The organism is Actinokineospora inagensis DSM 44258, from assembly GCF_000482865.1.
Lineage (GTDB): Bacteria > Actinomycetota > Actinomycetes > Mycobacteriales > Pseudonocardiaceae > Actinokineospora > Actinokineospora inagensis.
Genome location: NZ_AXWW01000031.1, coordinates 1 through 57671 on the forward strand (window position 1 = coordinate 1; position 57671 = coordinate 57671).

At 70.4% G+C, this 57671-nt stretch carries 48 protein-coding genes (1 of these 48 running past the window's edge); 20 read left to right on the top strand and 28 right to left on the bottom strand.

All coding sequences use genetic code 11. The features are described 5' to 3' along the window. Positions 1–735: 735 nt before the first annotated feature. The 4 genes from H504_RS0113565 to H504_RS0113580 all read right to left on the bottom strand — a co-directional run bounded on the left by H504_RS0113565 (position 736) and on the right by H504_RS0113580 (position 5370). A complete protein-coding gene (locus H504_RS0113565) occupies positions 736–1893 on the bottom strand; it encodes a cystathionine gamma-synthase (RefSeq protein WP_026423223.1) in 1158 nt (385 codons plus the stop codon). 66 nt (positions 1894–1959) lie between these two features. After that, positions 1960–2487 carry a hypothetical protein gene (locus H504_RS0113570; protein WP_026423224.1) on the bottom strand — a complete coding sequence of 176 codons (528 nt, stop codon included), beginning with the start codon at positions 2485–2487 and terminating at the stop codon, positions 1960–1962. A gap of 85 nt (positions 2488–2572) precedes the next feature. Continuing rightward, positions 2573–3859 carry a hypothetical protein gene (locus H504_RS0113575; protein ID WP_026423225.1) on the bottom strand — a complete coding sequence of 429 codons (1287 nt, stop codon included), beginning with the start codon at positions 3857–3859 and terminating at the stop codon, positions 2573–2575. A gap of 131 nt (positions 3860–3990) precedes the next feature. Beyond that, positions 3991–5370, bottom strand: coding sequence for a cystathionine beta-synthase (locus H504_RS0113580; protein ID WP_026423226.1), 1380 nt, complete (start codon positions 5368–5370; stop codon positions 3991–3993). A gap of 170 nt (positions 5371–5540) precedes the next feature. Here H504_RS0113580 and H504_RS34865 point away from each other — a divergent pair, with 170 nt between their 5' ends. Together H504_RS34865 and H504_RS0113590 are read left to right on the top strand one after the other, a co-directional pair. Next, positions 5541–6353: an SGNH/GDSL hydrolase family protein gene (locus H504_RS34865; protein WP_035304282.1), complete on the top strand. Its 813-nt coding sequence runs from the start codon at positions 5541–5543 to the stop codon at positions 6351–6353. A gap of 52 nt (positions 6354–6405) precedes the next feature. Further along, positions 6406–7626 carry an acetyl-CoA C-acetyltransferase gene (locus H504_RS0113590; protein ID WP_026423227.1) on the top strand — a complete coding sequence of 407 codons (1221 nt, stop codon included), beginning with the start codon at positions 6406–6408 and terminating at the stop codon, positions 7624–7626. Between the two features lie 539 nt (positions 7627–8165). Here H504_RS0113590 and greA read toward each other — a convergent pair. Together greA and H504_RS0113600 are read right to left on the bottom strand one after the other, a co-directional pair. Continuing rightward, positions 8166–8660: a transcription elongation factor GreA gene (gene greA / locus H504_RS0113595; protein ID WP_026423228.1), complete on the bottom strand. Its 495-nt coding sequence runs from the start codon at positions 8658–8660 to the stop codon at positions 8166–8168. 175 nt (positions 8661–8835) lie between these two features. Continuing rightward, a complete protein-coding gene (locus H504_RS0113600) occupies positions 8836–9276 on the bottom strand; it encodes a DUF4307 domain-containing protein (protein WP_026423229.1) in 441 nt (146 codons plus the stop codon). Between the two features lie 127 nt (positions 9277–9403). Here H504_RS0113600 and mca point away from each other — a divergent pair, with 127 nt between their 5' ends. After that, positions 9404–10285, top strand: coding sequence for a mycothiol conjugate amidase Mca (mca, locus tag H504_RS0113605; protein WP_026423230.1), 882 nt, complete (start codon positions 9404–9406; stop codon positions 10283–10285). Continuing rightward, positions 10282–10569 carry a hypothetical protein gene (locus H504_RS0113610; protein WP_026423231.1) on the top strand — a complete coding sequence of 96 codons (288 nt, stop codon included), beginning with the start codon at positions 10282–10284 and terminating at the stop codon, positions 10567–10569. Before mca ends, H504_RS0113610 begins: the two co-directional genes overlap by 4 nt. 1 nt (position 10570) lies before the next feature. On the opposite strand, the gene H504_RS0113615 is transcribed toward H504_RS0113610, so the two are convergent. Together H504_RS0113615 and H504_RS0113620 are read right to left on the bottom strand one after the other, a co-directional pair. After that, complete coding sequence (locus H504_RS0113615; RefSeq protein ID WP_026423232.1) at positions 10571–13075, bottom strand: polynucleotide kinase-phosphatase; 2505 nt, start codon at positions 13073–13075, stop codon at positions 10571–10573. Beyond that, on the bottom strand, positions 13075–14409 hold the full coding sequence (locus H504_RS0113620) for a 3' terminal RNA ribose 2'-O-methyltransferase Hen1 (RefSeq protein WP_026423233.1): 1335 nt from the start codon (positions 14407–14409) through the stop codon (positions 13075–13077). The genes H504_RS0113615 and H504_RS0113620 overlap by 1 nt, the downstream gene beginning before the upstream one ends. Before the next feature lie 59 nt (positions 14410–14468). Here H504_RS0113620 and H504_RS34870 point away from each other — a divergent pair, with 59 nt between their 5' ends. Next, complete coding sequence (locus H504_RS34870; RefSeq protein WP_035304292.1) at positions 14469–16412, top strand: thioredoxin domain-containing protein; 1944 nt, start codon at positions 14469–14471, stop codon at positions 16410–16412. A gap of 74 nt (positions 16413–16486) precedes the next feature. On the opposite strand, the gene H504_RS0113630 is transcribed toward H504_RS34870, so the two are convergent. Together H504_RS0113630 and H504_RS0113635 are read right to left on the bottom strand one after the other, a co-directional pair. Further along, entirely contained in the window at positions 16487–17902 is a 1416-nt protein-coding gene (locus H504_RS0113630; protein WP_035304284.1) for an MFS transporter, read from the bottom strand. Positions 17903–18072: 170 nt separating this feature from the next. Next, positions 18073–18951: a helix-turn-helix transcriptional regulator gene (locus tag H504_RS0113635; RefSeq protein ID WP_026423235.1), complete on the bottom strand. Its 879-nt coding sequence runs from the start codon at positions 18949–18951 to the stop codon at positions 18073–18075. Between the two features lie 96 nt (positions 18952–19047). Between H504_RS0113635 and H504_RS0113640 the strand changes: the two genes are divergently transcribed. Continuing rightward, complete coding sequence (locus H504_RS0113640; protein WP_026423236.1) at positions 19048–20370, top strand: caspase family protein; 1323 nt, start codon at positions 19048–19050, stop codon at positions 20368–20370. Positions 20371–20379: 9 nt separating this feature from the next. Further along, positions 20380–21579, top strand: a complete 1200-nt coding sequence (locus H504_RS34875; RefSeq protein WP_051385809.1) for a Clp protease N-terminal domain-containing protein — start codon at positions 20380–20382, stop codon at positions 21577–21579. Between the two features lie 22 nt (positions 21580–21601). Here the strand turns inward: H504_RS34875 and H504_RS0113650 are convergent, their stop codons facing one another. From H504_RS0113650 to H504_RS0113660, 3 genes are all read right to left on the bottom strand, one after another. After that, positions 21602–22228, bottom strand: a complete 627-nt coding sequence (locus tag H504_RS0113650) for a helix-turn-helix transcriptional regulator (RefSeq protein ID WP_026423237.1) — start codon at positions 22226–22228, stop codon at positions 21602–21604. Positions 22229–22366: 138 nt separating this feature from the next. Then, complete coding sequence (locus tag H504_RS0113655; RefSeq protein WP_026423238.1) at positions 22367–23008, bottom strand: response regulator; 642 nt, start codon at positions 23006–23008, stop codon at positions 22367–22369. A gap of 7 nt (positions 23009–23015) precedes the next feature. Beyond that, entirely contained in the window at positions 23016–23690 is a 675-nt protein-coding gene (locus tag H504_RS0113660; RefSeq protein WP_026423239.1) for a sensor histidine kinase, read from the bottom strand. Positions 23691–23964: 274 nt separating this feature from the next. On the opposite strand from H504_RS0113660, the gene H504_RS0113665 reads away from it, so the two are divergent. Further along, positions 23965–24633 (top strand): eCIS core domain-containing protein, encoded by a 669-nt coding sequence (locus H504_RS0113665; RefSeq protein ID WP_026423240.1) that lies wholly within the window; start codon positions 23965–23967, stop codon positions 24631–24633. Positions 24634–24851: 218 nt separating this feature from the next. Then, positions 24852–25142 carry a hypothetical protein gene (locus H504_RS0113670; RefSeq protein WP_026423241.1) on the top strand — a complete coding sequence of 97 codons (291 nt, stop codon included), beginning with the start codon at positions 24852–24854 and terminating at the stop codon, positions 25140–25142. Positions 25143–25165: 23 nt separating this feature from the next. Here H504_RS0113670 and H504_RS0113675 read toward each other — a convergent pair whose 3' ends face one another. The 5 genes from H504_RS0113675 to H504_RS38655 all read right to left on the bottom strand — a co-directional run bounded on the left by H504_RS0113675 (position 25166) and on the right by H504_RS38655 (position 34107). Then, complete coding sequence (locus H504_RS0113675; RefSeq protein WP_026423242.1) at positions 25166–26467, bottom strand: GGDEF domain-containing protein; 1302 nt, start codon at positions 26465–26467, stop codon at positions 25166–25168. A 279-nt stretch (positions 26468–26746) separates the two neighbouring features. Then, positions 26747–28024, bottom strand: coding sequence for an MFS transporter (locus tag H504_RS34880; RefSeq protein ID WP_245614236.1), 1278 nt, complete (start codon positions 28022–28024; stop codon positions 26747–26749). A 167-nt stretch (positions 28025–28191) separates the two neighbouring features. Next, entirely contained in the window at positions 28192–32271 is a 4080-nt protein-coding gene (locus H504_RS0113685) for a SpoIIE family protein phosphatase (RefSeq protein ID WP_026423243.1), read from the bottom strand. A 102-nt stretch (positions 32272–32373) separates the two neighbouring features. Further along, positions 32374–32673, bottom strand: a complete 300-nt coding sequence (locus H504_RS0113690; protein ID WP_026423244.1) for a DUF3040 domain-containing protein — start codon at positions 32671–32673, stop codon at positions 32374–32376. Between the two features lie 159 nt (positions 32674–32832). After that, positions 32833–34107 carry a DUF11 domain-containing protein gene (locus tag H504_RS38655; protein ID WP_084467659.1) on the bottom strand — a complete coding sequence of 425 codons (1275 nt, stop codon included), beginning with the start codon at positions 34105–34107 and terminating at the stop codon, positions 32833–32835. A gap of 152 nt (positions 34108–34259) precedes the next feature. Between H504_RS38655 and H504_RS0113700 the strand changes: the two genes are divergently transcribed. From H504_RS0113700 to H504_RS0113710, 3 genes are all read left to right on the top strand, one after another. Further along, complete coding sequence (locus tag H504_RS0113700) at positions 34260–34841, top strand: winged helix-turn-helix domain-containing protein (RefSeq protein WP_026423246.1); 582 nt, start codon at positions 34260–34262, stop codon at positions 34839–34841. Then, a complete protein-coding gene (locus H504_RS0113705) occupies positions 34838–36112 on the top strand; it encodes an MFS transporter (protein ID WP_026423247.1) in 1275 nt (424 codons plus the stop codon). The genes H504_RS0113700 and H504_RS0113705 overlap by 4 nt, the downstream gene beginning before the upstream one ends. A gap of 151 nt (positions 36113–36263) precedes the next feature. After that, positions 36264–36782 (top strand): HdeD family acid-resistance protein, encoded by a 519-nt coding sequence (locus H504_RS0113710; RefSeq protein ID WP_051385811.1) that lies wholly within the window; start codon positions 36264–36266, stop codon positions 36780–36782. On the opposite strand, the gene H504_RS43060 is transcribed toward H504_RS0113710, so the two are convergent. Beyond that, positions 36783–37016, bottom strand: a complete 234-nt coding sequence (locus H504_RS43060) for an excalibur calcium-binding domain-containing protein (RefSeq protein WP_245614237.1) — start codon at positions 37014–37016, stop codon at positions 36783–36785. It abuts the gene before it with no gap. A gap of 540 nt (positions 37017–37556) precedes the next feature. On the opposite strand from H504_RS43060, the gene H504_RS34895 reads away from it, so the two are divergent. Then, positions 37557–39020, top strand: coding sequence for an ankyrin repeat domain-containing protein (locus H504_RS34895; RefSeq protein ID WP_035304302.1), 1464 nt, complete (start codon positions 37557–37559; stop codon positions 39018–39020). A 718-nt stretch (positions 39021–39738) separates the two neighbouring features. On the opposite strand, the gene H504_RS0113725 is transcribed toward H504_RS34895, so the two are convergent. Both H504_RS0113725 and H504_RS34900 read right to left on the bottom strand, forming a co-directional pair. After that, positions 39739–43146: a LamG-like jellyroll fold domain-containing protein gene (locus tag H504_RS0113725; RefSeq protein ID WP_157440389.1), complete on the bottom strand. Its 3408-nt coding sequence runs from the start codon at positions 43144–43146 to the stop codon at positions 39739–39741. Between the two features lie 247 nt (positions 43147–43393). Next, positions 43394–43906 carry a winged helix-turn-helix transcriptional regulator gene (locus H504_RS34900; protein ID WP_084467665.1) on the bottom strand — a complete coding sequence of 171 codons (513 nt, stop codon included), beginning with the start codon at positions 43904–43906 and terminating at the stop codon, positions 43394–43396. Between the two features lie 92 nt (positions 43907–43998). Between H504_RS34900 and H504_RS0113735 the strand changes: the two genes are divergently transcribed. The 4 genes from H504_RS0113735 (at position 43999) to H504_RS0113750 (ending at position 45748) form a co-directional block, all read left to right on the top strand. After that, positions 43999–44430 carry a PPOX class F420-dependent oxidoreductase gene (locus tag H504_RS0113735; RefSeq protein WP_051385813.1) on the top strand — a complete coding sequence of 144 codons (432 nt, stop codon included), beginning with the start codon at positions 43999–44001 and terminating at the stop codon, positions 44428–44430. Between the two features lie 81 nt (positions 44431–44511). Next, the gene (locus tag H504_RS0113740) at positions 44512–44967 is read left to right on the top strand and encodes an SRPBCC domain-containing protein (RefSeq protein WP_026423252.1); all 456 of its coding nucleotides are present in this window, start codon (positions 44512–44514) and stop codon (positions 44965–44967) included. Next, positions 44964–45293 (top strand): ArsR/SmtB family transcription factor, encoded by a 330-nt coding sequence (locus H504_RS0113745; protein WP_026423253.1) that lies wholly within the window; start codon positions 44964–44966, stop codon positions 45291–45293. The genes H504_RS0113740 and H504_RS0113745 overlap by 4 nt, the downstream gene beginning before the upstream one ends. Positions 45294–45316: 23 nt before the next feature. After that, on the top strand, positions 45317–45748 hold the full coding sequence (locus tag H504_RS0113750) for an SRPBCC family protein (RefSeq protein ID WP_026423254.1): 432 nt from the start codon (positions 45317–45319) through the stop codon (positions 45746–45748). 42 nt (positions 45749–45790) lie between these two features. Here the strand turns inward: H504_RS0113750 and H504_RS0113755 are convergent, their stop codons facing one another. After that, a complete protein-coding gene (locus H504_RS0113755; RefSeq protein ID WP_026423255.1) occupies positions 45791–46015 on the bottom strand; it encodes a hypothetical protein in 225 nt (74 codons plus the stop codon). 84 nt (positions 46016–46099) lie between these two features. Then, a complete protein-coding gene (locus tag H504_RS0113760; RefSeq protein WP_051385814.1) occupies positions 46100–47569 on the bottom strand; it encodes an MFS transporter in 1470 nt (489 codons plus the stop codon). Between the two features lie 123 nt (positions 47570–47692). Between H504_RS0113760 and H504_RS0113765 the strand changes: the two genes are divergently transcribed. Continuing rightward, on the top strand, positions 47693–48430 hold the full coding sequence (locus tag H504_RS0113765; protein WP_026423257.1) for a TetR/AcrR family transcriptional regulator: 738 nt from the start codon (positions 47693–47695) through the stop codon (positions 48428–48430). Between the two features lie 53 nt (positions 48431–48483). Here the strand turns inward: H504_RS0113765 and H504_RS0113770 are convergent, their stop codons facing one another. From H504_RS0113770 to H504_RS0113790, 5 genes are all read right to left on the bottom strand, one after another. Then, positions 48484–49344, bottom strand: a complete 861-nt coding sequence (locus H504_RS0113770) for a septum formation family protein (RefSeq protein WP_026423258.1) — start codon at positions 49342–49344, stop codon at positions 48484–48486. 636 nt (positions 49345–49980) lie between these two features. Beyond that, complete coding sequence (locus H504_RS0113775; RefSeq protein ID WP_026423259.1) at positions 49981–52734, bottom strand: bifunctional YncE family protein/alkaline phosphatase family protein; 2754 nt, start codon at positions 52732–52734, stop codon at positions 49981–49983. 5 nt (positions 52735–52739) lie between these two features. Further along, positions 52740–54104 carry an ABC-2 family transporter permease gene (locus H504_RS0113780; protein WP_026423260.1) on the bottom strand — a complete coding sequence of 455 codons (1365 nt, stop codon included), beginning with the start codon at positions 54102–54104 and terminating at the stop codon, positions 52740–52742. Further along, positions 54101–54478 (bottom strand): hypothetical protein, encoded by a 378-nt coding sequence (locus H504_RS43065; protein ID WP_026423261.1) that lies wholly within the window; start codon positions 54476–54478, stop codon positions 54101–54103. Before H504_RS43065 ends, H504_RS0113780 begins: the two co-directional genes overlap by 4 nt. Further along, positions 54475–55404 carry an ABC transporter ATP-binding protein gene (locus H504_RS0113790; protein ID WP_026423262.1) on the bottom strand — a complete coding sequence of 310 codons (930 nt, stop codon included), beginning with the start codon at positions 55402–55404 and terminating at the stop codon, positions 54475–54477. The genes H504_RS43065 and H504_RS0113790 overlap by 4 nt, the downstream gene beginning before the upstream one ends. 273 nt (positions 55405–55677) lie before the next feature. Here H504_RS0113790 and H504_RS41150 point away from each other — a divergent pair, with 273 nt between their 5' ends. Continuing rightward, complete coding sequence (locus H504_RS41150) at positions 55678–56106, top strand: hypothetical protein (RefSeq protein WP_051385815.1); 429 nt, start codon at positions 55678–55680, stop codon at positions 56104–56106. Positions 56107–56209: 103 nt separating this feature from the next. Continuing rightward, positions 56210–57671, top strand: partial view of a potassium transporter Kup gene (locus tag H504_RS0113800; protein WP_026423263.1) — the 5' portion only. The gene runs 452 nt beyond the window's last position; the window shows 1462 of its 1914 coding nt (coding positions 1–1462); its start codon is at positions 56210–56212; the stop codon falls past the right edge of the window.

A 57671-nucleotide genomic window follows, 5' to 3' on the forward strand; every position in this document is an offset into this window, starting at 1 on the left:
CCCCCCACCCCAGGTCGACCCACGACCCACTATCGACGAAGCGCCACCCCGGCACCGCGCGCCTCAAAACAAGCCCGCACAGATCGACGAAGCGCCACAACCAACCAGCACCGCGCGCCTCGAAACCCCACCCCACATCGACGAAGGCCGCTAGCCCGCCCCGCAGCGCCTCGAAAACCCCGCCTCACATCGACGAAGGCCGCCAGCCCGCCCCGCGCGCCTCAAAACAAGCCCGCACAGATCGACGAAGCACCACCCCCGCACCGCGCGCCTCGAAACCCGCCGATCCCAACCGCCCGTTGTGGTGAAGTTGTTTTGTTTGGGGGGAGCGGTGGCCTAAGCCGGCTGGCGGGTAAGGCCACGCTTTTCCAGTGGCCCCGCCTTTTAGCCTTACCCAGGCTACCGCTAGGGGCCCCAAACAAAACAACTTCACCACAACGGGCACCACCGCTTTCATCTGGCGCCAATGGCCGGCGTCGCCGCCAGGCGACCAGGCCGACCCCCGAGGCGAAGCCGAGGCCCAGTGACCCCTCACACCAAGATCAACCGAGAACAAAGCCCCCGAACACACACCCTAGCCAACCCCACCGACAAGATCACCCCGCCGACCCACAACCATGATCAAACCCGCAGCAAAGCCCCCAAATGCACACCCTATCCAACCCCACCGACAAGATCAGCCGGCCGACCCACGACCATGATCAACCACTACGCGAGCGCCAACAGCCCCAGCCCTCAGTCCAACGCCTTCAACAAATCAGCCACCAAATCCGCACTGTCCTCAATCCCCACCGACAACCGCAAAATATCCCCGGAAATCTGCAACGGCGACCCCGTGGTGCTCGCGTGCGTCATCTTCCCCGGGTGTTCGATCAACGACTCAATCCCCCCCAATGACTCAGCCAGAATAAACAACCGAGTCCGCGCCGCCACTGCCAACGCCGCCTCTTCACCCCCCGCTACAGCGAACGACACCATCCCGCCAAACCGCCGCATCTGCTTCGCGGCGATCTCGTGCCCCGGATGCTCAGCCAACCCCGGGTAATAAACCCGAGTCACCCGCCGATGCCCCACCAACGCCTCGACCACCCGCTCGGCGTTGTCGCTGTGCTTTTCCATCCGCAACGCCAGTGTCTTCGCGCCGCGCAACGTCAGCCACGCGTCGAACGGCCCCGGAACCGCCCCGCCCGCGTTCCGCAGGAACGCGAACCCCTCCCGCAACGCGTCGTCCGACGTGATGAGCGCCCCGCCGACGACGTCCGAGTGCCCACCCAGGTACTTCGTCGTCGAGTGCAGCACCACGTCCGCCCCGAGACCGAGCGGTGACTGCAGGTACGGCGTCGCGAAAGTGTTGTCGATGACCAGCTTCGCGCCCGCCTCCGCCGCGACCGTCGCCAATGCGGCGATGTCCACGATCCCGAGCAGCGGGTTCGTCGGTGTCTCCGACCAGATCACCTTCGTGTTCGGTCGGATCGCGGCCCGCGTGGCCGCCGGGTCGGCCAGGTTGACGGCGGAGTACTCGACCCCCCACTGGGTGAGCACCTTGTCCAGCAGCCGGAAGGTCCCGCCGTACGCGTCGTTGCCGAGCACGACGTGGTCGCCGGGCCGGGTCATGGTGCGCAGTGCGACGTCGGAGGCGGCGAGGCCGGACGCGAAGGCCAGGCCGTACTTGCCGCCCTCCAGGGCCGCGAGGGCCTCTTCCAGCGCCGTCCGGGTCGGGTTGGCGCTGCGGGAGTACTCGTAGCCGCCGTCGCGCAGACCGCCGACGCCGTCCTGGGCGAAGGTGGAGGTGGCGTAGATGGGCACGATGACCGCGCCGGTACGCGGGTCGGGGGTCTGCCCAGCGTGGATGGCCCGGGTCTCGAAACCCCAGCGCGCCGTCTCGTCAACCATGGCACCCAGGCTACGGGTGCCCCCCGCCCCCACCACAATGTGGGAGCCTTCCCATTGTCAGGAATATCAACCGATCGAGTGAGCGGTTCGGCCGCGCAGCCACCTCGGGGTGGACGGCACGATCGCGAACACGAACGCCAGCACCCCGGCGACCCCGGCCGCCGCCAGCAGGGTCAGGTAGGTCTGCTCGAAGGTGAACATCTGCTTGAAGTAGTCGGCGAGGCTGACCTGCACCGACGACAGCACCTCCGACACGAACGGCTCGACCACGATCGCGACGACACCCAGGAACGCCGACACGGCAACGAGAGCGGCCCCGGCCATCCGGCGGGTGAACAGCAGCAGCGCCCCGACCAGCGCGAGCGCCGCGACCACCAGCCTGCCCGCGTAGAGCGCCTGCATCCCGGCGGGCAGGTCGGTGAAGCTGATGAACTTCAACACCTGGCCGAAGAACTCGCCGGTCGACCCGGCCAGTCCACCCGCGACGGCCAACCCCAGGACACCGGCGACGACCGATGTCGCCGGGCTGCCCGGAACCGACGGCCGGAAGGACGGGTAGTAGGCCTGTTGCGGGTAATTCCCTTGGTAGCTCATGGTTTTGTTCCCCTCGCCTCGGTGACACCCCCAGAGACGCGGAAAGGCCCCGGCGGGTTGCCGGGGCCTTTCCGGGAAAATCTCGTCAGCTCCACTGCTGGGGCGGCTGCTGCTGCCCACCGGGGGGCTGCTGGCCGAACCCGCCACCGGGCGGCGGGGGCGGCTGCTGGCCGTAACCCTGCTGCGGCTGCCCGAACCCGGGCGGCGGGGGCTGCTGCGGCTGGCCGTAACCGGGCTGCGGCTGGCCGTACGGCTGCTGCTGGGCCTGCTGCGGCTGCCCGAACCCTCCCTGCTGCGGCTGGCCGAAGTTCTGCGGCTGCTGCCCGAACCCGCCGAAGCCACCGCCACCGGTGCCGCCGCCACTGCCGCCGCCGAGGTTGCCCAGCGGCTGGCTGTTCACCAGGAACGGCTTGGTCTGCGGGAAGAAGAACAGGGCGCCCGCCGCCGCGATGACGATGCCGAACAGCAGCAGCGTCACGACCCGGCCGATGAACGCGTAGCTCGCGCCGGTCAGGATCGAGGCCAGCAGGATCACACCGCCGCCGCCGAGCACCAGCAGGTGCGCGAACGCGGTCTTGCGCAGGTACAGGAACACCGCGCCCACCCCGGCCGCCGCCGCGCCCGCGATGATCAGCAGCGCGTAGAGGACGCCCATGCCGCCGCCGACGTAACCCGCCGCCCGCGCGCTCGCCTCGCACTGCGCCTGGTAGGAACCCAGACCCGAGCAGGCGTCGGAGACGCTGGGCGCGCTGCCGAAGTCGGACGCCAAGGTGATGCCCATGATCAGCGTGATCAGGCCGAGCAGCACCACGACACCCTGCACGATCAGCGCGATCACGCCGGTGTTCGCGCCCGCGCCGCCGACGCCGGGGGCGCCGCCGAGACCGGGCTGCTGGGCGAAACCGCCACCGGGCGGCGGGTAGCCACCGGGGGGCTGCTGGCCGTACGGCTGCCCGAACCCGCCCTGCGGCTGGCCGAACTGCTGCTGCGGCGGCTGCTGCCCGTACGGCTGGCCGAACCCACCGGGGGGCGACGCCGTGTCGGCCGCGCTCGGCGGCGGGGCGTACGGCGGCGACTGCGAGACCGAGCCCGGCGGCACCATCTGGGTCGCGTCACCCTGACCCGGGCGCACCACCTGGGTGCGGTCGCTGTTCTCGTCCTCGCCGGGCGCGTGCTGGCCGGGGCGGATCGCCTGGGTGCGCTCGACGCCGTCGGCCCCGGCGTTGTCACCACCGGTCGGGTACTGCGGCTGCTGCGGCGGGTACCCCGGCTGCGGCTGGCCGTAGGGCTGCTGTTCCTGGCCGGGTTGACCAGGCCACTGCTGGGGCTGACCGCCCTGCCATGGCTGGTTCGGCGGTTGGGGAGCACTCATCGGGTTTCCCACCCCTTTTGACCTGGTACGTGACCTGGTACGTCTCTTAACGACACGGGTAACACTGCGGGTAACGCTATCGGATGCTCTATCCGGGTGTACTCGCCGGCTCGCGGGCAGACCATAGGACGTTACCGTCCCGCGAGGAAGCCCAACAGATCTTGTCTGGTGACCACTCCGGCCGGTTTGCCGTCGACGAGCACCAGCGCGCCATCGGCGTCGGTCAGCGCCGTCATCGCCGCCGACACCTGCTCACCGGCGCCGATCGTGGGCAGCGGACCGGACATGTGCCGGTCGAGCCGGTCGGCCAGCGCCGCCTTGCCGGTGAACAGCGCGTCCAGCAGGTCGCGCTCGTTGACCGCGCCGACGACCTCGGCCGCCATCACCGGGGGTTCCGCGTTCACCACGGGCATCTGGCTGACCCCGAACTCGCGCAGGATCGCCACCGCGTCGGCCACGGTCTCCGTCGGGTGGGCGTGCACGAAGTCGGGGATGGTCGTCCCGGACACGCTCTTACGACGCAGCACATCCCCAACGGTTGCCCCGGAGTGCTCGGGCGGCAGGAACCCGTACTGCGCCATCCACTGGTCGTTGAAGACCTTCGACAGGTAGCCGCGACCGCCGTCCGGCAGCAACACGACCACAACGTCGTCCGGACCGAGCCGCTTCGCCAACCGCAACGCGGCGGCGGCGGCCATGCCGCAGGAACCACCCACGAGCAGACCCTCTTCGCGCGCCAACCTCCGCGTGACCTCAAAGGATTCGGCGTCACTGACCGCGATGATCTCGTCGGCCACGCTGCGGTCGTAGGTCTCCGGCCAGAAGTCCTCGCCGACACCCTCAACCAGATAAGGCCGACCGGTCCCACCCGAGTAGACAGAGCCCTCGGGGTCCGCGCCGATCACCCGCACCTTCCCGTCGGACGCGTCCTTCAGGTAGCGCCCGGTACCGGAGATGGTGCCGCCGGTGCCGACCCCGGCCACGAAGTGCGTGATCCGGCCCTCGGTCTGCCGCCACAGCTCCGGCCCCGTCGAGTGGTAGTGGCTCGCGGGGTTCTCCGGGTTGGCGTACTGGTTCGGCTTCCACGCGCCCTCGATCTCGCGGACGAGCCGGTCGGACACGTTGTAGTAAGAGTCCGGGTGCTCCGGTGCCACCGCCGTCGGGCACACCACCACCTCGGCGCCGTACGCCTTGAGGACGTTGCGCTTGTCCTCGCTGACCTTGTCCGGGCAGACGAACACGCACTTGTAGCCCTTGCGCTGCGCGACCAAGGCCAGGCCGACCCCGGTGTTGCCGGACGTCGGCTCGACGATCGTCCCACCCGGACGCAACGCGCCGGACGCCTCCGCCGCCTCCACCATCCGCAGCGCGATCCGGTCCTTGACGCTGCCGCCGGGGTTGAAGTACTCGACCTTCGCCAGCACGGTCGGGGCGAGCCCCGCGGCCAGCGAGTTCAGCTTCACCAGGGGCGTGTCACCGACGAGATCGATGATGTGCTCGACGTACTCCACCGGGGGTCCTCCAGGGGTTCGGGCCCGTCGTTCCGATCTGCTGGCAGCGTATCCCGGCCGCCTGCCGCCGACCCGACCGCCGCGTTCCGTCCCACATCTTTCGTAAGGAACGGGACCGCCGGGGCGATAGGTCTGAGACAGTCACCTTTGGTCGTGGTGAGGGGGCACACATGTACCGGATTCGCGCACTCTGGGTGGCCGCGTTGGCGGCGGGCTCCGTCGGTGGCCTCTCCGGCGCGGCGTACTCCCTGCTGCAGTCGCAGTCCCGGCACGCCCGCCTGCTCATCGGCGCCCCACGCGACCAGCCCTTCAACGCCGACGGCGGCTACCTGCCGGACGGTACCGGCCCGGTCGCCGTCGGTGACGCGCTCACCTTCGCCGTCTTCGGCGACTCCAGCGCGGCGGGCCTGGGCGCCGAGACCCCCGAGCTCCTGCCTGGCGTGCTGCTGGCGCGCGGCCTCGCCGAGGAGATGACCACCCCGGTGCGGCTGACCACGTACGCCGTCAGCGGGTCCCGCACCACGGACCTGGCCGCCCAGGTGGACCGCGCCCTGCTCGACCCGCCCCGGGTGGCGCTGGTCATGGTCGGCGGGAACGACGTCACCGCCCGCCGCGGCGTGCACGTCTGCGCCGGGCTGCTGGCCGCCGAGGTGCGCAGGCTGGTCGCCGCCGGAACCCGCGTCGTCGTCGGCACCTGCCCCGACCTCGGCACCGTCGAACCCATCCCGCAGCCGCTGCGCGCGCTGGCCCGCCGGTGGAGCCTGGCGCTGGGCCGGGCGCAGGCCCGCGCCCTGGCGGGCAGCGGTGCCGCGGTGGTGCCGTTGACCTTGTTGGCCCGGCACTTCCAGACCCGCCCGCGCGAGCTGTTCAGCCCGGACCGCTTCCACCCCAACGGAACCGGCTACGCCCTCGCCGCCGCCGTGCTGCTCGCCCCGCTGTGCCGTGCCGCCGGTCTGTGGAACAGTGCGGTGACACCCGGCTGACCCGCTTACTCGTGGGTAATATCCGTGGTGACCCACCTGCGAAGGAGTTGCCATGCCCGAGGCCGTCATCGTCGCCGCGGTCCGCTCCCCGATCGGGCGCGCGCACAAGGGCTCCCTGGTCGACATCCGCCCCGACGACCTCACCGCCCAGTTGGTCCGCGCCGCCCTCGACCGCGTCCCGGCCCTGGACCCCGCCGACATCGACGACCTCATGCTCGGCTGCGGCCTCCCCGGCGGCGAGTCCGGCAACAACATGGCCCGCATCGTCGCCGTGCTCCTCGGCTACGACTCCCTCCCCGGCTGCACGGTCACCCGCTACTGCGCCTCTTCCCTGCAGACCACCCGCATGGCCTTCCACGCCATCAAGGCGGGCGAGGGAGATGTCTTCATCTCCGCCGGGGTGGAAACGGTCTCCCGTTTCGTCAACGGCAGCTCCGACTCCTGGCCCAACACCCACAACCCCATTTTCGTCGAAGCCGAGGCCCGCACCGCCACCGCCGCCCAATCCGGCTCCGATTCCTGGCACGACCCCCGCGCCAGTGGCATGGTCCCCGACGCCTACATCGCCATGGGTCAAACCGCCGAAAACCTCGCGCTCGCCAAGGGCATCACCCGCGAAGAAATGGACCACTTCGGCGTGCGCTCCCAAAACCTCACCGAACAAGCGATAAAAGACGGTTTCTGGGCCCGCGAAATCACCCCGGTAACCCTCCCCGACGGCCGCGTGGTGGATACGGACGACGGCCCCCGCCCCGGCGTGACCTACGAGAAGACGGCCACCCTGACCCCCGTCTTCCGCCCCGACGGCCGAGTCACCGCAGGCAACTGCTGCCCCCTGAACGACGGCGCCGCCGCCCTCATCATCATGTCCGACACGAAAGCCGCCACCCTCGGCCTCACCCCCCTGGCCCGCATCGTGTCAACCGGCGTATCGGCCCTCTCCCCGGAAATCATGGGCCTAGGCCCCGTAGCAGCATCACGGCAGGCACTGGCCCGCGCAGGCATGTCCATCGCCGACATCGACCTCGTAGAAATCAACGAGGCCTTCGCCGCCCAAGTAATCCCCTCCGCCCACGACCTCAACATCCCCGAAGAAAAACTGAACGTCAACGGCGGCGCCATCGCCATCGGCCACCCCTTCGGCATGACCGGCGCCCGCATCACCACCACCCTCATCAACTCCCTCCAATGGCACGACAAGTCAATCGGACTAGAATCAATGTGCGTCGGCGGCGGCCAAGGCATGGCCATAATCCTCGAACGCCTAAGCTAAAAAACAACAAAAACACCACCACCACCACCACCACCACCATCACCACCACCGCACACACCCCATCGACGAAGCGCCACCCCCGCACCGCACGCCTCAAAAAAAGCCCGCCCCACATCGACAAAAGCCGCCAGCCCACCCCGCGCGCCTCGGGACCCGCCGATCCCAACCGCCCGTTGTGGTGAAGTTGTTTTGTTTGGGGGGAGCGGTGGCCTAAGCCGGCAGGCGGGTAAGGCCACGCTTTCCAGTGGCCCCGCCTTTTAGCCTTACCCAGGCTGCCGCTAGGGGCCCCAAACAAAACAACTTCACCACAACGGGCACTTCAGCTTTAATCTGGCGCCCGAGGCCGGCGTCGCCGAAGGCGACCAGGCCGACCCCCGAGGCGCAGCCGAGGCCCAGAGACCCCTCACACCAAGATCAGCCCGACAAGATCAACCAGCAGCAAAGCCCCCAAATACACAGCTTACCCACGAGCACCGACAGCCCAGACAGCAAAGAAAAAGCCACCCCCATCCACACCGGGGGTGGCCATCCACACACGCTCACCCGCTGTACGGCACAGCCTTCGTCAACATCACCTTCTGCGTCTTCCCGTTCGGCAGCTCGTACTCCCGGGTCTCGCCTTCCTTCGCCCCCAGCAATGCCCGCCCCAGCGGCGATTCCGGCGAGTACACCTCCAGCTCGCCCTCCCCGCCCTCTTCACGCGTCGCCAGCAGGAAGACCTCTTCCTCGTCGTCCCCGTCGTAGCGAACCGTCAGCACCATTCCCGGTTCCGCGATCCCGTCGTTCGCCGGGGCCTCGCCGACCTTCGCGCCGCGCAGGAGCTCCTGCAGGTGCCGGATGCGGGCTTCCTGCTGCCCCTGCTCCTCGCGGGCGGCGTGGTAGCCGCCGTTCTCCTTGAGGTCGCCTTCCTCGCGGCTGGTGTTGATCTTCTGGGCGATGACCGGGCGGTTCTCAATCAGCTCGTCGAGCTCTTGCTTGAGCCGGTTGTAGGCCTCCTGGGTCAACCAGGTCACCTGGGTGTCGCTCACGGTCACCAACTCCTCGTCGTACTCCTCTGCCCGTGGTCACGGGCTGGGGTCCGGGCCTTCGTGGTGCGCCCGGAATGGAAAAACACGGCCCTCCTAGGGGCCGTGCAGGTCTTCGAGGGTACCACGAACACACGTGCTATAACGACTGTTTTGCCCGGTTGACGAGGTTCTGGGGCATAGTTCACCCCGTTGGCGGCTGGGCTGTGGACAGGTATGCGGGCACCTGGTACGAGCAGCCGAACACGTCGGCGGTGACCGGCTCGGTCGTGCCGCGGACAACGGTGGACACCTGCACGGAGGCACCCCCCGGGGGCACGTACACCTCTTTGCGCCCGTTCTCCTGGCCGTCCGCACCTCTTACCCGCACCACACACACGGCGGCCTTCTCGGGAGTGTCCCTGGTCACCGTTATCGTCATCTTCATCCGGTTACCGGGCTGACTGCTGAACGCGGTGCGCTCAGCGTCGACAGAGGACGTCCCCAGGTTCCGGTACCCGACGTAGGCCACCACCACCCCCACGACCAGCCCGCACGCGGTGAGCGTCGCGACCATCCGGCGCGAGCGCGCGGGGCGTTGCCGCCCGTAGCGGCCCTCGGGCAGGGCGCGGCCTGCGGCGGTCATAGCGGGGCCTCCTGACGCGGGCGGTCCGACCGGCGGGAACAATGGTCCCGGCGCCGGGCGTTGCGAGTGTCCGGGTCGAGTATCCGCTGACCGCGGAACCGCGCACCAGGAGGGGCCGAGGAGGACCATGTCCGAGCAGTTGCGTTTGATGGCCGTGCACGCCCACCCCGACGACGAGTCGAGCAAGGGCGCGGCGACGATGGCCAAGTACGTCGCCGACGGCCACGAGGTGATGGTCGTGACCTGCACCGGCGGCGAGCGCGGGGACATCCTCAACCCGGCCATGGACCGCCCCGAGATCACCGCCGACATCCCGGGCATCCGCAGGCAGGAGATGGCCAAGGCCGCGGAGATCCTCGGCGTCCGGCACCGCTGGCTCGGCTTCGTCGACTCCGGGCTGCCCGAGGGCGACCCGAAGCCGCCGCTGCCCGACGGCTGCTTCGCGCTCGTGCCGCTGGAGGAGTCGGTGCCGCCGCTGGTCGCCGCGATGCGCGAGTTCCGCCCGCACGTCGTCATCACCTACGACGAGAACGGCGGCTACCCGCACCCCGACCACATCCGCTGCCACGAGGTGTCGGTCGCCGCGTTCGAGGCCGCGGGCGACCCGGAGCTGTACCCGGAGGCGGGGGAGCCGTGGGCGCCGTTGAAGCTGTACTACTCGCACGGCTTCAGCCGCGCCCGTCTGGTCGCCATGCACGAGGCGCTGCTGGAGCGCGGCCTGGAGTCGCCGTACACGGAGTGGCTGGCGAACTGGCCCGCCGACCGCGGCGACATCGCGCACCGGGTCACCACCCGCGTCGAGTGCGGTGAGTACTTCGAGGTCCGCGACGCCGCGCTGCTCGCGCACGCCACCCAGATCGACCCGGACAGCCGGTGGTTCGCCGTCCCGATGGACCTGCAGCGCGAGGTGTGGCCGTACGAGGAGTACGAGCTGGTCCGGTCGCTGGTGGACAGCACCCTGCCCGAGGACGACCTGTTCTCCGGGGTCAGCGCCAAGGCCGCGCTGTGATCGGCCCGGCGTTCCCGGTCACCTTCGCCGAGGTCCAGACCCCCACGCCGCCCCCGCCGGGCCCGCAGGACAAGGGCGGCCAGGGCGAGGACTTCGGCAAGTCCTCGCCGCTCGGCTTCCTCGTCCTGGTGCTGTTCTTCATCGCGGTGGCGTTCCTGATCCGCTCCATGACCAAGCACCTGAAGCGGCTCCCGACCAGCTTCGACCCGCCCGCCGAGTCCGAGCCCGAGTCCGCGTCTGGGTCGGCGACCGCGGACAAGGACCCGGCGGACAAGCAGGGCTGACCTACAGCCTCGGGTCGACCGGCTCGGACTCCAGGGCCAGCACGGCGAACACGCACTCGTGCACCCGCCAGAGCGGTTCCGCCCTGGCCCACCGCTCCAGGGCTTCCAGGCCCAGCGCGTACTCGCGCAGCGCCAGCGACCGCTTGGTGCCGAGTTTGCGCCCGCGCAGCCGGGGCAGGTGCTCGGTGTAGTCCGGGCCGTAGACCACCCGCAGGTAGTCGCGGCCGCGCACCTTCAGGCCCGGCAACGTGAGCTTCCGTCCTATGCGGACGAAGTTGGCGGCCGGTTTCACGACCATCCCCTCACCGCCGTCCGCCGTCAGCGCCGCCCACCAGGCCACCCCGTCGGCGACCGAGGCCGGGTCCGTCGGGTCGACGGCCAACCGCCGGGTCGAGGTGAACAGGTCCGGATCGGCCTCGCGCAGGCGGTCCGCGAAGTCCAAGTGCCAAGTGTGCGGCCGGTCCTGATAGGTCCGGCCCTCGGTGGCGAGCACCTGGAACGGTGCCAGCCGCACACCGTCCACACCGGACGTCGGCCAGCAGTACCGGCGGTAGGCGTCCCGGAACGCCGACGCGTTGTCAAGTCGGGACTCGGTGCGCGACAACAGGTCCGCGACCGGCACACCCCTGGCGACCGCCGCTGCCAGCGACGAGATCGCGGACGGCAGCGCGGCGTGCGCGGCGGCACCCACGGCGGCGAACTGGTCGGTGATCAGGTCCGCCGCCTTGGCGTTCCACGGCAACAACTCCGCGTCGAGCAGCACCCAGTCCGACCCCAACGCGTCCCAGTCGACCGCCGCGCGCACCCGGTCCAGCAGGACCGCCGTCGTCGCCTCGTCGAAGAACGGGCGACCGGTGCGGGTGTACACCGCCCCGTCGCCCTCGATCGCGAACCGCCGCGGTCCGACCTCGGGTGCCCGGGTGGCCAACACGACCGCCCGCGAACCCATGTGCTTCTCCTCGCACAGCACCGGAAGCGGCCCGTACCCGGCGAACGCCTCGCGCGGGTGCTCCAGGTGGTCGCCGTCCGGGTGGGTGTCGGCGGGGGCCATCGTCGGCGGCAGGTAGACCAGCCAGCGCGGGTCGACCGCGAACCGGCTCATCACCTCCAGCGCCGCCGCCGACTGCTCGCCGCGCACGGTGACCGCGCCTTGCGCCGAGGTCTCCACGATCCGTTTGCCGATGACGTCGCCCAGCGCCAACGCCGTCGGCTCGCGTTCGGGCACGGCGGCCACCAGCGGGCGCACGGGCTCGTACCAGACTTGGTGCGCGGCAACGGAAACCAGCTCACGCTCGGGATACCGCAGTGCGGTCAGCCTGCCGCCGAACACGCACCCGGTGTCCAGGCACATGGTCCCGTTGACCCACTCGGCGTCGGGGGTCGGCGTGTGTCCATAGAGGACCATGGCGCGGCCGCGGTAGTCCTGGGCCCAGGGATAGCGGACCGGCAGGCCGTACTCGTCGGTCTCGCCGGTCGTGTCCCCGTACATCGCGAACGACCGGACCCGGCCGGACGCGCGCCCGTGGTACTGCTCGGGAAGACCGGCGTGCGCCACGACGAGCGCGCCGCCGTCGAGCACGTAGTGCGCCACCAGTCCGTCGCAAAAGGACTGGGCACGGCTGACGAACGCCGCGTCCTCGGTTTCCAATTGCGCCAACGACTCGGCGAGACCGTGGCGCACCGCGACCTTCTTGCCGCTCAACGCCCGCACGAGCTTGACCTCGTGGTTGCCCGCGACGGCGAGCGCGGTACCGGCCGCCACCATGCCCATCGCCAGTCGCAGCACGCCCGGGGTGTCCGGACCGCGGTCCACCAGGTCGCCGACGAACACGGCCCGGCGGCCCGCCGGGTGGCTCGCGCCGACCGGCCTGCCCCGGTCGTCCCGGGTGATCGCGTAGCCCAGCTCGCCGAGCAGTTCCTCCAGTTCGGCGCGGCAGCCGTGCACGTCGCCGAGCACGTCGAACGGGCCGGTCTCGCCGCGCAGGTCGTTGCGCAACGGGTCGACCACGATCCGCGCGGTGTCCACTTCGGACTCACCGCGCAGCACGTGCACCCGCCGGAAGCCCTCCTTGGCCAGGTTCCCGACCGACTGGCGCAGTTCGCCGACGTGCCGGTGCACCACGTGCGCGCCGAAGTCCCGGTCCGGCCGCTGGGCGTTTCGCCGCGCGCACACCGACTCCGGCAGGTCGAGCACGATCGCGACCGGCAGCACGTCGTGCTCCCTGGCCAGCCTGACCAGCTCGGCCCGCGGCCCGCGCTGGGTGTTGGTCGCGTCGACCACGGTCACCAACCCGGCCCGCAAACGCTTGCCGGCCACGAAGTGCAGCGCGTCGAAGGCCGCCGCGCTCGCGCCCTGGTCGTTCTCGTCGTCGCTGACCAGACCGCGGAAGAAGTCGCTGGAGAGCACCTGGGTCGGCTTGAAGTGCCTGCGCGCGAAGGTCGACTTGCCCGAGCCCGAGGCGCCGACCAGCACCACCAGCGCCATGTCGGGGATCGCCAGGTCCATCACGCCGCCTTCCGGGCGAAGATCGCCATCTGGGTGGGAGCGCCCAGGTCCGGGTGCTCGGGGCCGACCGGCCGGAACCCCACCGAGTAGCCGGTGCGGTCGGCGACCCCGCCCGCCCAGCTCCGGAACTCGGCCCTGGTCCACTCGAACCGGTGATCGGGATGCCTGCGCGGCGCCGAACCCAGCAGCGGGTTGTACTCGACGTTCGGGGTGGTGACCACGACGTGCTCCGGGTGCGCGGCCTCGAACACAACCCGCTCCAGCGCGGGCAGCCGACCCGGGTCGAGGTGCTCGACGACCTCCATCAGCACGGCGGCGTCGAACCCGGCCAGCGCCGGGTCGGTGTAGGTCAGCGACGAGTGCCGCAGCGCCACCCGCGACCGCGCCCGGTCCGGCAGCCTGGACAACCTGCGCTCCGCCGCGTCCAACGCGCCCGACGACACGTCGGTGCCGACGATCTCGGTGAACGACGGGTCCTCGACCAGCCGGTCCAGCAACGCGCCGCCGCCGCAGCCGAGGTCCAGCACCCGCCGGGCGCCCACATCCCGCAACACGAGGACCACTGCCTCGGCCCGCGCGACCGCCAGCGGCCGGGTGGTCGTGGGTGCCTCCTCGACCAGGGTGCCGTCCAGTTCGGCCAACTGCGTCAACGCGGTCCGGACGTACTTGCGCTGGTGGGCGAGGTAGCGGTGGCTGATCAGGTCACGCTCGGGGTGACCGGGCAGCCAGTCGCCGCCCATCCGGACCAGCTTGGCGATCTCGTCCGCGCCGACGTAGTAGTGCTTGGCGTCGTCCATCACCGGGAGCAGCACGTAGAGCTGCCGCAGCGCGTCCGACAGCTTCATCTCGCCGGTGAGCCGCAGGTCGACGACGTCCGACTCGCCCCACTCCGGGAACGCGGGGTCCAACGGGACCGGCCGCGCCTCGACCCGCCAACCGAGCGGTGCGAACAGCCGGGTTGCCAGGTCCGCGCCGCCACGGCACGACGCGGCGGGTAGTCGCACGTCCAGGGGGATCGCCGTCCCAGCCAGCTCGGGACGCGCGTCGCACCTTCCGGTCATGGCTGTGCGGAAAACCGCCCCGAGCGCCACGGCCAGCATCGACCCCGCCGCGTACGGGCGATCGTCGACGTACCGCCCGCCGCCCTGCGCCAGCGCGACCGGGTCGACCTCCAGCAGCAACGCCGCCGTGCAGGTCGCGTCGTCGGCCACCGGGTAGAAGACGTGCGCGGTGCCCGTCGCGGTGCTGAAGGTTTGCGCCCGGTCCGGATGCTTGAACAGCAGGAAACCGAGATCGGTGGCGGGTCGTGTGGTCGTGGTGACGGTCAGCAGCACGCGCCGGAGTGTCGCAGACGGCCGTGACGCCGGTCAGCCGAGTTTGGGAAGCTTGCGGCATGGCGAACCGGCTGCACGCGTCCACCAGCCCGTACCTGCTCCAGCACCGGGACAACCCCGTCGACTGGTGGGAGTGGGGGCAGGAGGCGTTCGACGAGGCGCGCCGCCGGGACGTGCCGGTGCTGCTGTCGGTCGGCTACGCCGCCTGCCACTGGTGCCACGTCATGGCGCACGAGTCGTTCGAGGACGCCGACACCGCCGCCCTGATGAACGCGCATTTCGTGAACATCAAGGTCGACCGCGAGGAACGCCCGGACGTCGACGCCGTCTACATGACCGCCACCCAGGCCATGACCGGCCAGGGCGGCTGGCCCATGACGTGCTTCCTGACCCCGCAAGCGGAACCCTTCCACTGCGGCACCTATTTCCCGCCGACACCGCGCCCCGGCATGCCGTCGTTCCGGCAGTTGCTGGCGGCCGTGCACGAGGCGTGGTCCTCGCGTGACGCGGAAGTGCGGGCCGCGGGCGCGAAGATAGTCGCCGAACTGCGCAGGCAAACCGCCCCGCTTGAAATGTCCACTGTGGATTCCACGGTGCTCGCCGACGCGGCGACCACCCTGCTCGGCGACTACGACCGGGTCAACGGCGGCTTCGGTGGGGCGCCCAAGTTCCCGCCGACCATGGTCCTGGAGTTCCTGCTCCGCCACCACGAGCGCACCGGTTCTGTCGAGGCCCTGTCGATTGTGGAAAGGTCGGCGCTGGCCATGGCCGACGGCGGCATCAACGACCAACTCGCGGGCGGCTTCGCCCGGTACAGCGTTGACGCCGCCTGGGTCGTGCCCCATTTCGAGAAAATGCTGTACGACAACGCTTTGCTGCTCCGCCTGTACGCCCACTTGTCCCGCCGCACGAACAACCCGCGTTACCGTGAAGTGGCTGTCGACACCGCTCGGTTCCTGATCACGGACCTGCTGACGTCGTCCGGCGGTTTCGCCGCCTCCCTGGACGCCGACACCGACGGCGTCGAAGGCTCGACCTACGTGTGGACCCCCGCGCAACTCACCGAGGTCCTGGGCGCCGACGACGGCCCCTGGGCGGCGTCGCTGCTGGGCGTCACCCCCGACGGCACTTTCGAACACGGCACCTCGACGTTGCGCCTCACCAGGCCCGTCGACGACTCCCCGCGCTGGTCCCGTGTCCGCGCCGCGCTGCTCGCCGCCCGCGCGCGACGCCCCCAGCCCGCCCGCGACGACAAGGTCGTCACCGCCTGGAACGGCCTCGCCATCGCCGCCCTCGCCGAGGCGGGCGTGGCCCTCGCCGAACCCTCGTGGATCGACGCCGCCGCCCGCGCCGCCACCTTCATCATCGACACCCACCACGTCGACGGCCGCCTCCGCCGCACCTCCCGCAACGGCGTCGCGGGCACCGCCGCCGGAGTCCTCGACGACTACGGCTGCTTCGCCGAAGCCCTCCTCGTCCTCCACCAGGCCACCGCGTCCCCCCATTGGCTCGACACGGCCTTGGCCCTCCTCGACACCGCCCTCACCCACTTCGCCGACCCCACCACCCCCGGCGCCTACCACGACACCCCCGCCGACGCCGCCCCCCTCGTCTGGCGCCCCGCCGACCCCGGCGACAACGCCACCCCCTCCGGCGCGGCCGCACTTACCTCGGCCCTACTCGCGGCCTCTGCCCTAGCGGGCCCCGCCCAAGCCGCCGCTTACCGCACCGCCGCCGACGCCGCCCTCACCCGCGCGGGCCTCCTCGCCGCCCGCGCCCCCCGCTTCGCGGGCCACTGGCTCACCACCGCCGAAGCCATCCACACCGGCCCCCTCCAAATAGCCATCGCAGGCCATTCCCCCACCCTCGTCGCCGCCGCCATCAAACACGCCCCCGGCGGCTCCATCATCCAATCCGGCGCCCCCAACACCACCCCCCTCCTGACCGACCGCCCCCTCGTCAACAACACCCCCACCGCCTACCTCTGCCACGGCTACATCTGACTACCAGAAAGCGCCGGCGTCGCCGCCAGGCGACCAGGCCGAACCCCGAGGCGCAGCCGAGGCCCAGAGACCCCTCACCCCTCCAACCCCCCCGCCCGAGAAAGAAACACCCCAACAAAAACCGCAGCACCAAGGCACAACACCACATCCACCCAAATCGCCGCAGTGATACCAGTCAACAGCGTGGCCGAAGTCTCCCCACCCAGAGCAGCAACTCGACCGGCAACAACCGTGCTCATCAGCGGAATCCCCACAGTGATGCCAATCTGCTGGCTCATCGTAGCCAACCCACCCGCCAAGCCTTGCTCACGATCAGGCAACGTCGAAGTAGCCGTCACCATAAACCCGACAATAGCTACAAGGTTGGCTACCCCACCCACAAAAGTCGCCAGCAGAAGCAGCACCCATTGCACAGACGGCCCAAGCAGCACCAACGGCAACGTCGCCACAGCTTGGCCAACGAGTCCCATCATCAAAGCATTCTTAGCCCCAACCCTACCAATCAGCTTCGGCGCCAAAACGCCACCCAACACAGTACCCGCCCCCAATACGGCAAATGACAGCCCGGTCGCCAAGGGCGTAAACCCGAGCACCTTCTGCAGATACAGAGTCAGCAAGAACACCAACGACGTCTCAGTCGCGAAGGCCAGCAGCCCAGCCAGGTTGCTCACGGCGTTGCGACGAAGGATCGACATCGGCACCAGCGGGTTGGCGACCCGTTTCTCCACCACGACGAAGACAACCAGGGAGATCACGCCGACTACCAGGGACAATAGCGTCACCGGAGCGGTCCACGAGTGCTCCCCCGCCTGAGTGAGGCCGAAGACGATCGCCAGTAGTCCGATGGTCACTGACACCGCGCCGGGAAGATCAAGGCGCGGCCGGTTCGTGGGCCGGCTTTCCGCGATTACCGATGGGCCGATCAGGACGACCAGGCCCGCGACCGGCACATTGATGAAGAACGCCCAGCGCCAGGTGAGTAAGTCGGTGAGGAGGCCGCCGAGGATGGCCCCGGTCGTGAAGCCCGCCGCCATCAGGGCGCCGTTGAGGCCGAGGGCCTTGTCCCGGAGTTTGCCCTCCGGGAAGGACGTGGTCAGCAAGGACAGCGCGGCCGGGGTGACGGCGGCGGTGGCGAGGCCCTGGGCGACCCGAGCCACGAGGAGCACGGGTGGGTTGGGTGCCAGGCCGCCGACCAGTGAGGCGATGCCGAGCAGGGTCATGCCGGTCAGGAACAGCCGTCGCCTGCCGAACAGGTCGGCGACGCGGCCGAACAGCAGGGTGAAGCCCGCGGCGCAGAGGGCGAACGTGGTGGCGATCCACTGCAGGTTCGCCAGCGAGAAGCCGATGTCGGAGCCGATCTTGGGTAGTGCCACGTTCAGGATGGAGAAGTCCACCGCCAGGGTGAAGCTCGCGGTGAGGAGCAGGGCGAGGACCAGCCGCTGCCGCGTGGTCATCCGCGAAGTGGCCGTGGGGTTGTCCGCCGTCACCATCGGGGTGTTGGTCCTTTCGAGAAGGGGACGTTGGGTCCACTCTCGGTCTGGGCGGGCAGGCCAACCAGATCTCTGGGGTGCCTAGCACTGGCGGGGGGTGGCAAGGCAAGCGAAGGGCGTGAAAAAGCCCCCCAACGAAAACGACGTGGGGGGCGGATCGCACGTGGGAGTCAGTGGTCGGTCTGCTCGATGATCTCCGCGATGGGGCGCGGTGCCGCCGGGCGGTCGAGCAGGCGCAGGGCGGCCTCGGAGGGGGTGCCGGGTTCGGCGCTGTACATGAGCAGGCGGTGGGCTGAGTGGTCGGGCATCTGCAGGACCTCGAAGTGCAGGTCGAGCGAACCCACGGCGGGGTGGGCGAAGTGCTTCACGCCGAAGGTGCAGTTCAGCACCGGGTGCCGGGACCACAGCGCGGCGAACTCGGTGCTCCTCATGGACAGCTCGCCGATGAGTTCGGCCAGGTGCCGGTCGTCGGGATGTCTGCCCGCGACCAGCCGCAGCGACGCGACGGAGCGCTTGGCCTCGTCGTTCCAGCGTGAGTACAGCTCCCGGGTGTGCGGGTCGAGGAACAGCATCCTGGTCAGGTTCGGGCGGTTCGCGGCCGATGAGGTGCTGTCGAACGCGTAGTGCCCGGCGAGCAGTTGGTGCGCGAGGGGGTTCCACGCCAGCACGTCGCTGCGCCGGTCCATGGCCACGGCGGCCACGCCGTCCATCGCGTTCAGCAGTTGGAGCGTGCCCGGTCTGGCCTGTTCGGGGCGGCTCGCGGGTTTGCGTTTGCGGCGCCCCGGGCGCGCGAGGTCGCGCAGGTGCGCGGTCTCGTCCTCGTCCAACCGCAACGCTCGGGCGATGGCGTCTAGGACGTCGTCGGAGGCGTTCTGGCTTTGCCCCTGTTCGAGGCGGGTGTAGTACGTCACGCTGACACCAGCCAGTTGCGCCAGCTCCTCGCGGCGCAGCCCGGGTACGCGGCGCGCGCCGTAGGAGGTCATGCCGACCTCTTCGGGGCTGAGCCTGGCTCGGCGGGTGCGCAGGAAGTCGCCCAACTCGGTGTCCACCCCTCCACTGTGGCGCAGCGGGAGCGGCTGTGCCTGTCACTGCTGGTGTCATGGAGCGGGTGTAACGGACGGTGGCGGCTGGTCGACTGGTGGTGTGTGCCGGACCACGACGGCGGCTGGGATGATCACCAGGTGCAGACCGGGGACGCGCGGGCGGTGTTGATCGGGTCGTCGACCTTCGACGACAGCGGGCTGACCGCGATCCCGGTCGTCAAGCGCTGCCTGGACGACCTGCGGCACGTCCTCACCGCCGACGGTCTCGTCCACCCGGACCACTGCGCCGTCCTGCTCGACGAAGCGGGCTTACCCGAGCTGGGCCGCAAGCTCATCGCGGGGTTGGCAGGCGCCGAGGACCTGCTGATCGTCTACTACGTCGGCCACGGGCTGATCGGCCGACGCGGCGAGCTGTACCTGGGGATGCGCGCCACCGACGTCGCCTACCCGGAGCACGGCTCACTGCCCTGGACCACCCTGCACGACCGGATCGCGGACAGCCCGGCCCGGACGAAGATCGTCATCCTGGACTGCTGCTTCTCCGGTCGGGCGTTGGGGGAGACGCTGTCCGATCCGGTCAGCGTGGTGCGGGGCCAGTTGGAGATCGAGGGCACCTGCCTGCTCACCTCGGCCCAGCGCAACCAGGTGGCCTTGGTGCTGCCGAACGAGCCGCACACCAGTTTCACCGGCAGGCTGCTGGACATCCTCACCAACGGCATCGAGGGCGGCGGGGAGTTCCTGACGGTCGACGAGGTCTACCGGGCGTTGGTCAGCCGGATGACCGGCGCCGGGTTGTCCACCCCGGAGAAGCTCGGCACCCGCACCGCCGACCGGTTCCGGATCGCCCGCAACGCCGCCGCCCGCGACACCGCCGAGTCGCTGGAGGACCTGCTGGAGCAGACCATCGCGTTGGCGATGGCGCGGGGCTGGGCGAACTTCCGCGCCGAGTCGCAGGACCTTGCGGACCGCCACACCGACCTGCTCGGGGCCGAACACCCGAATACCCTTCGTGCCAGGCGGATCGCGCTGGTGAGTCGGGGCGCCTCCGGTGACCCGACGGCGGCCGAACTGCTCACCGAACTGGTGGCCGCGCACATCCGGGTGCTCGGGCCGAGCCACCCGGACACCTTGCGCGCTCGACGTTCCCTGGCCATGGCGGTCGGCGAGTCCGGGGACCGCGCGCTCGCCATCGAGATGCTGCGCGTTCTGCTTCCGCACTGCCGGACCGTTTTCGGCGGCGAGGATGACGCGACCTGCCGCACCCAGCACGTGCTGGCCCGGTACTTGGCCGAGGCCGGCGCCCGTCCGGAAGCGGTCGCCCTGCTGGAGGAGGTGGTCGCCATCCGCGAGCGGGTGTGGGGCCACGACTACCCCACGAGCAGATCCGCCCGGCTCGACCTGCGCACGCTGACGACGAACGGCTAGGAGGACCCGGTGTTCGAGCGATTCACCGCCACCGCGCGCCAAGTGGTCGACCTGGCAGGCGAAGAAGCCCGTCTGCGCAACCACAACTGCGTGGACACCGAGCACATCCTGCTCGGCTTGGCGCACGAGAGGGGAATCACGGCGAGGGCGTTGAGCTCGCGAGGGGTGACCCGGGAAGCCGTGCGGGAGCACGTCGAGCGGACCGTCGGGCGCGGGCCACGTGAGGTGTCGTCCAGTCGGCCCACGTACTCGCACGCGGTCAAGTGGGTCTTCGAGCTCTCGTTGCGCGAGGCCCTGCTGTTGGGGCACAACTACATCGGCCCCGAGCACCTCCTGCTGGGACTGACCCGCCAGGACGAGGGCATCGCCGCCGAGATCCTGCGCGGGCTCGACGTGAACCCGGCCGACCTGCGGGAGACCGTCCACCAAGCGCTCTCCGGCCGCCCAGGGTTGCCCGCGGGTGGCCGCGATCTCGTGGCGGCCGCGCGGGCGGGCAACCTGCCGCCGGTGGTCGGGCGGGTGGCGGAGATCGACCGGGTCCTGCAGGTGCTGTCCTACCGGACGAAGAACAACCCGGTGCTGATCGGGGCGACCGGGGTCGGGAAACGGGCCGTCGTCAACGGTGTGGCGGAGCGGATCGCGTCCGGGCGGACCCGGTTCACCAGGGACCTCATCGACCTGCCCGGTGACCGGGTCGAGCACGCGGACGCTCCGGCCGGTGTCGTCCTGGTCCTGGACGACCTCGCCACCGCGGTGTCCCTCGCCGCGACCCGCCAGGTCCTGACCATGACCACGCCGGAGATCTTCGCCGACGTCGAGCGCGTCAACCCGGCACTCACCCGGCTCTGCCAGCCGGTCCGCGTCGAGCCGTCCACCCGCGCGGAAGCGGAGGAAGTCCTGTTGAGCCTGCGCGAGAAAATCCAGACCCACTACCGGGTGAGCATCACCGATGGGGCGATCAGGTTCGTGGCGCAGGTCGCCGACGAGCGGATCACCCGGCAGGCGTTGCCGGGCAGCGCGATCGACCTGCTCGACGAGGTCTGCTCGCGCAGGCAACCCGCCAACCGCGGTGGTCTCGGTGTGATCGAGGACACCGCGGTCGTCTCGGTGGTGGCGGAGTTGGCCGCCGAGGGGGAGTTCGCGCAACCCCGCCCGGCGACCACCGCGTCGGTTCCGCTGTTCACCGGGGACATCTGGTCCGTCGGCTGAAACCGTTGTCGGGCAACAACTATCAGATCAGGCCCTCGCGCAGCGCGAAAGCGACCGCGTGCGCCCGGTTGCGGAGTTGGAAGCGGCTGGTGATGTCGTGCAGGATGCCCTTCACCGTGCGCTGGGAGTAGCAGAGTTGCTCGGCGATCTCGCGGGTTTCCATGCCCTCGGCCACCATCCGCAGCACCTCCGCCTCCCGGGCGGACACCCCGGCCAGGTCCCAGCCGCGCGGGTTGAGGACCTGCCGTTGCAGGCGGGAAACCCGGTCGAGCAGGCGGGCCAACAGGTCCGGCGGTAGCGAGCCGTCGCCTGCCGCCGTCGCCTCGATGACGCGGACCAGCGTCTCCGGGGTCGCCTCGGCGCGGCGGATGACCGCGGCGACGCCGATGGCGACGGCCTCCAGCAGTTGGGCGTTGTCGATCTCGCCCGCCACCAGCACCACCCGGCGGCTGCCCTGCACCTGCAGGCGGCGGAACAGGGCCTGGGTGGCGGTGTCCCAGGTCTCGGCGACGACCAGGGCGACGGCGCGGTCGCCCGGATCGTCGGTGGTGAGCCGGATCTCGGGTCGGGCGCGCAGGGCGGCGTCCACGCCCGCGCGGGTGATGACGTCCATGGCGTGCAGCACGACCGGGATCGGGTCGGTGACCATCCGCGTGCTCCCCTCGAGTGCGTCCGTTGGCACACATCCTCTCGCCCCGACGGTCGGCCGAGAAGTTCTCCGCTGTCCCCATTGGTCCCGATCGTCCGGTCCCGGTCCCACGGGAGTCCCACACCGGCCCGGGACCGGTCAGCGCAGGCCGCCGCCCTTGGCCAGCCGGATGGCCTCGCCGCGGTCGGCGACCTCGAGCTTGCGGAAGATCCGGGTGATGTGGTTGCGCACCGTTTTCGGGCTCACCACCAGGGTTCTGGCGATGGCGGCGTTGCCGTCGCCGCGCACGATCATGGTGAGCACCTCGCGCTCGCGGGCGGTGAGCGTGCTGAGCCCGGTGGGGGAGGGGTCCTGCGCGAACACGGCGCGGACCTTCGCCGCGACCGGGTGCCCGAAGATGATCTCGCCGTCGGCCACGGCGTGGATGGCGCGCACGATCTCCTCGTGCCGGGCGGTTTTCAGCAGGTACCCGCTCGCCCCGGCGCGCACCGCCGCGGACACCGTCTCGTCCTCGTCGTCCATGGTGAGCACCAGGACCGCGGTGCCGGGGTGGTCCCGGGTGATCCGCTCGGTCGCGGTGACACCGTCCAAATCGGACATGTGCAGGTCCATCACCACCACGTCCGGGCCGAGCCGCCCGGCGGCGGCGACGGCCGCGGTGCCGCAGTCCGCCTCGCCGACCACGGTCAACCCGGGCACGGTGTCGAGCAGGGCGGCCAGGCCGAGCCGGAAGGTCGCGTGGTCGTCGACGATCAGGACCCGGCGGTCCGCCCCGGCCACGCCCGCCTCAGCCGGTGCCGAGCGGGATGGTCGCCGACACCCTGGTCCCCACCGGCACACCGGGTTCGATGGACCACCGGCCGCCGAGCTCGGTGACCCTGGCCCGCATCGACCGCAACCCGACCCCGCACCACGGGTCCGCGTCCCGGCCGGGCACCCCGATGCCGTCGTCGACGACCTCCAGGTTCAGCTCGCCTTCGTTGCGCAGCAACACGTGGCAGGTGCGGGCGCGGGAGTGCCGGACCATGTTGCTCAGCGCCTCGCACACGACCCGGTAGGTGGCGACCTTGACCGGCAGCGTCAGCACGGTCAGGTTTCCGCGTGCCTGCACGTCTATCCGCAGTGGTGTGCCGGAGTCGGAGACGTGCCCGCTCAACGCGACCGCGTGCCTGCGGATCGCCTCCACCAGACCGACTTTGGCCAACACACCCGGGGGCCCGCCGTCGGTGATCCGGCGCAGGTCCGACAGGGCGCCGTGCAGTTCGTCCTCCAGTTGGCCGAGCAACCGCGCGGCGGACTCGGCGTCCCGGCCGACCAGGTTGCGGGCCGCCCGCAGGCCGAACGCCATCCCGGTGAGCGCGGGCCCGATCACGTCGTGCAGTTCCCGGCGCAGCCGCGCGCCGTCGAGACCCGAGTCCCCAGTCGGGTCGGTGCCCGTGGTTACCGCCTCGTCGCGCCGCATGGTCCCCTCCGCACAACCCTTATCGGCGACCGTACGGGCAGCGTTTCCCCCGTGCGGGTGGTATTGCGGCGCATGCCCCGTTCGTAGCAAGCCCCCGGGGTTCACAGTGGGAAACCCGGCGCGTTCGGCGGAGTGGGCGGCGGCACGGGCAGGTCGGGTTGCCCGAACGGACGGCTGCGCGCCCGTGTCGGCGACCGTGCCCGGCGCGGGACCCTCGACCCGACACCGGCCTCGGGGCTGTCGCGGCCATTCGGGTTTGCTGGAGGGGCGGCACATGCGCGACCACGAGCACGATCTCGTCGAAGAACACCGACCGTCCGGGGACCGCCCGGAGAAGGTGGACGACGCCATCCTCGGCAAGGCCGTCGCCGCCGGGCGACCGGACGTCCTGGGCGCACCCGGCCTGCTGGGCCTGCAACGCGCGGTCGGCAACGCGGGTGTCGGCGCGCTCGTCGAGGAGGAACCGTCGCCGGTGCACTCGGTCGTCGGGTCCGGCGGCAGCCCGCTCGACACCGACACCCGCGCGGACATGGAGGCCCGCTTCGGCGGCCAGGACTTCTCCGACGTCCGCGTGCACACCGGCGGCGCCGCCACCGAGTCCGCGCGCTCGGTCAACGCGCAGGCTTACACCGTCGGCTCGGACATCGTGTTCTCCGACGGCCGCTACGACCCCGGCTCGGACGCGGGCAAGCACGTGCTGGCGCACGAGTTGACCCACGTCGTCCAGCAGCGCTCCGGCCCGGTCGACGGCACCGACGCGGGCAGCGGGGTGAAGGTCAGCCACCCGTCCGACCGGTTCGAGCGCGAAGCGGTCGCCAACGCGGATCATGTGATGAGCCAACCAGTCCAGCGCGCCACCGAGGAACCCGCCGAGGAAGAAGAGGTCGCGCAGACCTACGTCCAACGCGCCGCCGAGGGCGAGGAGTACGCGGAAGAAGAGTGACCGGAGGTTCACTGCCGGCAAACAGCCTGCGGGTCCCGACTCGACCGTCCGATCGGAACGCCGAGGTCACGGCCGCCCCCGGTGGCACGTCGTCCGCCGGGCGGGTGCGGCCGAGACCGACATCCCGGTGAAGTTCCCGCGCGCCCGCCCTCCCGCGCCGCTTGCGTTGCTACCCTCTGACCAGCGTGAACACTCCTTGACCGACCGGGGGCGGCCCCATGCCCGACATCGAAGCCGACATCGACACGGTGCGCGCGTTCCTGGTCAAGTACTACGCGGTGGAGCCAACCGATGAGCGCGCCGCCATCCGGGCCCGCCGCCACTTCGACGCCGACCCGGTGACCACCACCCGGGTCGCCAACGCCGTCCGCCACGTCCTCGCCGCGGACCTCGCTCCCGGCACCCTGCAACGCCTGGTCTCCGTCGCCGCCAACCGCGACCTCCGCACCGACCCGGCCGCCCGCGACTTCCTCAGCGTCACCCTGACCGTCACCATGCCCACGGCCTGACCGAGCGCCTTGCTCGACGGCGGTCAGCGCTGGTTCGCGTCCGTGTGCGACACGCTGCCGGAGTTGGGTGGGGTGGCCAGTTTGACGCAGTCGCGGCCGTTGTGCTTGGCGGCGTAGAGGGCGGCGTCGGCGGCGAGTTGGAGGTCGGTGAGGGTGGTGATGCCGGGGGTGGGGTAAAGGGCGCCGCCGATGGAGATGGTGAGGTCCGGGATGTCGGTGGTGGTGCCGTCGCCCGTGGTGACGGTGGGGTTGAGGGTGCGGACCTGGCGGCGGATGCGGTCGCCGATGGCGTAGAGGTCTTCGCTGTCGATGTGCGGCAGGACGACGGCGAACTCCTCACCGCCCCAGCGGCAGGCGGCGTCGTAGCTGCGGATCGCGGACGTGATCGTCTCGGCGACGGCGCGCAGGACCTGGTCGCCCGCGAGGTGGCCGTAGTTGTCGTTGAGGCGCTTGAAGTGGTCCAGGTCGAGCATCAGCACGCCGACGCTGGTGCGGGCGTCGGCCGCGCGTTGCATGGCGCCGGTGGCGATCTGGTTCCACCAGGCGGGTGTGTACAGGCCGGTTTTGCCGTCGGTGCGCGAAGCGTGCCGGAACTGGGCCAGCAGCACACCGCGGTGCAGCGCCACGAGACCCACGACGATGCCGACGAGCAGCCGGGCGTCCAGTTGCAGCAGACCGGCGGCGGCGAGACCGAGGCCGAGCGCGCCCGCTTCCAGGATCTGGTCGCCGAAACCGTTGACTATCTTGCCCGCGCGCAGGTCCGGGGATGTCGCGAGCACCGCGCCGAGCACCAGCGAGTAGTTCACCAACCAGCGCAACGCCGCCACGGCAACCTCGAACCCCAATCCCACCCAGCCGGGCGGGACGCCGGGGTGCGGGCCGGGCGCGGCGTAGAGCACGACGGCGGACGCCTGCGTCGCCAGCAACACCGTGGCGGCGGAGAAAACCCACTTGTAGAGCGGACGACGGCCCCGCCACACCCGGTACCACACGTAGGTCTGGGTGAAGACCACGAACAGGCTGGACAGCGACGGCGGCAGCACCAACGCGCCCGCGAAGTGCCACGGGGTCAGGCAGTCGACGAACGGGCCGGAGCCCGCCGCGAGTTTGCGTTCCCGCTCGATGGACCGGCACAGTTCGACGTGCACGATCGCGCAGCCGACGAGGACCGCCAGCCGGGCGCCATCGGTCGGGGAGACGGGCAGCAGACCGGCGGTCGCGCCGGTGGCCGCGATGGCCAGCAGATCGATCGCCAGGACGTACGCCACGACTTGCCGTGGCGTGGTGGACAGCTCGTAGCCTTGGACCCACCGTGGTTTCGCCACCTGCGCCCCCGGGTGCTCAAGTGATCAACTCTCGCGTTGGGTCAGCGTAACCGAACCGGCACAACAGGTAGCGGCACTCGTGGGAGACCATGTAAACGGTACCCGGATGGCCCACGGCCGTCCGACTGGTCGGTCCGCCCTGGAGGAGGTGAGCAACCATGCGTGAGAACACCTGGCGCGAGAACACCTGGAAGTGATGCCACGCTCACCCGTCCACTGACGGGGGCGGCGGGCGGAGATCACCCGCTGTGCTGGTCATCGGCGTCGGTTGGCCGCTGCTCAGGTGGTGCCCGCCACGTCGAGGTCGCCCGCCTCGCCCCGGCCCGACTCGGGTCGGGGCGACGCCGCGCGCAGCCACGCCACCCCGGCCGCCGCGGCCGCCGCCACCCCGGTCGCCCCGGCGAGCCCGACCACGATCGCCGGGGTCAGCCATTGCGCCAGCAGGCCCGCGAGCACGATCCCCAGTCCCTGCGCGGTTTGCATCGCCGCGCCCGCCAGTCCGATCGCCTGGCCGCGGGAGCTGTCCGGCACCCGTCGCACGAACTCCGCCTGCACCACCATGTCGTGTGCCGACGCGAACCCGGACAACGCCCACAGCGCCGTTGTCACGGCGAGAACCAGCCCCCACTGGCCGGACATCAGCGCCGTCGGCACGAGCACCGCGCACGTCGCGACCGCGAGTGGTGGCATCAACCGGGTGCGCAGGTCTGGCCGGACTCCCTTGAGCCACACCATACCCAGCACCGACCCGGCCGGGATCGCCGCCAACAACCAGCCAACCGCACCGGTCCCGCCGTGGATCTGCGCCGCGTACGGCACCGCGAGCGACTCGGGGATCACGTAGAACCCGTTCACACAGGCGATCGCGACCAGCGCGCGCAGCCGCGCGTCCCGGCCGACCAACCGGAAACCGGCCGTCAGCGACCGCCACCACGTCTTCGGCGACCGCGCGTCCCCGGCGCCTTCCGGTCGGTGCGACCGAACCCCGACGACGATCAGCAACGCCGACACCGCGAACGTCACCGCGTCGATGACCAGGGTCGTGTGCGTGCCCAATGTCGTCACCAGCGCCGCGCCGACCGCGATCCCGCCGACGAGGCCGAGTTGGTCCGTGGTCCGCATGACCGCGAGCCCGACCACGAACCGGTCGCCGGACAACAACTTCGGCAGCACCGCGTTGCGCGCGGCCGAGAACGGCGCGAACGGCAACTGCACCAGGCACAACAACCCCACCAGCACCGCGATCGGTTGCCCCGGCACCGCCATCACCGCGACCAGCGCGGCCCGCACGACATCGGCGGCCACCATCACCCACCGCCGGTCGAACCGATCAGCGAGGCCGGACAACAATGCCCCACCGGCCAGGCTGGGCAGGATGGTCATCGCGTAGGTCAACGCCGTCCACGCCGCCGAATGCGTCCGGTCGAACACCAGCACCGACAACGCCACCCGCGCCAGTTGGTCGCCCACCCGCGACTGCGCGTGCGCCAACCAGAGCACCCGGAACTGCCCGACCGCGAACACGTCCCGATATCGGGCCGCCCGCTCGTCTCCCACGACCAAACCCCCTGCCGGCACACCATGTGGTTCGCATCATGGCACGACCGTGCGCTCCGCCTCACCGGAATCGACGAAGGCGGGTGAATGTTTGACCACCGGTGGGTGAGCCCATCGGGAACCCCGACCGGCCGACGCCGATCCGCCGCTCGATACTCCACAGTGGACTATATTGCGATTCGCATGTGGACGGTCGTGCCGTCCGGGCCGGGGGCGATGTCGAGCGTGTCGGCCAGCGCGCGCATCATGCTCAGGCCGCGACCGCGGTGGTCGGTGCGCGCGGCGGTCGACGGGTGCCAGCGGCCGGAATCCGCGATGCTCAGGTGCAGGTCGGAGACGGTGGCCTCGGCGTGCAACCGGACCGTGCCCGGCTCCACGCCCCGGTAGCCGTGTTCGACGGAGTTGGCGCAGGCCTCGTCCACCGCCATGAGCGCGTCCTGGGCGGTGGACGGCGGGATGTCCGCGCGGGCAAGCCAGTCGCGCAGCGCGGCGCGGGTCACCGGGAGCTGGTCCGCGACGGCGGGGAAGGTCAGGTCCAGTGGCCCGGGGTGCCGGTAGAGCAGGACGGCGACGTCGTCCTCGTAGCCCGCGTCCGGTGCCAGCCGGGTCATCACGTGGTCGGCGAGGTCGGCCAGCCGCAGGTCACCACCTTCCGCGACGACCTCCCCGGCCACCCGCATGCCCTCGGTCAGCGCGACGCGCCTGCGTTCCACCAGGCCGTCGGTGTACATCAGCAGGGTGGACCGCGGCGGCAGCGCGCGGTGGGCCTCGGGGCGGGTGAAGCCCGGCCGGACGGCCAGCGGGGTTGACGCCGCTTGGTCGAGCATGGATGTCGTGCCATCTGGGGTGGCGAGGACGGCAGGCGGGTGACCGGCGCTCGAATAGGTGAGCACCCCGGTCTCGCGGTCGAGCACCCCGCAGAACACGGTGGTGCAGATGGCGCCGGGAACCTTCGCGGCGAAGTCGTCGAGGGCCATCAGGGTGCGGCCGGGCCCGAGGTCCTGCAGCAGCAGGGCCCGGCAGGCGCTGCGCAGTTGCCCCATGACGGCCGCCGCCCCGATCCCCCGACCGACGCAGTCACCGACCACGATCCCGATGCGCCCGTCCGGCAGCGCCGCCGTGTCGTACCAGTCGCCACCGACCTCGACCGGGCGGGCCGCGGGCTCGTAGCGCACGGTGAACCCGGCGGGCACGTCCGCCGGACCGAGGATGGCGCGCTGCAGCTCGATGGCGGTCTCGCGCTGCTGGTCGATCTGGTGCACCCGGGCCAGCCCGGGACCGAGGTGGCCCGCCAGCAGCGCCAGCAGCAACTCGTCCTGGTCGGTGAACGGCCGCCGCGGGTCGAGGTCCAGCCACAACACCATCGGGCCCGCCGGGTGGTCCAGCGTGACGTGGACGCCGCCGTCGCCCGCCGCGGGCACCAGGTTCGGCCGCAGGCACAGCTTGACCAGTTCGTCGCGCCGCCGCTCGCTCAGGTCGTCCCACCCGAGGTCCGGGTCGGTACCGGTGAACAGCGGCACCGACGCGTCGGCGCGGATCACCGCGAGCACCCGCGGCACCTGCCAGAGGTCCTTGAACTGGGCGAGGACGACCGCGAGGGCCTCCGCCAGGCTGGTCGCCTCGGACAGCGACACGCTCAGCGCCGCGAGCGCGGAGTCGCGCTGGACGGCGTGGTGCTCGGTCGTGACGTCCCGCAAGGTGCCCACGGTGACGGTCCGCCCGGTGTCCGGGTCGCGCACCCGGTTGACCGTGGCCCGGACCCACAGCCGGTGGCCGTCCCGGTGCGCCACCGGGACGGCCGGGATCGCGGACAGCTCACCCCCCGCGCCGTCGAGCAGGCGGCCGAACGCCGCGCTGACCTGCTGGTGGCCCTGCGGGTCGGCGAGCTCGTCCGGCCACCACGGGTGCGGGGCGGGGTAGGGGAGGCCGTCCGGGCCGTAGCCGAGGATGTCGGTGAACGCGGCATTGGCCTGGACCACCGCGCCGTTCTCGTCGCAGACGAAGAACCCCTCCTGCAGCGAATCGATCAGCGCCGCGCGCCAGCGCGAGTGGTGGTCGCGCAGCCGGGCCAGCCGCACGCTGGTCCGGACCTTGGCCAGCAGCTCCGCCGCCGCGAACGGTTTGACCAGGTAGTCGTCGGCGCCCGCGCGCAGCCCGTCGACCGAGGCCTCCTGCCCGGCGCGGGCGGAGAGCAGCAGCACCGGGACGGCCGCGGTGCGCGGGTCGGCGCGCAGCGCGGCGACCAGGGCGAGGCCGTCGAGCTCGGGCATCATCACGTCGCTGACGACCAGGTCCGGTGGCGTGGCCAGGATCGCGGCGAGCGCCTGGGCGCCGTCGTCGGCCGTTCGGGTCCGGTACCCGGCGCCGGTGAGCAGCCGGGTGAGGTATTCGCGCATGTCGGCGTTGTCGTCGGCGACCAGGACCGTCGCGGGCGCCACATCCGACGACGCGGCATCGGACGCGCTGGGCGGCACCGGCTCGTCGACCCGCTCACCGGGCAACCAGCGCAGCGCCTCCTGCACGTAGGGGGCGGCCGAGGTGTGCGTGACGGGTGGTTCGGCGTCGACGGTCTCGGTGGCCAGGTGGGTGGCGCCGAACGGGAGCCGGATGGTGAACGCGGTCCCCACGCCCTCGGTGCTCTCCGCCGTGATGGTCCCGCCGTGCAGGCCGACCAGTTCGCGGACCAGGGCGAGCCCGATACCGCTGCCCTCGTTCGACCGGGACCGGGTGTTCTCGATGCGGTGGAACCGCTCGAACAGCCGGGGCACCTCGCCCGCCGGGACCCCGACACCGGTGTCGGCGACGACCACCTCGGCGTGCGCCCCGTCGGCGCGCACCGCCACCGAGATCGAGCCCGCGAAGGTGAACTTCACCGCGTTGCCGAGCAGGTTGAACAGCACCTTCTCCCACATGCCCCGGTCGACCAGCACCGGTTCGGGCAGCGCCGGGCAGTCCACCCGCAGCTCCAGCCCGGCCCGCTCGACGGCCGACCGGAACACGCCCGCCAACTCCGCGGTGACGGCGGCCAGGTCGACCGGTTCGTACCGCGCCCGCATCCGCCCGGCCTCGATCCGGGAGAAGTCCAGCAGTGAGTTCACCAGCTTGCCCAGCCGCAACCCGTTGCGGTGCACCAGTTCCAGCTCGCGCCGCAGCTCAGGGCCCGCCGTGCCGAGCAGGTCCTCGACCGGGCCCATGATCAGCGCCAGCGGGGTGCGGAACTCGTGCGAGATGTTGGCGAAGAAGGCGGTCTTCGCCCGGTCCAGCTCGGTCAGCTCCTCGGCCCGCCGCTGCTGCGCCCGGTAGCTGCGCGCGCTGGCCAGACCGGCGGCGAGGTGCCCGGCGACCAGTTCGACGAACCCCCGGTAGCCCTCGTCGATCGGCCGGTAGCGGTTCAACCCGGCCACCAGGAACCCGGACGGCGTGCCACCCTGCTGGCGCAGCGGCACCGCCAGCGCCCGGGTGGGCGGCAGCGCCCAGGGACCCCGGGGCGGGTGGTCGAGGTGGTCCAGCGCGACGAGCACCGATTCGCCCCGCGCCAGTTCGGCGGTCGGCCAGGTGTCCGGGGGAGGGGTGTTCCCTGGCCAGGTGGAGCCTGCCTGCCGGGTGCTGCCGTCGTCGTCGACCAGGTAGACCAGGGTGAACGGCAGGTCGGCCCGGTTGCGGTCCAACTGCGCGCACGCGAAGGCGAGCGCCTCGTCCTCGGTGCGCACCGCGCTCGGGTCCGACCCCAGGTCCCGCAACGTCGCCATCCGCCGCTCACCGATGACCTTGTCGGTGTCCTCGCTGACCACGCACAACATCCCCGCGACCGCGCCCGCGTCGTCGCGCACCGGGCTGTAGGAGAACGTGTGGTAGGTCTCCTCCGAGAAACCCGATCGTTCCAACAGGAGCAGCAGCGACGCGTCCCAGGTGGCCTGCCCGGTCGTCAGCACCGTCTCGATGCGCGGTCCGATGTCCGGCCAGATCTCCGCCCACACCTCGCGGGCGGGCTTGCCCAGCGCCCACGGGTACTTGCGGCCCAGCGTGTCCCGCCGGTAGGCCGCGTTGCAGAAGAACGTCAACCCCGGGCCCCACGCCAGCCACATCGGGAACCGCGATGCCAGCAGGATGCTCACCGCGGTGCGCAGGCTCTGCGGCCAGGTCGCGGGCTCACCCAGCGGCCCCGCCGCCCAGTCCACCGCGGCGAGGTCGGCGCCCACCTCCGGATCAGCGGCGAACACGTCAACCGGCGAACCCGGGCTCCCCAAGTCGGCTTTCCCTTCATCCCGCGGCCGCCGACCACCTACCGACGACGCCTCAACAATCGCAGCCCACAGCCCCGCACGCGAGCCGCGGATCGCCCGTCAAGGCTAACTCCGCTCGGCCCAACCGCGGTCGGGGGCGGCGTGGCGGACTCGTCGTCTCGGCGCCAGCAGCGAGAGCGTCGCGCACGCCATGCCGACGAAGGTCAGCCACGGGGCGGTCGCCAGGGTGCCGATGGCCGCGCCGAGCACGCCCAACGAGGCCAACGACAGCCGCGTGATCGGGTCCGGCGGCTCCGGGTCCGGTTCCTTGAGCATCGACACGAGTTCGGGGGCTTCCACGCCAAGGTGGACGGCGATGTCGTCGAGTCTGCGCTGCTCTCGTCTGTTCAGGGCTCGGCGGTTCACGGCTGACCTCCTTGCTCGGGCGGGCCCGCGACGACCGGCAGCGAGCGCGGTGGGTGACCGGCCGACGGCGCGAACGTGCTCCCTGCCTTGTGATCGAGATACCCGGTCCGCGCGCCCGGCACACGCCCGATCGCGGTTCGGTTGATCCGGTCGCCCCGGTCAGCAGGTGATCAAGAGCGCCAGGAGCGCCGTGCAACCGGCCACGGAGGTGTTGTTCGCGGGGGCCGGGTCCGCCGGTTTGCCACCGGTGATCGCGGCCGACGCGTCGAACCGGCCGAGAGCGAGCAGACCAACCGTCGTCCGGATGGCGTAACGGGTGCTGCCGCCCGCGGCGAGGGAGCCGACCGGGCACGTGACCTGGCTACCGGCGGCCGTGCAACCGGTGGTGGCGGAGGAGGCGGTGACGTTGGTGGGCAGGGTGAGGGTGACGGTGGCCGAGTTCAGCGTGCCGGGCCCGTTGTTGGTCACGTCGATCGTGTAGTCGACGCGGCTGCCGGAAGCCGGGGCGGCAGCGGTGAGCTTCACGGCGGCGTCGGCGGGCGGCACCGCGACAGCCCAGTCGCTGACCATGAACGAGGTTTCGGCACCGCCGGGGGAGGCGGCCAAGCGGGTACGGCCGGTGCCGTCGGGCTTGACCGTGTACACGCTGTGCTCGGCGGGAACGGTGAACGCGATCGCGGTGCCGTCCGGCGACCACTGCGGGGCGTACTCGCGCGCGCCAGTGGTGAGTGTGGACAGTCCCGTGCCGTCGGCGTTGACCACATCGGTGCGGATGAGGCCGAGGGCGAACAGGGTGAACGCGATCTTCACCCCGTCCGGGGACCAGTCCGGGTGCCAGGCACTGGTGTAACTGGTGTTGTTCGTCAACCGGGTCGGGTTCGTGCCGGTCAGGTCCGACACCCACAGGTTCGGGTTGCCCAGCCCGGTCGGCGGCGCGACATAGGCGATCCGCTTGCCGTTCGGCGACACAGCCGGATCCCAACCGGTGATGCCGGTGGACACGCGCCCGGTGCCATCCGCCTTGACCGAGACAATGGCCCGATCGTGGTTCGAGTAGTAAACCCGCCCATCCGGCCCCCACGAGATGATCGGCGCCACCAGCCCGCCGTCAACCACCCCGTCCGTGCCGACCTGGACCAGCCCACTCCCATCCGGGTTCACCACCCACACCTGCAGACTCCCGGACCGGCTGCTGACGAACGCGATCTTCGCCCCGTCCGCCGCCGCCACCGGCGAAGTGTCGTAGGCGACGTCGTTGGTCAGCCGCACCCGGTCCGTGCCGTCCACGTTCACCGAGTAGATGTCGAAGTCGTCCTGGTAGTAGATCTTCCCGTTCCCCCCGCCGAACGCCGCCGAAGCCCCCGGCGCCCACACCGCCCCGGCCAGCACCCCAACCAGCACGCCAACCACAACCCTGACCCCGACACGTGACATGGCCCCGACTCCCTCACGACTGGCGGATCGACCACCAACGTAGAAGAAACCCCCACCACCCCGACATCGCTCGATCGAGTACCCGGGTCGCCCCCGGCCGGGACTGCAAAGAAGTCTATGCAAAGGGTTCTTGTCAGTCTAGGTTGAGCCCGGTGACCGACGAACCCGAGTCGAAGCGGCTCGACGTGGGTGGGCTGCGCGCGCTCGCGCACCCGCTGCGGCTACGGCTGCTGGAGTTGCTGCGGTTGGACGGCCCGGCGACCGCCACCCGGCTGGCCGAGCGGGTCGGGGGGAACACCGGCAACATCAGTTGGCACCTGCGCCAGCTCGCGGCGGCCGGGTTCATCGAGGACCACGAGGAGCGCGGTACCAAGCGGGAGCGCTGGTGGCGGGCCTGCCACCAGTACACCAGCGTGCACGACGCCGATTTCCCGGCGGACCCGGAGATCCGTTCGTCCCTGTTCACCTTGATGACGCAGAACCTGGCCAGGCAGATGCGGCGGGCCGAGGAGTTCCTGCAAGAGGACTGGGACGAGGCGTGGCGCGCGGCCGCCGCGATGGGGCACTGGGTGCTGCGGCTGGACCCGGACGCGCTGCTGGCGCTGGGCCACGAGATCACCGCCGTACTCGAACGGCACGAGGCGCTGTCCCGGGAAGCTCCCCGGGAGCCGGGGGTCGAAGACGTGATCTTCCAGCTCCAGGTGTTCCCCCGGCGACGGGCGGACGAGGCATGACCGAACCCGCGGCGACTGGGATCGGGGTATTGCGCAGTCGGACCTTCCGGTTGTTCTGGGCGGGTGAGACCACCAGCAAGTTCGGTAGCGCGATGACCGTGGTCGTGCTGCCGCTGGTCGCCGTCGACACGCTGCACGCGAGCACGTTCCTGGTCGGGGTGCTGCAGGCGGCGGCGTGGATACCGTGGCTGGCCATCGGGTTCCTGGTGGGCGCCTGGGTTGATCGGGCGTCCAGGTGGCGGGTGATGCTGCTCAGCGACATAGCGTCCGCGCTGGCGTTCGCGTCGGTGCCGGTGGCCTGGTGGCTCGGCGTGCTGACCATGTGGCACCTGCTCGCCACCGCGCTCGTCGCCGGGGTGGCGTCGGTGTTCTTCTCCACGGCCTACAGTGCGTACCTGCCCGTACTGCTGCCCGGCGCCGACCTCGGCGCGGCGAACAGCAGGTTGCAGGGCACGGAGAAGGCCGCGCAGGTGGCGGGCCCCGGCATCGGTGGGGTGATCGCCCAACTCCTGGGCTCGGTCGGCGTGCTGTTGATCGATGCCCTGACCTTCGTGGTGTCCGCGGTGTGCCTACGTTTCCTTCGTGTGCCCGAACCGCACGTCCAGGCTGACGCCAGTGGTGCGAGGCCAGGTCTGCTGACGGAGATCGGTGCCGGTGTCCGTTTCTTGTGGACGGATGGCTACCTGCGTTCGCTCAGCCTCTACGCGGCCGGGTCCAACCTGGCGGCGGGCGCGTTGCAGGCCGTGCTGGTGGTCTTCCTGGTCCGCGAGGTCGGGTTGCCGCCCGCCGCCATCGGCATCCTGCTCGGCGGCATCGGCGTCGGCGGCATCCTCGGCGCGCTGGCCGCCGCCCCGCTGGCCCGCCGGTTCGGCACCGCCCGGACGATCATCCTCTGCGAACTGGTCGCGATGCCGTTCGCGCTGCTCATCCCGCTGACCGGTACCGGTTTCGGGGTCGTGTTCCTGCTCGTCGGCGGCGCCGTGGTGAGCGCGGGCATCGTGCCGCCCAACGTGATCAGCGCGACCTTCGTCCAGACCTACTGCCCGGACGGCATGATCGGTCGGGTCTCGGCAGGCATGCGGGTGGTCAACTTCGGCACCCTGCCGCTGGGTGCCCTGCTCGGCGGTGCGCTCGGCGACTCCCTCGGTACCCGGACCACGATGTGGATCATCGCGGGCACCCTCGTCGCGTGCATCGCTCTCCTGCTGTGCGGACCGGTGGGCCGGGTACGCGACCTGCCCAGCAGGCCGCAACCCCTACCGCGTGCGTGACATGGCTTGATCTCCGTGGCGGCCGGGAGCGGGCAGTTGGCTCAACTGTCGCTCGTGGACCGTGTCGTCGCTGCCGGACCCAGTCGGCATGGCGAGTGGTGGTGGCGGCTGGGTGCGGGACAATGGTGGTGGCTCGACGTTGGGAGGAGTCATGGTGGTTTACGCCGGTCCGCGCTGGCTCACGGCTGCTCGTGGGGTGCTGGCCCTGGTGTTCGGCCTGCTCGCGATTCTGCTTCCCGGGTTGACGCTCGTCAGCCTGGCGGTCGTCTTCGGTGTGTATGCCCTGGTCGGTGGTGTGGTCGCGGCGGTCGCGGCGGCTGGGACGAGGGTGCGTGGGCCGTACCTGTGGGAGGCGGTCGTCTTGATTGTGACCGGTGTCGTCACGCTTGTGTGGCCGGGTGTCACGATTCTGGTGCTGGTGACAGTGCTGGGCATCTGGTCGATCGTGTCCGGTCTGGGGCAGTTGGGGTTCGCGTCCCGTGCTTTGCGTGAACACCGGGCGGCGTGGCTTGTTTTCCTGTCGGGCGCGTTTGGTGTGTTGTTCGGGATTCTGGTGATCGCCCGGCCGTCTGCGGGAGTCGCCGTGATCGCGTTCTTGATTGGGCTTTACGCGATCCTGCACGGGGTCATGCTGTTGGCGCTCACATATGTCACGCGGCGGGTGGGGTAGCTATTTCTCGCATGCCACGCCGTCGTGGTCCTTGTCGAGCGCGGCGCGGTAGCCGGGGTCGCCTTGGTGGAGGGGCGCGGCGCCTGCGGCCTTGGCTTCGGTGCAGTTCTTGTAGTAGGCCTGCGCGGGTTTGGCGACTTCCGGCTCCGCGGCCTCAACGGTCGTCACCGGGGCGGCTGGAACCGTGGTGACCGGCGGTGGTTTCGGCGCGGCGGTCGTGGTGGTGGGTGCCACTGTTGTCACCTTTGCCACTGTTGTCACCGGCTGGGCGGCGGCGCTGGTGATGTCAGCCGGGGTGACCACAACTGTTGTCGCAGGTACGTTCGCCACGGGCTGTACTGGCTGGGTGGGATTTCGCGGACTTCCGGCGATCCCGGCGATCACGATCAATGCCACGAGTCCGGCGCCCGCTACCCACAGCCACTTGAGCCTGAGATTGCGCCACCACCGCATCGCGCTCATCCCCTTTGTCCGAAGACGGAATTGTGCTGATGGGATCGTGTGTCTTTTGCGGTCTGTTACCGGGTGATCGGCCGGTGACCCGCGTGCCCAGGTCGGGCCGGTGGCGCTTCAGCTACTTGGCGGTGGTGTGTCCCATCGAGGTCGGGACATTTGTCGCTGGGATGGGTTAGGGTGGTGGTGGCTGCCAGGGAGCCACCGGTCCGCGGGAATGGGCTCAGCCCACCTGGCTCGCGCACCGCGTGTCACCATTGTTCTCCTTTCGGCCCGAGGACGCGGACATCGGGCGGACGAGAGGAGATCGTCGTGGCTGACATGCCGGAACGCCCGCACATCGACAACTTCCGCAAGCAGGCCCGCGCACTGCAGCGAGCGGTGCGGGCAGGTGACGCCGAGGCGGTCGCGCGGGTGGCGGGCCATCATCCGGGTGGGGTGTCCGCGGAGTTCCCGCTGAGTGGGGCGCAGTTGGTGGTCGCGCGGGAGTACGGGTTCGCCAGTTGGCCGCGACTCGTGCGGTACCTCGACACGGTGGCTGAGCACGGTTGGGACACGAAGCTCGGGGCGGCGGCGGTCTCGGATCCGGCCGACGAGTTCTGCCGGTTGGCGTGCCTGACGTATGGCGACGACAAGCCGGAGCGGTGGGCGCAGGCGCGTGCGGTGCTGGCCGAGCATCCTGAGTTGACCAGGGGGAACATCTGGGCCGCCGCCGCTGCCGCGCGGGTTGACGACGTTCGGGTATTGCTGGCCGAGCGCCCCGGTCTGGCGCGTGAGCGGGGTGGGCCGATGCGGTGGCGGCCGTTGTTCTACCTCGCGTATTCGCGGTTCGATCCGGATGTTGCTGCCGCGGATGTGCTTGGAGTTGCGCGGTTGTTGCTGGACGCGGGGGGTGATCCGAATGAGGGGTACTTGTTTGACGCGCTTCCGTCGCCGTTCACTGTGTTGACAGGGGTGTTCGGTGGGGGCGAACAGGGGCAGCCTGCTCATCCGCATTGTCTTCCGCTGGCCCAGCTTGTGCTCGAAGCGGGCGCGAGCCCGAATGATGCGCAGGCTCTTTACAATCGGATGTTTGATTCTGATGACTCGCATTTGGAGTTGCTTTTCGCTCACGGGTTGGGTCGGGATGACGGTGGGCCGTGGTGGGAACGGGTTACCGAATTGGGGACGCCTGCGGATATGCTGCGGGTTCAGCTCCGGTGGGCTGTTGAACATCGGCAGCTCGGTCGGGTCCGGTTGTTGGCTTCGAATGGTGTGGACGTTTCGTCACCATTTGCGGGGCGGCGGCCGGTGTGGAGTCCTGGCGATGGTCGGACGCCGGTGGAAGTGGCTCATCTCAATGGGGATGTTGAGATAGTGTCGTATTTGGGGTCTCTCGGGATTGCGGTGCCTGCGGTTTCGCCGGTGGATGATCTCATTGCGGCGGTTTTTCGGGGGGATCGGTCTGTCTTGCTCGCTGGGGCTGAGGTGATTGCTGAAGCTCGTCGGGAGCGGCCGGGGTTGATTGTTTGGGCTGCTGGGCGGGGGGTGGTGGAGGTGGTTGTTTTGCTGGTGGAGCTGGGGTTTGATGTGAATGCTTACGGGCGGGGGGATGTGCCGATTGAGGATGCTTGGGAGACGGCGTTGCACGTGAGTGCCGGTGCGGGGGATGTGGAGATGACTCGGCGGTTGCTGGAGTTGGGGGGTGATCCGGGGCTTCGGGACAAGCGGTTTGGGGGGACGGCGGTGGGGTGGGCTCGGCATTTCGGGTGGGCGGGGGTGGTGGCGCTGTTGGAGGGGTGGTGAGTTGATCTTGTTGCTGGTGTTGTCGGTGTGGTGGGTTAGGGTGTGTATTCGGGGGCTTTGCTGCTGGTTGATCATGGGTGGGCGGACTGTGGGTGGGTGCGTCTAGGCTGTGTATTCGAGGCTTTCCGGCGGGTTGATCATGGTGCATGGGCGGCTGGGCGTTCTTGTCGGTAGGCTTGGGTAGGCTGTGTATTCGGGGGCTTTGCTGGCGGTTGATCTTGGTGTGAGGGGGCACTGGGCCTCGCTGCGCTCGGGGGTCGGCCTGGTCGCCTTCGGCGACGCCGGCCTCGGGCGCCAGATTCAAGCTGGAGTGCCCGTTGTGGTGAAGTTGTTTTGTTTGGGGCCCCTAGCGGTAGCCTGGGTAAGGCTAAAAGGCGGGGCCACTGGAAAGCGTGGCCTTACCCGCCTGCCGGCTTAGGCCACCGCTCCCCCCAAACAAAACAACTTCACCACAACGGGCGGTTGGGATCGGCGGGTTTCGAGGCGCGCGGTGCGAGTGTGGGGCTTCGTCGATGGGGGGGTGGGTTGGCGGCTTTCGTCGATTTGGGGTGGTTTTTTGAGGCGCGCGATGCGGGGGTGGTGCTTTGTTGATGAGGGGTGGGGTTGTTATGAGGCGCGTGGGGTTGGTGTGTTGTGGCGCTTCTTCGCCTGGTTGGTGTTGGTGGGTTGTTGTTGGCGTTTTTGGGTTCTGCTGAATTGCCACCTTGGGTCTCTGGTGTTAGTGGTTGGCGTGGTAGTGGCGGCGGATTTGGGCGTCGGTGAGTTGGGTGGGGTAGACGGCTAGTTCGTCCAGGGTGCCGACTAGGTAGTCGCTGGAGGGGCGGTTGGGGTAGTTGACCAGGGTGCCGCCGCCCCAGCGCCAGTAGCCGGTGAAGTTTTGGGCGGTGGTGGTTGTCGCGTCTTGGGCGATGAGGTTGCCGTCGACGTAGAGTTTCATGCCTGCGGTGCCCAGGCTGGCGGCGACGTGGTGCCAGGTGGCGTCGGTGTAGGAGGCGGTGGAGGTGATCGACTTCACCGTGGCGGGTTTGACGGCGAAGACGAGTTTGCCGGTGTTGTCGATGTAGAGGAGGCGGTCGCGGTTGGTGCTTGACGAGCTTGTCGTGTCGTAGAAGCCGGTGATGAGGCCGCCCCAGGGGCTGCCGGTGCGGAACCACGTTTCGATCGTGAACGACGTGGGGTTCGCGAAGCTGGTGAGGTTGGCGGCGTTGCCCGCGCCGTTGAAAGCCACCGCGGTGCTGGATGACTGGCCCTGTTGGGCGCCCTGGAGTGCGCCGGGGGCACCGGCGGTCATGGGGGATAGGGCGCCTGCGACGGGGAGCGGGTCCGGCGGTGGGGACTGCTCGTTGTAGAGGTCCTGCACCTGCGAAGCCGACAGCGCGGCCTGGATGGTGCGGATTTTGTCCAGGTACCCATAAAAATAGTCCATTTGGGACCCGCTGCGCAGCGCGCGTCCGGTTTGGACGGTGCCGGTCGCGTTCCACTTGGTACCGCCGCGGGTGGTGGAGTCCTGCAACACCCCGTTGACGTAGAGCTTCAGCGTTTCCGCGCCTGCCTGGTAGACGCCGACGATGTGGTACCAGCCGTTTTGTTGGGCGATGGCCTGGCTGTAGACCGCGTCGTACGTCGGGGAACTGGTGTCGGTGCGGGGAATGCGGAAACACCACCGCGTCGAGCTGATGTCCGCGCCCAGCAGGTAGCCGCTGCCGACGGTGCCCTGTTGCGCGATGATGCTGCGGTCGCCGTTCGGTGTGGTCAGGTACGCCCACCCCGAGACCGTGAAGCTCTCGTCGGTGCGCAGCGACGCGGCCTGGCTGACGGTCCAACTGCTGGAGCCGTCGAAGTAGCCGGAGGTGCCCGCGACCGCGGTGTCCGACCACTGGACGTTGTTCATCGCGCCGCTGTTGCCGTTGCCGGAGGAGTCCGAGACGGTGACGGCCAGGTTGTCGTCGTACTGCCAGTCCAGACTGGGCCGGGTGTAGATGTCGTCGATCTCGGCGGCGGTGACGGCGCGGTTGTAGAACTGGACCTCGTCGACCTTGCCCGGCCAGTACTGCGCCCCACCGCCGTTGTAGCCGCGGCCGATGGAGATCTGCCCGGTCGCGTTCCACCCGCCGCCGCGGCTGGTCGTGCCCTCCAGCGCGCCGTTGAGGTAGATCTTCATCTGCCCGTTGATCGAGTCCCACACACCGACCACGTACGTCCACGCGTTGGCGAGGGCACTGGTGCTGCTCGACACCCGCACGGTCGACGCGCCGGCCGAGTCGGACGCGGGCATGGTGAAGGCGTACTTGCCGGTCGAGGTGATGTAGGACAGCGCGAACGAGTTGACGTTGGTCCCGTCCTTGGCCAGGAATGTCCGGTCCGCGCCGCCCGCGCTGCTGATGTACACCCAGGCCGCGGCGGTGAAGCTGGTGTCGGTGCGCATGACGAAGGTCGACGCGCTGACGTAGTCGTCGACGCCGTCGAGGGACAACGCGCGCCCGGTGCGGCCCGACGTGCTCCAAGTCGCGCCGTTCTGCAGGGTGCCCGTGTAGCCGAACGGCCCGCTGTCGGTCGCGGTCGTGCCGGTCTGCTCCATGTTGTACTGGGCGTTGGGCGCGGTGGCGGCGCCGTAGATCCCGGACACCTCGCTCGCGCCGACCACGCGCGCGTAGATCCGGCCCTCGTCGAGGGCGCCCGCCCACGGGAACAGCCAGCTACCGCCCCGGTAGATGGACCCGGCGACGAGCCACCCGGTGGCCTTCCACTCGTAGGCGTCCGCCCGCGCGGTCGAGGCTTCCAGGGACCCGTTGACGTAGAGCTTGATGACGTTGTTCGGGTCGTCGTACACGCCGACCAGGTGCACCCAGGTGTTGGCGACGACCGAGGTGGTCGACTGGGCGTAGTCCTCGGTGCCGCTGGACGCGTCGCTGCGGGGCAGGCCGAACCGCCACTTGCCGCCCTGCTGGTACAGGTACCAGGCCCCGACGTTGCTGCCCTGCTGGGTGAACGCCACCGCCGTGGCGCTCGCCGAGGTCGTCTTGACCCACATGGACACGGAGAAGCTTGTGTCGGTCGCGACCGGTGACGGGTTCACGCTGGCCACCCGGTCGTTGACGCCGTCGAAGTTCACCGCGCCGCCCGCGATGCCGGTTGTCCAAGTAGGACCGTTGGTCAGCACGCCGGTGTTGACCCCGCCCGAGGAGTCGCCCGCGTTGGTCCCGGTTCCCTCGTCGAACCGCCAGTGCGTGGACGGCCCGTTGGTGGTGTTGTTGTACTGGCCCGGCCTGCTGTTGCCGGACGAGTCGGCCGCCGTGCTGGTCGACGAGGAAGACTGGCTCTCCTCCTGGCGGTGGTAGAACAGCGGGCTGTCGCCGGTCACCGAGGCCGAATACGTGGGGAACGTGGTCGCCGCCCCCAGGCCGTTGCCCGTGTTGCCGCCGGTACCGGTGAACGCCGCGAAGCCCCCGCTGACGGAGGCGACCAGTAAGACGACCGTTGCGACCGCGCCCGCGGTCAGCCATTCGACGTTCCGCACGCCCGCGATCGGGCCCGGTGCGTGACCGCCGATGCCGATCAGCGGTCGCGGCGGGGGAGCGGGCACCGGTCGGCCCCCGAACGTCCAGGCCAGCGCGGTCAGCCCCACCAGCGCGACGAGTGCGATGGTGAGGCTCAGCCAGTCGCCGGAGTGCACCCAGTACGAGGGCAGCCCGACCCACGGGACCCGCAGCCTGCCCTGCCCGTGGACGGCGTCCTCGGTGATCGGGGTGCTGTCGGCCTCGGCGTTCGCGTCGCCCTTGGTGATCAGTCCCGCGTCCGGGTCGACCCGGACCAGCCGGTGCAGCAGCGTGCGGTCGGCGTGGGTGGGGTCGTCGAACGCCAGCACCGCGCCGGGGGCCGGGTGGTCGGTCAACAGCCCGCCGACCACCACCACGTCACCCGGTCGGATGGCGGGGCTCATCGACCCCGACAGCACGACGTGCGACTGCCAGCCCACCAGGAACGGCGCCACGCTCCAGAACACCAGCCACACCAACACCGACAGCGTCGCCCCCGCGACGAACGCCACCAACTCACACGCGTACGCACGCGTCCGGGACCCACCGGTGACGGTGGGTCCGAGCTGGGTGAATCGGGGGCGGCGCACGGTCACGCACCCCGGGCTTCCCACAGGGACATGACGGCGCGCGGGAGCAGCGTGCTCCCGGTGCCTACGCGCAGTCCCATGGTCGGTACCCGTCTCGTGATCGTTGTGCGGATTGGTTCACCGAGGGATTCGGCGCAGGCGCTGTCCATCGGGGTGCCACACGGTTGCGAACCGGTTGCGCGGGGCCCGAACGCGAATTACCTGACGGTAACCGGGGATCGCGTTCGCACAGCACACCGACTACGGCTCAGGTGTGCCGCTCGGTGTGGTCCCACGGTGGTCTGCCGGAACGGTGGTCCCGGAGCGGCCTGCCCGCGGCGCCGGGGCCGGGCAACATGTCGATGTCGTTGGCGTGCATGGGTTCGCCGCAGTGCGGGCAGCGCAGGTCGACGGCCGCGATCTCGCCGCAGGCGCGGTGGCGGTAGAGCACCGGCGGACCCGCCTCGCCCGCGAGCCACCTGTCACCCCAGCCCGCCATGACCATGAGCAGGTCGACCAGCTCGGTGCCCTTCTCGGTCAGCACGTACTCGTGCCGGGGCCGCTGGTCGTACGGGCGGCGCTCCAGCACGCCCTGGTCGACCAGGTGGTTGAGCCGCTCGGTCAGGACCTTGCGGGAGATCCCCAGGTCAGCCTGGAGTTGGTCGAACCGGGTGAACCCCACCCACACGTCCCGCAGGATCAGCGGTGACCAGGGCTCCCCGATGACGTCCCAAGTCCGCGCGATCGAGCAGGTCATCTTGCCGAAGTCCGTGCGCTGCATGAGCCGAGCCTAGCCGTTGGGGTTCCTTCAAGGAACTTTGACGTGCTACGGTCATCGGGTCTCCTGAAGGAACTCAAGTGGGGGTTGTCCCGATGAGCAAGGTCCACCAGTCGAACAACGTCGTCGCGTCGCCCGAGACGGCCAAGGCGCTGAACCCCGACATTCGTGCCGTGCTCGATGGCACCCCGCTCGCCCACGTCGCCACCGTCCTTCCCGATGGCGCGCCGCACTCCGTTCCGGTGTGGATCGGCACGCACGGCGACCACGTTGTGATCTTCTCTGGCCCTGGTAGCCGGAAAGCCCGCAACCTCCGTCGCGATCCCCGGGTGGCGATCTCGCTCACCCCGCCCGACCGGCCGTTCACGCCGGTGCTGATCCGCGGTCGAGTGGTCGACTGGCTGGACGGTGAGCGGGCCTGGGAGATCGTCGACCGGGTCGCCGCCAAGTACATCGGTGGTCCGTACAGCCGCGAGGACGCGCGGGTCGTCGCGATCATCGAGCCCGATTGGCAGAGCCACGGCTGATGCGGTGCAACCGATGGTTGCGCATGGCGGTAACCCGCTCTACAGTGTTGAGCAACCGATGGTTGCGCGAGAGGGAACGCTGTGGAGTTCGGGAGCATTGAGCGGGAAATCGAGATCGAGGCCACGCCGCAGGTGGTTTACCAGGTGGTGAGCACGCCGGAACACCTGCGGGAGTGGTGGCCGGACGACGCGGAGTTCGAGCCGGTGCCCGGGGCCACCGGGACCGTCTCGTTCGGCGCGGGAACTTCCGCGACCGACCACGTGGCACCGATCGCGGTGGTGGAGGCGGACCCGCCGAAGCGGTTCTCGTTCCGGTGGGTGTTCGACGACGAGTTGGCCGGTCGGTCGCTGCTGGTCACGTTCGACCTGGTGCCCGCGGGGGCGGGCACGCTGCTGCGGATGACCGAGACCGGGTTCCGGGAAAAGGGCTGGGAAGCGGCCGTCCTGGAGGAGCAGTACCGCGACCACGCGTCCGGCTGGGACTTCTTCCTGCCCCGGATCGTCCCGTACGTGGCGAAACTGGTCGCGACCCGGTGACGGTCGACGACGACCTGTGGTCCGCGGTGGGCGATCCCACCCGGCGCAGGCTGCTCGACCTGCTACTGGCCGACGGCGGCGGCACGGCGACGACGCTGAGCGAGCGGCTCCCGGTCACCAGGCAGGCGGTCGCGAAACACCTCGGCGTGCTCGACCGCGTCGGCCTCGTCCACGCCACCCCGTCCGGCCGCGAACGCCGCTACGAAGTGGACGAGGCCCAACTCGCCCGCGCTGTAGCGCAACTGTCCTCGGTCGGAGCCGCGTGGAACGCCCGCCTGCTCCGCATCAAGCGCATCGCCGAGGCGATCCAGCGCAGCCAACCTTGAACCCACAACGCGAGGAGAACAGCATGGTGGACATCCGGCACAGGATCGGCGTGCGCGCCACGCCCGACGACGTCTACACCGCACTGACCACGGTCGACGGCCTGTCCCGCTGGTGGACCGAGGACACCACCGACGACGGCGGGGTGCTCAAGTTCCGCTTCATCCCCGGGGGCTTCGACATGGTGGTCCTGGAGACCCGACCGGCCGAGTTGGTGCGCTGGGAGGTCGTGGCCGGTCCGGACGAGTGGGTCGGCACGACCGTGACCTTCGCGCTCAACGAGGAGGACGGCTACACGATCGTCCTGTTCGGACACGAGGGGTGGCGGGAGGCGGGCGAGTTCATGAGCCACTGCACGACCAAGTGGGGAACTTTCCTGCTGAGCCTGAAGAACCTCGTCGAGACCGGTGAGGGCGCCCCGGCTCCGCGCGATGTCCAGATCAGCAACTGGCACTGAAGTGGGGTCCGGGCCGGGGCGTCCCCGGCCCGGACCCGCGGGTCACTTGCCCGCCTGCTCCAACTGCAGCAGGGCGGCGGCGAGGGTGAAGTACTTGCTGGTCGCCAGGTCGCGCACGGTCTTGATGCCGAAGGCGGCACCCAGCTTCTCCGCGTCGCCCTCGCTGACACCCGACAGGGCCGCCACCGGCGCGTCGAGCACCTCGGTCAGGCCCAGGTTCTCGTACGCCTTGTCCAACTGCTTGTCCAGGTCCACCGAGATCGCCACAGCGGTCTTCCTCTCCGGGGGTGTGTGGGAGTCGATCAGATCTGCGTCACCCTATCGAGCGACCCCGATCGGCTTGCCCGGAGTTCAGCCGACGGGACTGGGCTCGTCCGCCGGGGCTTGGCGGGAGCGCAGGAAGCCCCAGGCGACGAGGACGGCGGCGAGGGCGGTGAGGGTGAGGCCCGCCGCGGTGATCGCGGTGTGGAACTCGGTGGTTTGGGCGGTGGACCAGGGGGTGGTGGCGACGTCGCCGGTGAAGAGGGTGGCGAGGATGGTGCCGGTGATCGCGATGCCCGCGCCGGAGGTCACCTCGGTGGCGGTGTCGGTGAGCGCCACGCCGATGGAGGTGCGGGACTTGGGCAGGCCGCGCAGGACGTTGACCGCGGCGACCACACCGACGACGCGCAGGCCCGCGGCGACCAGCGCCAGCGAGACGGCCACCCACAGGTAGCCGAAGGTGCTGAAGAGACCGTAGACGGCCAGGCCGCAGACGACCGCGACAGCGCTGAGCCAGGCGGCTCGTTCGAGGCCGACCCGTTGGACGAAGGGGTTGACGAACGCGCCGCCCGCGATGAGCACGACCACCTGGGGGAGCATGCCGAGGGACGCGAGGGCGGGTGGCCAGCCCCAGTCGAGCTGCAGTTGCAGCGTCACCAGGTAGCCCAGGCCCGCGGTCGCGAGACCCGCGGCGGCCTTGAACGCGAGGCCGCTGGCGACGAGGGGGCGGGCGACGAGCGCCAGGTCGAGGAGCGGGTGGCGGGTTGATCGCTCGCGGCGGACGAACAGCGCGGCGGCCACGACGGCGGAGACGGTGACCGTCCACGGCGCCCACGAGCCGGTTCCCTGGTTCACGAACAGGGTCGGCGCGATGAGGGCGAGCACGATCGCGGTCGTACCCAGGACGGCGCCTGGGACGTCGGCGGGGTCGCGGTGCAGGTCGGCGGCGTCGTCCGGGGTGATGCCCGCCCGGACCCCGATGAAGGCGAGCGCGGCGATCGGCACGTTCACCAGCAGCAGGACCTGCCAGGGCGCGACCGAGAGGACCAGGCCGCCCACCGTCGGGCCGACCGCGAGCCCGACCAGGCCGACGGTGGAGATGAGCGTGGTCGCGCGGACCCGCAGGCTGTCCACATCGAACAGCCGGAAGGCGAGCGCCATCGACCCGGGGGTGGTCATCGCGGCGGCCACGCCGGTCACCACCCGGACCGCGATCAGTCCCGCCGCGCTGGTGACGAAGGCGGTCGCCAGGCTCGCTGCGCCGAGCAGCACCAGCCCGACGAGCATGACCCGCCGCCGCCCGAACCGGTCGGCGACCGCGCCGAAGACCAAAATCAGGCCGCCGAACACGACCGCGTAGGCCCCGGTCACCCACTGCAGGGCGACGGTCGAGGCGTGCAGGTCACGGCCGATGGTGGGCAGGGCGACGTTCAGGATGGAGTTGTCCAGCATCTCGAAGAGGAACACCGCGGACAGCCCGGCCAGGGCGACCCAGGCGGCGCGCAGGGACTGCGGCCCGGGGGACCGGATCGCGGGTTCGTCGTGGTGAGGGGTGCTCATCTGAGCTCCTTTCGGCAGGTCAGTGGATACGAACACTGTTCTACAGCAGAACGGCGTCCCGATCCATACGAACAGTGTTCTTATGGCGTAGAATACTGTTCCGAGAGGCGCTAGACTCAGCCCATGTCACCGACCCCGCGACAACGGCGCGCAGCCCGGCACCAGCTCGACCCGGGGCGGCAGCCCCCGGCGGCGCGGCGCGGGCCGTCCGGGGGGAGCAAGAAGCCGATCACGGTGGACGCCATCATCGACACGGCGTTCGAACTGGTGGCCCGCGCGGGGTACGAGGCCCTCACCATGCGCGGGTTGGCCACCGCGCTGGAGACCGGGCCGTCGTCGCTCTACGCGCACGTGGTCAACAAGGAGGACCTGGACGAGCTGCTCATCGGCCGCCTCTGCGCCGGGGTCACCCTCCCCGAGCCCGACCCCACCACCTGGCGCGAACAGATCATCGACGTCTGCACCCAGCTCCGCGACCAGTACCTGCGCTACCCGGGCATCTCCCGGGCCGCCCTCGCCGCCGCACCGTCCAACCTGGACACCCTCCGGGTCGGCGAGGGCCTGTTCGCCATCATGCGGGCGGGTGGCATCGACCCGCAGGCCGCGGCCTGGGCGATCGACTCGCTGACCCTCTACGTCAACGCGCACACCCTTGAGGTGTCCTTGGCCGCCAAGCGCTCCCGCACCGACGACACGTGGGTGGTGAGCCGCGCCGACCTCCTCGACCGCTTCGCCGCCCTGCCCGACACGTTCCCGACGACCAAGCGCTACGCCATCGAACTCACCGCGGGCACCACCGGCAACCGCTTCGCCTTCACCATCGCCCTCATGCTCGACGGCCTACCGGGCTTCCGGCGCTGACCGGCACCTGCCCGAACTCCACCATCTCCAATTCCACAGTGGACTGATCAGGTCTACCGGGCCCCGGCGTTGCGGAGGGTCCCGGAGAACGGGCTGTGCCCGGCGAGCATCGCCGTGCAGGCGAAGCTGCGGACGGCCTCGCCCGGTGTCCCGTTCTCGAACACCCAGACGTACCCCGACGCGTACTGGGGTCCGCCGCCGCCCAGCCAGCGCTGGGCGGCGTCGGGGCAGGTCCGGGCCTGGAAGTCCTGGATCTGGTCCATGGTCGGCATGGTGCCGAACACCGGGGTCAGGTCGCGCAGCACGGTGACCTCGTCGGTGTGCGGGCCGCTGCACGGGACGGTGGTGATGTGGTACAGGTCGCTCGGCGTGGCCAGGCAGGTACCCACCTTGATCGTCGCGAAGACGTCGCCGCGCCCGATGTCCGATCCCGCGGCGGGCATCGCGTTCGCCGTCGTCCACGGCAGAGCGCGCTGGGGTGCGGCCGCGGTCTGCCGCGGTGCGGCCTTGCTGGGCGGCTGCCCGGTCGGGTCCGGCGTGTGGGTGACCGGGACCGGGGGGACCGCGGGGGCGGCGTTGGTCGTCGTGGGGGCGGGCCGCTGCTGCGACTGGAACGGGTCACGCGACGCCGATCTCGACGTGTTCCTGATCGCGAAGACCACGACGAGCACGATCAGTCCGAGGAGGACGGTCAGCGTGCCGGTCAGCCTCGGCCCCCGCCGCCTCGCGGAGAGCACCGGAGCGGGCGCGGGCGGCGCCCACGTCCGCCACGGTTGGGGCGCGGGCACCGGCGCGGGCCGGGGCCGCCGGATGTCAGCCTCGGACACCTTCGCCGCTTGGACCCACGCTTCGTCGAAGGCCGGTGGGTCGGCCTCCCCGTCTCCGTCGTTGTTCGTCCCCCAGGACTGTGCCATGCGCGCACGGTAATTCGCCCGGGGGCGACCGCCGCAACTCCTGGTCGAGCTGGTCGCCAACTCGTCGTTCGTCGTTCAGCAAAGCACTCTTGGCGACCCCCGCCCAACTGGTCGCCCCGCCCGAGTTCGTCACCCAGCCACGCCCAGGCATGGCCCCCACCGCCCCCCTCGCCCCCGGGCGGCCCCCACCCTTCCCGGGGGGCGTCCCCGAGGCCAGTCTACCGGGGTGGCGAGATCAACAGGGGCGAGGCAGGCGAGCTGTGGACTGCTGGGCAGGATGTGGATAACCCGCAGGATGTGGATAACCCGCGCGAAGACGCGGGCCAAGAGCCACTAGCGGCTGTGGCCCGACCCAGAAGGTTGACAGGGTCTCGACGTGCCCCACGACGTCCCCGGCGGTCCAGTACGAGGCTGTTGCGGCGCCGGGAACGCCGTGGGCAGGCCGATACCCAGCCAACCTCCGGGTCGAGCGGCTAGCGGCTCGACCCGGAACGTTGACCACGTCTCGACGTGCCCCGCGACGTCCCTGGCGGCGTTGCCGCAACGGCCAAGTACGTTCAGTACGAGGCCGTTGCGGCGCCGGGAATGCCGTGGGCAGGCCAATGTCCGGCCAACCTCCTGGGTCGAGCGGCTAGGTCAGTCGGTCTCGGCGGAGGGGAGGTAGGCGCCCGGTACGTCGTCCGGGCTGTACACCTTGTCCTCACCCGCGTAGGGCAGGCTCCAGCCGTGGGTCTGGTACCAGGTGAAGTGGTTCATCTGGGCCGGGTTGGCGAAGTCGGCCGTGGCGTTCGGGCCGGTCAGCCGCTGGTGCGTTTGCCATTGCTGCCACTGGGCCGCCACCTGCTGCTTGTCCGCGGGTACCGCGACCACTGGCGGCGACGCGGCTGTTGGCGCCGGGACGTCCGCGCCGCACGGTGGCAGCGTGGTCAGCCCGAGGGTCAGCGGGGTTTGGTTCGGCACCGCGGTGAACGGGGTGTAGTCCGGCTTCGTGGTGAAGGCGGTGCTCATCGGGGTGGCGGCGCTGTCCTTCTGGTTCATCGGGTGGATCCCGAGGATCTGCTCGATGGTGCGGACCATGGTGATCTGCGTGTAGTAGCGGCTGTCCACCACGCCGTGCTGGGCCCACGGGCTGATCACCTGGATCGGCGCCCGGTGGCCGTCGACGTGGTCCAGACCGGCCTGGGAGTCGTCCTCGACGACGAAGATCGCCGAGTCCTTCCAGTACGGGCTGTGCGAGATGGTGTCGACGATCTTGCCGGTGGCGAGGTCGTTGTCGGCGACCTGGGCGGCCGAGTTCGGCGGGCCGCCGGTGTGGTCGCTCGACAGCCAGAACATGTTGAGGTTGGCCGGGCCGTTCTTCTGGAAGTCCTGCTTCCAGATCTCGTACCGGTAGATGTCCGGCACCGCGGTGTCGAACTTCGGGAAGCCCGGCACCGACACGGTGTTCAGCGACGGGATCGGCGACGACGACACGAGCGGGTACGCGGTGGGCTGGCCGGTGGCCGCCATGTTCTTGGTGTCGCAGTACAGGTTCTGCCAGGTCGCGTCCGCGGGCTTGGTCAGGAACTGGTGGAACTCGCCGAAGTCGCGCACGGTCTTGCCCGCCGCCTGGGCGCCGGACCACAGGAAACCGGAGCTCTGGTGGCCGAGCGCGTCGTCCTCGGTGTCGTAGCTGCGCAGGTACTCACCGGCGGAGGACTCGGTGTACTCCGGGTCGTCGGCCTGCATCAGCCAGTTGTGGCCCTCGGCGGAGTTCGTGCCGATGTCGTAGGTGTTGTCGTAGAGCCCGAACTGGCGCTCCAGCGCGTGCTGGTTGGGGGTGACGGCTTCGCCGAACTGGGTCAGCTTCGGGTCGCCGTTGCCCCGGGTGTCGTCGCCGAACTGCTGGTCGTAGGTCCGGTTCTCCTTGACGATCAGGAACACGTGCTTGATCGTCGACGGGTCGCCGAGCCGCTGCGGCACCGCGACCGGGCGCTTGCTGCCCCACCCGTCGGCCTTCTCCACAGCGGAGTGCGTCCACCCGTTCTGCCGGAACACCTTGGACGTGTAGTCGCGGATGGTTCGGTCGTCGGGCAGCGTGAACCTCTGCAGGCTGCCGGTCGTGTCGTGGGTGCCGTGCCCGGCGGCGGTGGTGGGCCGCTGGGCGTCGACGCCGCGGGTGTTGGACACCAGCACGCTGTTCCCGGACGAGGCGATCGCGGTCGGGAAGTAGTCCGTCGGCAGCAGACCGACGTAGCTGACCGGTTCCTGTCCGCGGTTGTGCAGCCGGTAGACCGCGACCGCGTTGGCACGGCCGAGGGTCACCAGCAGGTGCCCGTCGTCGGTGACCGTGATGCCGTCCGGCTCGTAGCCGACGCTGGCCTCCGGCCACGGCTGGGTGGTGATGGTCTGCACGACCCGGTTGTTGCCGGTGTCGATGACCGAGACCGTGTTGCTGTTGGTGTTGGCCACGAACAGCGACCCGTTGCGGGCGTACAGGTCGGTCGGGTGCAGGCCGACGGGGATGTTCTTGACCGCCGCCGTCGGGTTCGCCACGTCGATCACGCTGACGGTGCCGGTGGTGGTGGCGCCGGTGACCGGGCTCGCGGGCACCTGGGTGCCGTACGAGTTCAGCGTCTTGTCACCCGCGACCGCCGTACGGCCGCCCTCGTTGCCCACGTACACCTTGGAGCCGACCAGGACCAGGTCGCGTGGCGCGTTGCCCACGGCCCAGCTCTGCTTGATCGTGCCGGTCGCGGCGTCCAGCGCCACCACCCGGTTCTGGCCGTTGACCGCCGCGTACACGGTCGAGCCGTCCGCCGAGAACACCGCCTGGGCGACGAGCGCGTGCTTGGGGCCGTCCGCGGCGATGGTGACGAAGGTCGGGTTGGCGACGGTGCCGTCCGGGTTCACCGCGAACCGGCGGTAGCCGTCGGTCTGCGGCAGCCACAGCGTCTTGCCGTCGGGGGAGTAGGTGGGTCCTTCCTGGCCGACGTCGTTGCCGGGGATGCGCAGGTTCGCCGACGCGGAGTTGCCGACGAGCTGCTGCACCTTCCAGCTCTTGAGGTCGACGATGGTCAGCGCGATCCCACCGTCCGCGGTCAGCGCCGCGAGGTGGCCGCCGTCCGGGCTGACCGTGGACGACATGATCTTGCCGTTGGTGACCACCAGCCGGTCGCCGATGGGGTCGACGAACTGGTCGTCCGACACGACCAGGCCCTGGTCGGTGACCTGACCGACGTGGTCGGTGCCGAAGCCGAGGGTGGACGCGGAGCCGACACCGGAGCCGACCGCGACCAGGGCGACGGTGGTGGAACTGGAGACAGCGATACGCAATCTGCGGCCGCTGCGTTCACCGAGGAGGCGCGAGTGCGTCTCCTCGGTGCGCCTGCGGCGGCGCGTTACCTGCATCGGGACTATCCCTTCGGGGAGGTGGACAGCAGGTCGACGTTGCCGTCGAACTGCCACAGCGGGTTGGGTTGGTCCCCGTTCGGGGTCCGCACCTGGAAGTAGCCGTTCACTTCCTTCGGTCCGTCGCCGTCCGCGACGTACCGCCCGTCCGAGGTGACGTCGAGCTGGTAGATGGCCGACCCGGTGGCGTCGATGCCGGGCAGGTGCCAGGACACGACGCACCGCCAGTCGTTGCCGGGTCCTTCGGGGGCGACCAGCCCGTCGCCCTTGGTGCAGGCCGCGGTGACCGCCAGGTGCTCCTCGGCGACGTCGGGCCGGTGGAGCTGCGCGGTTTGCAGCCGGTAGAGGTGCGCGAACGCCGTGGCGACCGAGTCCTGCAGCTCGTCCTGCCGGATGCCGGACCCGCCGGCCGGGGTGGCCACGGCGACGACACCGACTGTCGCGGCGAACAGCACCGCCAGCGGCAGGGCGCCGGCGGTGAGCGCGCGGCGTCCCGAGCCCTGGTAGGTGGAGCTGGTGAAGTCGCGGCGCAGGAACAGCGCGTACGCGAGCGCGGTCGAGGTGACCGCCCACACCAGGCTGACCACGATGCCGATCAGCAGCGGACCGGTCTGCGCCGGACTGGTGAACAGGCCGTTCCAGGCGATGAACGCGTAGCTGGGCAGCGCGAGCCGGACGGCGACCGGCAACGGCAGCATCTGCACCAGGTCCATCACCAGCGCCACGACGACCGGCAGCAGCAAGCCCATCGGCGACCGTCCGAACGCGACAGACCCGAGCAGGCCGATGGCCGCCAGGGCCAATGTCGGGGCCAGCACGCAGATCCACGCGAGCAAGACCCGCCCGGCCGCGGCCGCGGGGGACAGCAGGTGCCCGTCGAGACCGACCAGGTCCCGGTTGCCGACCGCCAAGACCCCGCCGACCGAACTGGACACCGCCAGCCCGGCGACCAGCAGCAGGATGACGGTGAGGCTCGCCAACGCCTTGGCGGTGAAGATCCGCCGGGGCGACCGGACCGCCACCAGCAGGTGCCGCCACGTGCCCAGGCGGTCCTCCGCGGCGAACACGTCGCCCGCGATCAGTGAGGTCAGCAGCGGCAGCGCGTACACGCCCGCGAAGCCGAGCACGACCAGCGGGCCCGCCCACCCGGTCGCCCCCATCCAGCGGCCGAAGAGGGTGTCCACCGGCAGCGAGTCCTGTTGACTCACCGCGGCGACGAAGACTGCGGGCGCGAGCCAGCAGGCGACGAGCAGCACCCGAACCGCCCACTGGGACAGCAGCTTCACCAGCTCGAACCGGTAACCACGGCTGAGCGGCACGGGCCGGGCGGCAGTGGTGTCACTGGTTTCGCCGATGGTCGTCGCGGTCATCGGATGGCCTCCGGCTGGTCGGTCTGCTCGGTCAGGGCGAGAAACGCGGCTTCCAGCGGGGAGACCAGTGGGGCGAGCTCGCGCACCGCGAGGCCCGCGTGCACGAGCCGCACCACCAGGTCGTACCGGTAGCGGCTGAGCGGGATAGGCGGGGTGGCAGTGGTGTCGCTGGTTCCGCTGATTCCGCCGCCGGTGGTCTGCTTGGTGAGGGCGAGGAAAGCGGCTTCTAACGGGGAGACCAGGGGGGCGAGTTCGCGCACCGCGATACCGGCGTCCGCGAGCTGCACCACCAGGTCGTGCCAGTAGCCGCGGCCCAGCGGGACGGGCCGGGTGGCAGTGGTGTCGCTGGTTTCGCCGGTGGTCGTGGCGGTCATCGGGTGGCCTCCGGCTGGTCGGTCAGGGCGAGGAAAGCGGCTTCCAGTGGGGAGACCAGCGGGGCGAGCTCGCGCACCGCGATACCGGCGTGCACGAGCCGCACGACCAGGTCGTCGAGCGCGGGGACGAGCGTGCGGACCACGACCAGTTCCGGATCGGGGACGTCGATGAGGTGGATCCCGGGCGTCCTGGCCGCCACCTCGCGCGCGGACTCCGGGTCGGAGGTGCGCAGCCGGTAGTCCAGGTCGCTGTTCTCGTCGGACAGTTCGGCCAGCGGGCCGGAGAACACGACCTGCCCGGTCGCCAGGATCGTGACCTCGGTGCACAGCGCCTCGACGTCGTCCATCCGGTGGCTGGAGAGCACCACGGCCGTGCCCTCGGCGGCGAGCCGGGTCAGCACGCCGTGCACGTGTTTCTTGCCCGCCGGGTCGAGGCCGTTGGCGGGCTCGTCGAGCACCAGCAGTCGGGGCTTGGTCAGCAGCGCGGCGGCCAGGCCCAGCCGCTGGCGCATGCCGAGGGAGAAACCACGCACCCGGTCGTCGGCGACATCGGTGAGCCCCACGTCGTGCAACGCCTCGCCGATCCCCGCCTTCCGCGGGTTCTCGCCGCGCAGCGAGACCAGCGCGGCCAGGTTCTGCCGGGCGGTGAGCGCGGGATAGAGCCCGGGGCCCTCGACGAACCCGGCAACCCCCTCGGGCGCGGCCAGCGCCCGGCCGACCCGCGTGCCCAGCACCTCCAACGTCCCGGTGTCCGCGACGGTCAGGCCGAGCAGGAGCCCGAGCAGTGTCGTCTTCCCGGCGCCGTTGGGGCCGACCAGACCGTGGATCCGCCCGCCGACCACCGCCAGGTCCACCCGGTCGAGCGCGATGACATCACCGAAGTACTTCGATATCCCAGTGGCCCGAACCGCGAGGTTTGCGTCCATTCATCCTCTTCCGTCGGCCGGGAAAACCGTGGTGATCCGAGGAACCTAGGTACCGGACATGACGTCAGCGGGGGCCGCCGGTTGAACGTTCTCGGAACGCGTGATCGCCCATGCCGGGGCTGTCCTGGAACGGGTGGAATGCCCCTATCGCCGGGAAACGCGCCAGGTGAGCCGCCTGGCCGGTGGCAAGACCGCGTAAGGAAGCCCGGTGAGGGCGTTCGGGGTCCGTTAGGGACAGTCCCGTGCCCGCGGTGCGCGCGCTGGGATGTCGGTATGCGCACACCGGTTCCGGGCGAGTTCGGGTTCCCGCTGGGGGTGGTCGTGGCCGTCGCCGCGGCTTTCGGGGCGGTCGCCGTCGGCGCGACCGGGCAGCCGGTCGTCTCCGTCGTCGCGATGGTCGCGGTGGTCGACCTGGTTGCGGTGGTGAGCACCGCTCGGGCAACCCTGGGCACCGCGGTGGTCTGCTGGTGCCTGCACTCCGGGTTCGTGCTCGGCCGGGCGGGGGAGTTGGTGTTCACCGGGCGGGCGGGGCACGACGCCCTGGTCATCGGGTTGTGCGCCGCTGTCGGGGCGCTGTTCGCGTCGTTGGCGCGCTCGGCGGTCGCCGACGTCGCCGTGGAGATCCCGCGTCCGCGTCAGCCCCGTGCCCTGGGCGGCGGGACACCGTACCCGATGGTCGGACCGGGTGCGCAGCCGTGGTGAGCAGCCACACCCGAAGGCATTAAGAGCGCGTAAATGCGCTGGCGAGAACCCGTCATGAGACTGCATGGTCACGACTGACATGTGCCGTCCACGAGGGGACACGATGGATCAGGTCGCCGGGCCGGACGCCCGACACCCAGCCCGGCTCGCGGTGGTCGTCGGCGCTCTCGGGGTCGTGTTCGGCGACATCGGCACCAGTCCGATCTACACGCTCCCCACCGTCTTCAACCCCGCCGACCCGCACCCCGTCCCGGTCAGCACCGAGAACGTCTACGGGGTGGTGTCCCTGGTGTTCTGGTCGGTGATGATCGTCGTCACGGTCACCTACGTGTTGCTCGCGATGCGCGCCGACAACGACGGCGAGGGCGGCATCATGGCCCTGATCACGCTGCTGCGCCGGTGGGGCGGCACGCGCGGGCGCAAGGTGGCCGCCGCGCTGGCCGCGTTGGGCATCTTCGGCGCCGCGCTGTTCTTCGGCGACAGCATGATCACCCCGGCGATCTCCGTGCTGTCCGCTGTGGAGGGTCTGAAGGTCGTCTCGCCCGGGTTCGACCGGTTCATCGTGCCGATCACCGCGGTGATCATCATCGGGCTGTTCCTGGTGCAGCGCCGGGGAACCGCGGTGGTCGGCCGGTTGTTCGGGCCGGTCATGATCGTGTGGTTCGGTGTGATCGGCGCGTGCGGGGTGGTCGGCATCGCTGAGCACCCGCAGATCTTGCGGGCGCTGCTGCCGACCTACGCGCTGGGCTTCCTGGCAGGCCACTTCGGCATCGCCTTCTTCGCCCTGGCCGCGGTCGTGCTCGCCGTCACCGGCGCGGAGGCGCTCTACGCGGACATGGGGCACTTCGGCCGTCGGGCGATCACCCGCGGCTGGCTGGTCCTGGTGTTCCCCGCCTGCACCCTGAGCTACTTCGGCCAGGGGGCGCTGATCCTGGCCGATCCGGCCAACGTCAGCAGCTCGTTCTTCCTGCTCGTCCCCGGCTGGGGCAGGCTGCCGATGGTCGTGCTGGCGACGGCGGCCACCGTGATCGCCTCCCAGGCCGTGATCACCGGCGCGTTCTCGGTCACCTCGCAGGCCGCCCAACTCGGGTACCTGCCGCGGTTGCGCATCGCGCACACGTCCGAGTCGACCATCGGCCAGATCTACGTGCCGTGGATCAACTGGCTGCTGATGTCGTCCGTGCTGACCCTGGTGTTCGTCTTCCGCGCCTCGGCCGCGCTGGCGTTCGCGTTCGGCATGGCCGTCACCGCCACGATCACCATCACCACCCTGCTGTTCCTGTGCTACGCCCGGTGGCGCTGGCAGACCCCGCTGTGGGCGCTCGTGCCCGCGGGCGCGGTGCTGCTGACCGTCGACCTGCTGTTCGTCGCCGCCAACATGACCAAGTTCCTGCACGGCGCCTGGCTGCCGCTGCTGATCGGGCTCGCCGCGTTCACCGTCATGACCACGTGGCAACGCGGCCGCCACATCGTCACCGCCGAACGGGAACGCCGCGAGGGCTCACTGCGCGAGTTCATCGACGAGTTGCGCGGCGAGGCGCTGGTCCGCGTCCCCGGCACCGCCG

Bases quoted from the DNA above. Each gene is read 5' to 3' on its own strand.
- H504_RS0113790 (WP_026423262.1), bottom strand. From the start codon at position 55,404: ATGGACGCAAACCTCGCGGTTCGGGCCACTGGGATATCGAAGTACTTC.
- H504_RS34870 (WP_035304292.1), top strand. From the start codon at position 14,469: ATGGCGAACCGGCTGCACGCGTCCACCAGCCCGTACCTGCTCCAGCAC.
- H504_RS0113575 (WP_026423225.1), bottom strand. From the start codon at position 3,859: ATGAGTGCTCCCCAACCGCCGAACCAGCCATGGCAGGGCGGTCAGCCC.
- H504_RS0113600 (WP_026423229.1), bottom strand. From the start codon at position 9,276: ATGACCGCCGCAGGCCGCGCCCTGCCCGAGGGCCGCTACGGGCGGCAA.
- H504_RS0113705 (WP_026423247.1), top strand. From the start codon at position 34,838: ATGACCGAACCCGCGGCGACTGGGATCGGGGTATTGCGCAGTCGGACC.
- H504_RS0113670 (WP_026423241.1), top strand. From the start codon at position 24,852: ATGCCCGACATCGAAGCCGACATCGACACGGTGCGCGCGTTCCTGGTC.
- H504_RS0113650 (WP_026423237.1), bottom strand. From the start codon at position 22,228: ATGGTCACCGACCCGATCCCGGTCGTGCTGCACGCCATGGACGTCATC.
- H504_RS43065 (WP_026423261.1), bottom strand. From the start codon at position 54,478: ATGACCGCCACGACCACCGGCGAAACCAGCGACACCACTGCCACCCGG.
- H504_RS34865 (WP_035304282.1), top strand. From the start codon at position 5,541: ATGTACCGGATTCGCGCACTCTGGGTGGCCGCGTTGGCGGCGGGCTCC.
- H504_RS0113780 (WP_026423260.1), bottom strand. From the start codon at position 54,104: ATGACCGCGACGACCATCGGCGAAACCAGTGACACCACTGCCGCCCGG.
- H504_RS0113660 (WP_026423239.1), bottom strand. From the start codon at position 23,690: ATGCGGCGCGACGAGGCGGTAACCACGGGCACCGACCCGACTGGGGAC.
- H504_RS0113615 (WP_026423232.1), bottom strand. From the start codon at position 13,075: ATGGACCTGGCGATCCCCGACATGGCGCTGGTGGTGCTGGTCGGCGCC.
- H504_RS0113665 (WP_026423240.1), top strand. From the start codon at position 23,965: ATGCGCGACCACGAGCACGATCTCGTCGAAGAACACCGACCGTCCGGG.
- H504_RS0113775 (WP_026423259.1), bottom strand. From the start codon at position 52,734: ATGCAGGTAACGCGCCGCCGCAGGCGCACCGAGGAGACGCACTCGCGC.
- H504_RS0113630 (WP_035304284.1), bottom strand. From the start codon at position 17,902: ATGGTGACGGCGGACAACCCCACGGCCACTTCGCGGATGACCACGCGG.
- H504_RS0113760 (WP_051385814.1), bottom strand. From the start codon at position 47,569: ATGAGCACCCCTCACCACGACGAACCCGCGATCCGGTCCCCCGGGCCG.
- H504_RS0113735 (WP_051385813.1), top strand. From the start codon at position 43,999: ATGAGCAAGGTCCACCAGTCGAACAACGTCGTCGCGTCGCCCGAGACG.
- H504_RS0113770 (WP_026423258.1), bottom strand. From the start codon at position 49,344: ATGGCACAGTCCTGGGGGACGAACAACGACGGAGACGGGGAGGCCGAC.
- H504_RS34895 (WP_035304302.1), top strand. From the start codon at position 37,557: ATGCCGGAACGCCCGCACATCGACAACTTCCGCAAGCAGGCCCGCGCA.
- H504_RS38655 (WP_084467659.1), bottom strand. From the start codon at position 34,107: ATGTCACGTGTCGGGGTCAGGGTTGTGGTTGGCGTGCTGGTTGGGGTG.
- mca (WP_026423230.1), top strand. From the start codon at position 9,404: ATGTCCGAGCAGTTGCGTTTGATGGCCGTGCACGCCCACCCCGACGAC.
- H504_RS0113570 (WP_026423224.1), bottom strand. From the start codon at position 2,487: ATGAGCTACCAAGGGAATTACCCGCAACAGGCCTACTACCCGTCCTTC.
- H504_RS0113750 (WP_026423254.1), top strand. From the start codon at position 45,317: ATGGTGGACATCCGGCACAGGATCGGCGTGCGCGCCACGCCCGACGAC.
- H504_RS0113765 (WP_026423257.1), top strand. From the start codon at position 47,693: ATGTCACCGACCCCGCGACAACGGCGCGCAGCCCGGCACCAGCTCGAC.
- H504_RS34900 (WP_084467665.1), bottom strand. From the start codon at position 43,906: ATGCAGCGCACGGACTTCGGCAAGATGACCTGCTCGATCGCGCGGACT.
- H504_RS0113710 (WP_051385811.1), top strand. From the start codon at position 36,264: ATGGTGGTTTACGCCGGTCCGCGCTGGCTCACGGCTGCTCGTGGGGTG.
- H504_RS41150 (WP_051385815.1), top strand. From the start codon at position 55,678: ATGCGCACACCGGTTCCGGGCGAGTTCGGGTTCCCGCTGGGGGTGGTC.
- H504_RS0113590 (WP_026423227.1), top strand. From the start codon at position 6,406: ATGCCCGAGGCCGTCATCGTCGCCGCGGTCCGCTCCCCGATCGGGCGC.
- H504_RS0113565 (WP_026423223.1), bottom strand. From the start codon at position 1,893: ATGGTTGACGAGACGGCGCGCTGGGGTTTCGAGACCCGGGCCATCCAC.